This is a genomic window from Vibrio sp. 1F253, assembly GCF_041439295.1.
Taxonomy (GTDB): Bacteria; Pseudomonadota; Gammaproteobacteria; order Enterobacterales; family Vibrionaceae; genus Vibrio; species Vibrio tasmaniensis_A.
On the sequence record NZ_JBGONU010000017.1, the window covers coordinates 1 to 57,671 of the forward strand.

Sequence of the window (57,671 nt, forward strand, 5' to 3'; positions counted from 1 at the left end):
CAACTCTTTGATTTCAAGTTTGTCAGCTTTAGCCTGCTTCTTTGCTTCAGCTTCCTGCTCTTTACTCGACTTAAACCCTTGCATACATTCGCTGCGCCAACTTTGGATTTGTTCAGGGAAAAGACCTTTTTCACGACAATATTGGCTGAGTTCACTTTCGGTCATCGAGTAAGTCTCGGCAACAATGGCGAGTTTAGTTTGAGCAGACCACTGCTCTGATGAAGTGTTGCTATTTGGCACGGCGGCTCCTGAACGTCTGAGTTGCTGGCGCCAATGATACAGGGTCGCAGTGCTAATTCCTTCCTCTTCCGACACTTCTTTAACTGACATCGAATAGGGAGGCAACAGCTTCTTCAATATAGCTTCTTTTCTTTCTACTGAGATACGAGACACAATTACTCTTTATCGCCCAAACTGGTTAAATTTTAACAGTGACAACTATCCTGCCAGAGGGGGTATGTTTGGGTTGTAACTCCTACCATTTGAGCTACTTCGTTTTGCTTTAAGCCCAGCTCTGTTCTTGCTGTTCTGAGTACATCTTTCAACATTTTAAAATCCATATAAATACACCTTTATTTAATTATACCCCTTGTTTTATACAGGATAGTGTTGACATTTACGAACCTGTAGGTTTAAGGCATATGAAAATGTACTTGACAGGGTTTGCTATGGAAACGATTTATTACGACATTTTGCCTGATTCATCCGTCTCAGTTTATGTCTGTGGTGAGTGGGATATGTTCAAGTCTTTCCGTAATTTGCAGTCTTGGTGTGAATCTGAGTTCTTAGAGTTCGAGTTTATCGATATTACAGATACAACTTATCAGGAGCGTATTTCAATCATGGGGGTTCAGTTATGAGTCGCGCTTGTATTGATTGCGGTCATATCTACGAGGAATCTCTCAGGGTTTGTTGTCCTGTTTGTGGCTCTGCCTTTCTTAATCAGGTTTCAGTTGATGCCCCTGATGTTTTTAAGCGTAAGCATCCTTATAAGGTTTCCCCTAAACATGTTTATCGCCCTACAAAATCAGGTCTTCAACCTGAGTTCGTAAAGCATTCACCAGAAGAGTTCACTTTCATTGAGGACTACGAGCAATCACCTGTGATTGTCGATTACCTTAGCTTTACTGTGAAACTTTCAGATTTTCGTCACTGTAAAAAAGATGCGCCTTATTCCGGCATTCACTTTCCTGACGAACCCGTTTTTAACGCTCATACCGCTAAAACTTTTGAAGAAGTTGAAGCTTACAATCGTTATTTTCAGTCGGTTTACACTGAGTACCTTGAAGAGACTTTAAGACGCTTTATTCAATATGTTTTAGGGTTCAGCTATGGCTCTGTTCGTGGTAAAGGCTTCCAGTTTTATGAGGATTCTTTCGTTCTCACATCTGATTCTGGTGATGATTATTGTGGTCAAGTTGGGATAGGAGGGAATAGGGATACCGTTCACTTTCAGATACCTGCTCATGGTTGTAAGTGCCTGTTTTCTAGTCGTTCTTGTCACTTCTTGCACCATTGGCTTTCTACGGTTCTTTGCGTTAAAAACTTAGCTCGAATTGATTTGGCTTTTGATGATTATGATGGTGTCCATACTTGTGAGGCCGCGGAACGTGCTGCGCTTCTTGGTGGCTTTAAACGCTCTCGAGGCTTTAGTCCTAAAGTGAAAATTGGTGATGAGTTTCAATATGATTCCTCTGGTAACAAGGTTTTTACTCGTGAAGAACGTGATATCGGCTCTCGTCAATCGCTTGTTTACTGGCGTATCTATAACAAAAAATTAGAACGTAATATCAAGTCTGATAATTTTTCGTGGTATCGCTCTGAGGTTGAACTCAAGAAATATACCACTGACGTTCTTTTAAATCCTATCGGTCATTTCATTGGTTTGAATCAATATGCTGCTTCGATTGTTTCTACTGATGTTAAACCCGTTGTTAGTAAATCTAAGGGGCGTAAGCGTGTCGCTTGTGATGTGCTTTCGGCCTCGTACTGGGCTAAGCGTCAATATGGTCGCTTGGTAAATTCACTGCTTGAGCTTTATGAGGGAGATTTTGAAAGGGTGGTTACGTCTTTACTTCGTGATGATTCCGTTTTGTCTTATCCCTCTATGCATCAGAAATTAATAAATTCTTTGGAGTAATTATGGCTACACGTATTTTTGTATTGGGTATCGATTTTGTTTGGACTGCTTTTGGTGGTGAACAGGCTCAATTAAATATTTCTCGTCCTCTTCGTATTGTCGATACTGAGAACTATAAACGTCGTACTTTTGGTGAGTCAGGTGATGTGAATCAGAAGTATGACACACCACTTATGATTGACCGAGCTTATGCTGAAATGCTTGAGGAGACGGGCGCTCTTGTTCCTCGTCGTGAGTATGAAGTTGAACTTGGTTTGAACTTAAACGATCCATTAGCAGGGGCTATTGTGAATAAACTAATCCCTGTTGATGATGAAATCAAAAAGCATTTCGCTTCCTCTTTAAAGCAATAATTTGTCTCAAGAGCTAATTAATTTAATCGCTTTAGCCTCCCTGTTTTCGGCTTATTTATATTTGGGGGGCTAGGGTCTCTCATACTTAAAATAAAGGCTAGGGGGCTATAATGGACGGCTCATTTTTATCTCAAGACGTTAATCAAGATTGTTCTTTTGCGGATTTACTTGTGCGTTTACCTCAAGTTTCTGATAGTTCAGTTCAAATTGTTCAAAAATCTCGACCTAAGACTGTTAGTAAGAGTTGGACTGTTGAAGAGTCTCGTTATTTAGAAGAATTATTCTTTAAGGGGAAAAACCTTTCTACAATCGCTCAAAAGCTTGATCGTACTTTTCCGTCAGTAGAAAACCAGATTCGCAAGCTAAACCTTAAACGCTTCAAGGAGTTATCTAGAAAAGATACTGAGTATTTAAAACAAAACTATTGGATACTCGATGTTGAGACGTTGGCTAAAAAGCTAGGTCGTCAACCTGCCTCTATTCGTTATTTTGCGAATAAATTAGGGCTCAAGCGTGCCAAGTTAGATAGCGCTGAGCCTCCAATCCCTAGACGCCTAATGCCTTACGATATGGTTAAACGCCTATCTGTTCTAGAGCGTAACTCCCCAGATTCAAAAAGTCGTGTCGATGACTCCGTTGTGATCTTCTATGACAAAAAGGGTCCATCAACACCGATGATGGCCATGCACCTCGATGATTTATGTTTAGCACTTGATAGACACTTTAACCGTCGCGATGGTGTGACAGCTTCGGCTCTTACGCATGGTTATAAGGCGGTATAACATGAAGATTCAAAATAGAACTCATTCTTTTAAACGTCGCGATTGCTGTCCTCAGTGTGGTGATATTGACTTCATTTGTACTGAATACATTTCCGACAATCAAATCTACCTCTATGAAGAGCAATGTCCACGGTGTTATGATTTTTGGCAAATTGGTCTTGAAGATGACTGTCGCAAATATCCAAGTAAGGACATGATTTAAATGAAAGTTTATTATGAAGAGGTTTCCGCTGATATGGTTTCTACGTTTACGCCTGGTCAAGGTTGGTACTCGTTTAAGTCTATGTCAGATATGAATTCAACATTATCTTCTGAGTATGGTGATAGTCTTGAGCTTGTTGATTTGACGCCTGAGCTTTATCGTTCAATGCTTGCCTCTGGTGATTTTGACGGTTATGAGCCAGCTTAGTATTTCAGCCCGCAGGGATAAGCGAACGTGATCATGTTAAGGGGTCGATTCAGTTTGTTGAGCGATAAGCAGCGAAGCGTTTCAAAGCTCGAGAGAAAAACGAAACCCATCATATTGCTAAGCGCTTTTAAAGCTTGGTTAGGCTTTGTTGAGTGGTTCTAGGTGGCTATAGTTTTACTGGCTTTCTGAAAGCCCTCTCAGTGCGTATTATGTACGTTATGTTAAATTGATTTCTGTGTTTATAAGGCAGGTATCTTTATGTGATGCCCTGCCTTTATTTCATATCTGTACTCTCTGAATTCTACTGCGTATTTAACCATAGCGGTTATTTACCATAAAATACCTAATAACCAGTGATAATAATCTTCGATTTTACCCCCGGCATTAGTTAGAGCTTAACCGCCGGCAAATTTAACTTTGTAGCCTTTCTTTTCAAGATGCGCTTTGAGCTTGTCACGAGCGTCGCCTTGAATCTCGATGTTGCCATCTTTTACTGAGCCGCCACAGCCACATACTTTTTTGAGTTCCGCAGCCATGAGTTTTAATGGTGCGTCATCTAGGTCTAAGCCTGTTACGATAGAAACGCCTTTGCCTTTACGGCCTTTGGTTTCTTTTTGGATTCGAACAATACCATCACCTTTAGGGCGCTGGACTTTCTCTTCTTCAGGTTTAATACGACCTGTTTCAGTTGAATATACTAGGCTCATAATTTTACTTCTTTTGCTGTGCTGCTTTTTGTTTTGCGAGTAAGAAAGCCTCTATATGACGCTGGATTGCAATCTTGCCACCTTTAATTAGGCGCCCGTTAAACATGCAATACCAAGCGTTAGGCTCATCGCTATCATTTTTAATTTGGTAACCATGGAAGTTTTCAGCTAAGCCACCACCAGACGCTCTCGACTTGTTTAACGCTGTGAATTCTTTCGGGTCAATAAGGGTCGCAGTATCAATCCACCAATCAATACTCTTTTTCACAGCAGGTAAATTGCCTTGAATAATGTTGTTTTTTAGCTTGGCACGCCAAACGGTGTTGTTTGCATCCGCTGATTGTAGAGGAACGCCTCGGTAAACTGAATTTGCCATATCCATTGATCATCGTTTTGTTTTCATTACGTTAATCATAAGTATACTTCTAATGATATCAAGCATAATATGGCAAAAACACCTGTTGAGGTACGGTAATTTGAGAAAAAAAGTCCCTATTTTATCGGACTCTGTGATAATTAATTCATTTGTTGAAAAATTAAACAGCCACGCGACAATTGAAATTATAGATGAGTTAACAGGATATCAGTACTCTCGAAACTCCTTGTTGGGTATCTACAGTGATTGGAATCGCTACCATGTATTCTGTACTAAAAATCGTATCAACACACTTCCAGCATCCATCACTGCTGTTCGGCGTTTTCTTGAGACTGAATCCAGTGAAAGAAAATTTGCGTCTTTGAAACGTTACACTGCAACACTTAGCTTGTTGCATACTGTGTTGAGCTTTGCTAACCCAATCAAGCATAGGCAAGTTCGTTTTACCCTGCTCCACTTGCAATCTCGAATGGCTGGCGACGCTAAACAAACCAATGCCATGACGTCTGCACACCTCACGGAGTTAAACACGTTACTTTCTCATGAGAAATCGAGCTTAAAAGAGATCAGAGATATCGCGATTTATAATGTGATGTTCGAGTGTGCTTTAAAGCGATCTGAACTAAAGGCGTTGTCGATGGATAATGTGGAGAGCGTTGAGAATGAGTACCAGATTACAATAAAAAATTCAGTGTATAGGCTATCGCGAGTAGCAAGCGCCGCACTTGAGCGTTGGTTTTCGTTTACTGGAACACAAGACGAGTTGCCTGTATTTCGTGCGATAGATAAACATGAAAATATCAGTCTGCAACCTTTAGATGATTCGTCGATCTACAGAATATTGAGAAGAGCAAGTGACTTACTTCAATTGGCTGACAACCACCATTTCTCCGGGAACTCTATTCGTGTAGGTGCCGCACAAGAACTTTCGAAACAAGGCCTTAAGGTGAGAGAAATCCAAGATTTTGGTCGTTGGCTCAGCCCTGCAATGCCTGCACAATATGTGGGTTATTCGGGTACCTCTGAGAGTGAGAAGATGAAGTTTAAAGCACTAATCCCTTGGCAATGAGCTGATGGCTTTGTTAAGAGGCGGCTTGTTTATCTACGGTTTTTTTATAGGCAGATTGTTAATAAACGGCTTAGTCAATCAACTGACTTTAAAAACCAAAAGCTTCCGACTTGAAAACAAATAGCGCCTTGGCAGATAAGCTCAAGGCGCTATTTGTTATCTAATGAGTTATATAAAACGGCTAAGATATTTTGGGTGAACTAAGAAATGCTTGTTCTCACGCAGTTCTCTAAGAACTGGCTGAATTTGTGGCCGTCATGTTCAACCATTTTTGGGAACATGGAAATTGGCGTCATACCTGGGAAGGTATTCACTTCGTTCAGGTAGATCTCATTGTCTTGTGTTAAGAAGAAATCGATACGAGACAAGTGACGAAGCTTCATCTGCGTGAATACCTTGCGGGCGCTATCTGCAATCAATTCACGCTGTTCATCGGTTAAGTTAGTTGCTTCAACTTCAGTAATTGAGTGGCTGTCTGCACTGTACTTCTCTTCGTAAGAGTAAAATGCGCCATTAGGTGCAATCACCTCGCCTGGCTTGCTTATCTGTAGCTCGCCATCGATTTCATAAGCGGCAACTTCTAGTTCTCTTGGCACCACGGATTTCTCAATAAGCACTTGATCAGAGAAGGTAAATGCTTTGTTGATTGCTTCACTTAATTCTTCTACTTGATTGACTTGGTAACAGCCAACAGAAGATCCCTGACGAGCCGCTTTGACGAACACTTCCCCCCAACTTTCAAAGGCTTGTGTCGCCTGTGCATGAGCTTGTTCAGTGTTGTCGGATAAGAACAGATAAGGCGTATTTGGGATACCCAGAGCGTCGTACCAAAGTTTTGATGTGATTTTATTGAAGCTGTTGTTGCTTGCTTCAGAACCACAACCTAGGTACGGAATCTTAGCCATTTCAAACAGTGATTGAATGTCACCTGTTTCGCCCGGGAAACCATGAATACAAGGAACAATGAAATCGACTTTAGATTCTAAGTTGTCGCCACGTAAGGTTTGATCGTTAATATCAAGATAAACCAACTCACCCGAATCAAGACACCAGCCTTCGTTTTTAATTTCAACTCTCACAACGTTAAAATCTGCAACGCTATTAAGTTGTTCAAAAAGGTAATTGGCTGAAACGATTGACACTTCATGCTCTGAAGATCCACCGCCGCAAAGTAGAAGGATGTTTGTGGTGTTCATGGGTAAATTCGGTCCTTGAAACTAGGAATACTGACTTCAATGATAAACAAAAGTCGAAATAGGTACAGTGTTTTGAATGCTAAAATTGTCATCTAAGGAGTGAGCGATTAACTATTAAACAAAACTAACCGTCATAAAACAAAAGAAGGAGCATTTGCTCCTTCTTTATGATTTAAAACTTAGTTTAACTTGTTAAGCGTTGGGTATTCAGAATTCTTGATATCATCAATGCTCTTAACGAATGGCTTTAAGTTTTGAAAACTGCTCGGCAAAGAGGAAATCGCCTTTTTAGCGTCTAAGCGTGTCGCGTAGTCACCGTAAAGTACAGTGAACCACTTCGTGCCGTTAACCATTTTGTAGTTTTCCCAAATTGGCTGGGAAGTGGTTGGTAGCATTTTTACAAAAGAATCGACTTTGGCTTGGCTGCCAACAGCAACAACTTGAACTGTGTAACCAAAGCGTTGGTTCATGTCTTGTTGCTTCTTGGTTGGAGCTGTAATTGTTGCAACCGGCTTAGCTCTAGTCGTGTGAGTGATTTTTTGTTCTACAGGTGTGGTTCTGACAACGTTGGCCACGTTCTCTTCAACAACAGCAGTCTGCTCAGATTGAGATACAACTGGAGCTTCAACTTTAGCCGTTTTGAACTCTTCTTGATAGCTATCTGACGTTACATTGGTCACGTAGTTGTCAGATACACATGCAGCCAAGAGCAGTGGCAAAGTCACAATTGCAAGTTTTTTCATGGAAAGCTCTATATCCTTAATAATAATTACTATAAATCATGCCGATACGTCGGTTTAGAATCAAGTTAACTTTGAGATTATACACCATTAGTGGGTGACCTATTTCACAAACTTTATGCAGTGTCTGCTTATTCATCTTAATTCGGTGAATTTGCCATCAACCCGTGAATGAAAAGTAAGTTACGATGAACTTACGTGCATTGCTAGGATATGTCTATGAATCATCTTGATCCCCTACTTAAACCCCGTTCAATCGCTGTTGTTGGTGCATCTCAACAAGAAACGCGTGCAGGATATATCGTCATGAACAATTTGTTGCACGGGGATTTTAAAGGTGCGGTGATGCCGGTAACACCAAAATACGATTCTGTCGCGGGCGTCCTCTCTTACAAAAACATCTTATCGCTGCCTATCGTGCCTGACCTTGCTATTTTGTGCACTAATGCGACACGCAATGTGGCTATTTTTGAAGAGTTGGCCGAGAAAGGCATCGCTTCCGTTATTGTGCTCTCCTCCGACATGCAACAGCAAAGTAATAGCGGTGGAACATTTGATGAGAGATGTATTGCAATAGCCAAGGCAAACAATATTCGGGTACTTGGTTCCAATAGCTTGGGAGTTATTGTCCCGTGGTTAAATTTGAATGCCTCTTTTTCTCCGGTGACGGCGCTGCCAGGTAAAATCGCCTTTGTTTCTCAATCCGCTGCAGTGTGTACAACGATTCTAGATTGGGCTAACGATAAAGAGATCGGCTTCTCGGCGTTTATCTCGATAGGTAATGGCAGTGACATAGAATTCTCGGAGCTGTTGGATTATCTGAGTACCGACTCTCACACCGAAGCAATATTGCTTTATGTTGATAGTATTAAAGATGCGAGGCGCTTTATCTCTGCTGCCCGTGCTGCGTCACGTAATAGACGAATTCTAGTGTTAAAAGGCGGGCGAACCGCTAAAGGCCGGGCGGCGGCCATGCTACATACTGGCGGTGCCGATACGTTAGATATTATCTATGACTCAGCGATCCGACGCAGCGGAATGTTGCGAGTTAAGAACTTACATGAACTGTTTGCAGCGGTAGAGACTCTGACTCATTCAGTACCACTACGTGGAGAGCGCTTGGCTATTGTGACCAATGGGGGCAGCCCAGCGATCATGGCGGTGGATACCCTTTTTGACCGTGGTGGTAAACTTGCCGAGTTTTCTGAAGATACGCTAGAGAAACTCAATAAGGTTTTGCCATTGAGTTGGTCTCAGAGTAATCCAATCGATATTGTTGGTGACGCCGGTGAGCAACGTTATATCGATACGATAAACATCTTGTTAGATGGTGATGAAGCGGATGCGATTCTTATCATGCACAGCCCTTCTGCGATCGCACATTCAGCTAAAACAGCTGAACGAATTATTGAAGCCATTAAAAAGCATCCTCGCCACAAGCGATTTAACATTCTAACGAATTGGTCTGGTGAGCTAACAGCAAAGCCAGCACGAAAGTTGTTTACCGAAGCGGGTTTCCCAACCTATCGAACACCTGAAAGTTCAGTGGTCGCATTCATGCACTTGGTCGAGTACAGGCGTAACCAGCGTCAGTTAATGGAAACGCCAACCACGGCAGAAAAAGTCCATATTGAAGATCTAGCAGATGCAAAAAATTGGATAGAACGACAACTACTGGATAAAGATACAGTCAGCCTTGATACGCATCAAAATAGCCAATTTTTCAAGCACTTCAACCTAGATGTATTACCAACTTGGATAGCTTCTGACCCAAGTGAAGCGGTACATATTGCCGAAACGATTGGTTACCCAGTCGCAGTTAAACTACGTTCGCCAGACATTGCACATAAGTCGGACGTGCAAGGAGTCATGCTTAATTTAAGAAACAGCAATGAAGTCGCCAATGCGGCTCAGGCGATTCTCGATCGCTCTCAACTGTCGTTCCCTACTGCGCATATTCATGGCTTGTTAATTCAAGGAATGGCCAAACTCGCCGGCGGGCAGGAGCTACGTGTAAAAGTGACAACGGACGAAACCTTTGGTCCTATCATTTTGCTTGGCCAAGGGGGCTCTGAGTGGGACGAATCGATTGATGCCGCTGCAGCTTTCCCACCGCTGAATATGACGCTGGCTCGTTACTTGATCATTCGAGCGATAAAGAGCGGCAAGATTCGCCTACAGAAATTACCTAACCCGATCGACATTGAAGGCCTCTCTGAGTTGCTGGTTCGTATATCTCAAATGGTGGTCGATTGCCCTGAAATACATGATTTGGATATCCATCCAGTACTGGCCAATGGTGACAAGTTCACGATATTAGATGCCGATATCATCTTGAAAGCATATCAAGGCGATCCTCAAGAACGTCTTGCGATTCGCCCTTATCCAGTCGAATTGGAAGAGAATATCGTACTTAAGGACGGCACTGAGGTGTTGTTACGCCCGATCCTTCCTGAAGACGAGCCGCTTCATGCTGATTTTATTCATCGTGTATCCAAAGAAGACCTTTACAAGCGTTTCTTTAGTGATGTGGGTGAATTCAATCATGAGGCGTTGGCTAACTTTACTCAGATTGACTTTGATAGAGAAATTGCATTTGTGGTCGTTCGAAAGGAACAAGGCGTACCCGCGATTATTGGCGTATCGAGAGCGTTGATTAACCCAGAGAACACCGATGCAGAGTTCGCTATTCTGATACGTTCCGATCTGAAAGGCGTCGGATTAGGCCGCATTTTGATGACTAAGGTTATTGACTACTGTCGTACAAAGCAGACCAAGCAGATGTCGGGCATGACGATGCCGACCAACCGAGGGATGCTGACACTAGCCCAGAAGCTGGGCTTTGAGCTAGATATCAGTTTTGAAGACGGCACTGCAGATATGGTGTTGCCGTTACTTTAACGCCCATGTTTTTTTTAGGTGTTGAATACACCAAGACTTGGCGTCGCCCATTTTGTTACGTCGCCAAGCCATTACGATGTCGATAGGCTGTGGTTCGGTACCCGAAATTTGTTGTAGAACGCCAGATTCAATCAAAGGTTTAGCTACACTATTCGGTAAGGTGCCGATCCCTAACCCTGCAGTTAGAGCCTCTACCTTGGCTGGGAAGCTTGTTACGGTTAAACGTGGCTGCTTTTCTAGAATATTGATGCTTAATGCAGGTTGGTCACGCGCTGTATCTGCAATTGCGATAACCCTGTAACTTTGTCTCGCCTTTTGGTCGAAATCACCAGATCGCTTATGAACATAGTGATTCGATGCTGCAACCCATACCATTTCCATCTTACCGATAATGTCACTTTTCATATCGTTTGGTATGGTGTCAACCTTTGGGCACACCAATAAATCAGCTCGGCCGTCTGAAAGAGATTCCCAACATCCAGCTAGAATCTCTTCTTGTAATCGAACCCTAGTTTTACTTATTTTTCCGAGTTCATCGACTAATGGGAAGAAATTAGCAATCGGAATAATGCCATCAAAGGCAATCGTTAAATCCAACTCCCAGCCATTAGCAAGAATACTCGCGTCATTAACGAGCTGTTCAGTGGCACCAAGAATGATCCTTCCTTGCTCTAATATTAACTGCCCCGCTTCCGTGAAATTTGCACGGTGGCCTGAGCGATCAAAAATCATAATATCTAAGTCTTGTTCTAGCTTCTGGATTTGATAACTCAATGAAGAAGGTGCTCGGTCCATTTCATTAGCCGCTGCCGCAAAGCTTCCACGACGATCAATGGCATCTAATATGTGTAAGGCTTCAAGTGTTATTGGGCTATGCATAACTTTCCTACTTTGTAAGTGAGATCTAAATCACAAAAAGAGAAGCATTCACATGGTGAATGGAACTGAAAAACTCTTTTTAATACATGTGTTTAATAACGCTAACAATGAATTAGTTGATAATATTGAAAATTATTTAAATGCAAATAATAGTAATTATCATTTAGATCCAATATCATCTTTCGCAAATCAAGATGATATTATGGAACTAAGGTAACTATCAGATGTATAAGCAATCCCTACTCTCTGCTTCAATCGTTTTAGCGCTTTCATCAACATCAGCCTTTGCTGAAGATTATGCCCTATTTGACGAGGTTGTTGTATCAGCAACGCGTACCGAACAAAACAAAGAAGACGTTTCAAGCTCAATTGAGTCTGTCTCTGCAAAAGACATAGATAATCAAATGTCTAGCGACATAAAGCAAGCTCTTCAATACACGCCAGGAGTAGAAGCTCAAGGCGGTGGCCGTTTTGGTATTTCAGGCTTTAACATCCGCGGTGTTGAAGGTGATCGCGTTAAACTTATGGTAGATGGAGTTCAACAACCTACACCATATAACCCTGGCGCTTCTGAGCAACGTAAATATTCGAATGCGATCGAAGTCGATACATTAAGTGTCATAGAGGTGAATAAAGGCCCTGCTTCTACGCTTTACGGTTCAGATGCCATTGGTGGTGCAGTACTGCTAAGAACAAAAAATCCAGAGGATATGCTTAGAACTGACGGGGATGAAAACCGTTTTGGTATTAAATCTACCTATACATCTGCAGATGAACAGTTCAAGAACACAGTTTCTTGGGCGATGCGTAAAGATAAGTTAGAAACGATCGTTATGGCGACATACGCTCAAGGCCACGAGACAGAAACTCATTCATCAGGAAGCGAAGTTCAAGGTCCAGATCGTGGTGCAGAGAACCCAGCAGATACGGAATTAAGTAATATCCTAGCCAAAGCATTCTACAATGTATCAGATTCAAATAAGGTTGGAATTACGGTTGAGCATTACCAACGTCAATATGATGAAGATGAGCTAAACTACAATGGCTATCAGCTTATGCCGGGCTTTGTATATACTGATAATTACAACAAAGACACCAACAAACGTTTTCGTGCAACATTGGAACAACAGCTTAAACTAAGCTCTTCAATTGCTGACTCTTTAGACTGGTCTCTAAGTTACCAAGACTCAAGTTCTCTGAATAAAAACTACGATACAACTCGCTTCAACGGACGCCGACTTCGTGAGCGTGATGCATCAGATGTAAACATGCAGCTTGATACGCAGCTTTCTAAGTTAGTGAATATTGATGGTGCGGATCACGAATTCACATATGGTTTCACATACCTGCAGAATGACTTTGAACTAGAAAACTACGACCATAAGTTTGACCGAGGCACTGTTACACCGGGTAGCACTGGTATTCCTGATGCAGAAATAACGCAATGGGGTGTGTTTGTTCAAGACCAAGCATTTTTCATGGAAGACAAGTTGATTGTAACTGGCGGTCTTCGTTATGACTCATTTGTTGCTGACCCATCAACGGATGAAGGCTACAAGACTCAATATGAGAAGAATAAAGATGACGCCGTCACAGCTAAGCTAGGTTCAGTTTACCACATCAATGACAACCTATCGGTATTTGGTCAAGTTGGGCAAGGGTTTAAAGCACCTTCAGTTTACGACCTCTACTACTTCTACACTCGAGGTGCCATCATTGAAGCTAACCCTAACTTGAAAGCGGAAAGAAGTATCTCTTACGAGCTTGGCCTTCGTGGCAATAATGAACATGCTCGCTTTGAACTAAGCACTTTCTACACAGATTACTCTGATTTCATTAACCAGACGAAGTCAGGTAAACAAGGCGGTAAAGACGTATACACCAAAGAGAACTTAGATAAAGTGACTATCTATGGTGCAGAGCTTTCGTCAACGATTAATCTTGACACCCTGTTAGACGCACCATTTGGTACCTACACTCGTTTAGCTGTGGCTTATGCTGATGGTGAAGATAAATCTACAGGTAAATCCATTGATTCAGTAGCACCACTAACGGGTACGCTAGGTCTTGGAATCGAGCGCGAGACTTTTGGATCAGCTTTAAATGTTAAGATGGTTGCTGCGAAAGATGAGTGGAACTCCGATGACAACGTAAACGTGGCTGGATACACAGTTGTTGATTTGACTGCTTATTACCGCCCTGTCACGGATTTAACCTTGCGAGCGGGTCTATTCAACGCATTAGACAAAAAATATTGGCTGTACAATGACATGTCAGGCCGTGGGCACGATTCTAAGTTCAACACCGATATTAAGTCTCAACCGGGTCGTAACTGGGGTATATCTGCAAACTACGAGTTCTAACTGGTTAGAAATCTAGTTCGTTGTAGAGCTAAGTTTATTAAAGGCCTAGGTCATTAAAGATCTAGGTCGTTCCAGAATAAAGCCATACAAAAAAATACTGTAGAAACTAAAAAGCCAGCTTACGATAAGCTGGCTTTTGTGATTTCACTAAAAGTTGTATAAAAAAGGGGTAAAGTGAAATTATTTCTCTGCCATTTCTTTCTTTACCATTACTGCTGCAGCAATGATAAAAGTGATGATTAGGCCTAGTTCCATGATTAACTCCAAAGAAAATTAACATTAAACATATAATTCGCGAGCATGATAACAACAACCGATACAGAATGATACTTTTTAACCACCAAATCACTTTTTATTCGATTTAGATCAAAAAAGATGCCCTAGAGCATCTTTTTGTACGTTAACCATTCATGAAATCACTCAATCAACCAGGGAAACCATCAGGATTTGTTGATTGCCAGCGCCATGTGTCTTCAGTCATTTCAGCCAGTGTGCGTGTCGCATTCCACCCCAGTTCTTTCTGAGCTTTCGCTGGGTCGGCCCAACACTCCGCGATATCACCTGGACGACGCTCAACGAGTTTATAAGGTATCGCTTGACCGCTCGCTTTCTCGAAGGCTTTAACCATATCTAATACACTTGAACCGTTGCCAGTACCCAGGTTATAGATGTGAAGACCGTCTTTACGCCCTACTTTCTCAAGTGCCGCAATGTGTCCATCAGACAGATCCATGACGTGGATGTAATCACGAACACCAGTGCCATCCTTTGTTGGGTAGTCACTACCAAATACAGATAGGAATTCACGTCGGCCAACTGCAACTTGAGATACAAATGGCATTAGGTTGTTTGGAATACCACTTGGGTCTTCACCGAGTTCACCACTTGGGTGTGAACCTACGGGGTTAAAGTAACGTAATAACGTAATGCTCCAATCGGGGTTAGCCTTTTGGAAGTCAGTTAAGCACTCTTCAACCATGAGCTTGCTACGACCGTAAGGATTGGTTGCGCTTGTGGGAAAATCTTCTGTAATAGGAACACTAGCAGGATCGCCATAAACCGTTGCTGAAGAGCTGAATACTAAGGTTTTTACGCCAGCGTCACGCATTGCATCGACAAGGACTAACGTGCCATTTACATTGTTGTCGTAGTATTCGAGAGGTTTGGCAACAGATTCGCCAACCGCTTTCAGGCCCGCAAAATGAATAACAGCTTCAATATTGTGTTGCTTCATAGTTTCAGTTAAAAGTGCTTTATCACGAATATCACCTTCAATGAAATCAGGACGAACGCCAGATACTTTTTCGATACGTTCTAAAACGCTTGGTTTACTGTTGTATAAGTTATCGAAAAGCACAGGTGTCATACCTGCGTTAATCATCTGGATACTTGTGTGGCTACCAATGTAGCCCATGCCACCTGTAACTAAAACATTCATGTTTAGCGGACCTTTTAATTAAAAACACTCAACCTACCTCTTATGATACAACAGCTTAGGGTTGAGTCACAAACGCCTATGGCAGATACACCGCACGAGAGAACGAAAACTGACCTTTACCTTGAATTTCACTTAGACGTACACCTCAGCGCCAACCTTCAGAATTACATCAATGTCGCCATATGATTCATCACCTTACGTTTGCTCCCTAAACCGGAAACAAAATAGATGAAGCGCTGTTTGTCGAACACTTGTTTTTCAATTATCTTTAACCATAGTTTCTATACGTCATTGATGAAAGGAAGCATTTTTCACAATCCATTCTTTAGCGGGTTTGATACATGCCGTGACCTCATAGTAAATGCAGTTCTTGGTGTCGAAAATTTGAGTTAGGTCACTGTTTATTTATGGTATTTATAAGACCGTCATTACTCACCTCAACGTAAAGGGTTAGCACCACGTGACAACGAAGATTTCGCTTAATTGCGACATGGGAGAAAGTTTCGGCAATTGGAAGATGGGCGATGACGAGTCGGTCATGGAATGGGTCGATATGGCAAACATCGCTTGTGGCTTTCACGCGTCTGATCCGCACGTTATGTCTAAGACCATAAAACTGGCGCAGTACTATCACACCCAAATTGGTGCCCACCCTGGTTATCAAGATTTAGTTGGGTTTGGTCGCCGTTCTATTCCTCATACCATGGACGAGATCAGTGAGCTAGTTTGTTATCAAGTCGGTGCACTACAAGCGCTGTGCCGCTATCACCACACCTCTGTTGGCTATGTGAAACCTCATGGCGCCCTTTACAACGATATGATGGCGAACATTGATGTGTTTAATGCCGTTGCCCAAGCCGTCGCTGAATTTAACATCCCCTTGATGATTCTCTCTTCATCAGACAATCAACAGTATCTAGATATTGCTGACGATCATGACTTACCCCTCTTGTTTGAAGCGTTTGCCGACCGTGCATACTTGAATAATGGGCAGTTATCGCCGCGAACTCAAAAAGGCTCGGTTTACGTCAACCAAGACGACATCTACAACCAAGTCATGCAAATCATTAACTACGGTTCAGTCACGACCATTGAAGGTGAAAGACTGCCTATTGAAGCCGATACCATTTGTGTTCATGGTGATAACCCCCAATCCATCGCATTAATTAGAAAAATCAGACAAGACCTCAACGCTTTTAACTAATATGAAGCGTGTGATTGGTATGACGCATGGCCTTATCGCTCGCCTTACGAGCACCTAACCAATTGCTCGTAAGGTCTAATTGCTTTGTATTGGTTTGGACACGGAAGTTAGAAACGCCAAATAAGCAAATAAGCAAATAAGCAAATGAAAGACACTAAGTAAATCAAAGGCAAGTAAAAGTATGGAAACGAAATGACGACGAATCAAATTGAATTCAATATAGCGCCAGTCGCGGAATGCAGCGTTTTGGTGACCTTGACGCTATCGCCTTCAAATAATCAATCTAGCGCCGAATATGCGCAGTACATGGCTCATTTTTCCGATGCTATTCGTCAACACTTAGCATCTGTATTGATGAATGTGACACCGGCTTACCAAACAATATTGGTCGATTACTTACCTTATAGAATTTCAGAACATCAGCTCATGGAACAACTCAACTCTTTGTTGAGTCATGCTATTTCGTCCTTCTCTAGTGTTAGTAAAACGCGTAACACTATCGAGCTTCCCGCTTATTACTCACCAGAAACAGCACTCGACTTAGACCGATATCAAGCCAAAGGCATGTCGCTAGATGAGATCATTCAACATCACACCTCACAGACTTACAGCGTCAGTGCCATTGGGTTTACGCCTGGCTTTGCGTTTATGTCTGATGTAGTCAACGAGCTTGCTTTGCCTCGTCATTCAACCCCACGCTTAAGTGTGCCGAAAGGCAGTATCGCCATCGCGGATACGAAAACGGCGGTGTATCCTTCGGACTCACCGGGCGGTTGGAATATTATTGGCAATTGCCCACTCGCACTGTTTGATCACAGCCAATTAAAGAACGCTGATACCACGCAAACGCCGCTGTCTCTGCTTAATGTCGGTGATACGGTCCGTTTCATCGCGATTTCAAAACAAGAATTTGTTGAGCTTAGTTTTATGGATATTAGTGGAGGTGTCGCTAATGGTTAAGTCAAAAGCCAAACCAACGCTGACAGTCATTAAGCCCGGCCCGTTGAGTTTGATTCAAGACTTCGGACGATTTGGTGTCGCTCATCTCGGATTGACACAAGGCGGCCCTGTTGATGATTACTCGTATAGCTGGGCCAATCACCTGCTCGGAAACCCAGTAAACCAAGCTGCGTTGGAAATCACGCTTGGGCAATGTGCGTTACTAATCGATTTTGATTGTGAGATGGCATTATGTGGTGGCGATTTACAAGCGAAGCTCGATGGCAAACCACAGTCGAACTGGCGTACTTTTCAAGCTTTCGCAGGGCAAGTTCTCTCATTTGGTTTACCTAAAAATGGACTAAGGGCGTATTTAGCCGTTAAGGGTGGCTTCGATGTTCCATCAACTCTTCATAGCTGTTCTACGGTGACTCGTGAAAAGATTGGTGGATTAACGCAAGATGGAGAGCCATGCCAGCAAGGGCAACAAATTACTTTTACCCAACACCAACTCTCTCGCCCGTTTAAAGCGTTGAGTGTCACCTTCCGATACACGCCTAATTACAACCTACCAGTGAACCTGCGAGTGATTGAAGGCTATCAAAGCGAGCTGTTCTCAGAGTCAGCAAAAGCGACTTTGTATAACGCACAGTATCATGTTGACCAAAATTCTAATCGCATGGGTTATCGACTCAGTGGCGACCCCGTGGACTCGCCTGACATTTCGCTATTGTCAGAAGGCATTGCCTTAGGTGCGATTCAAATCCCCCAAGATGGGCAACCTATTGTGTTGCTTAATGACAGACAGACTATTGGTGGCTATCCGAAGATTGGATGTGTCGCCAGAGTCGATTTACCGCGCTTAGCACAAGCCAAACCTGGACATGAAGTCTCGTTTAGTAAGGGTGATCGCTTAGGATTACAAGATGTGTGGTGCCAGTGGGCTCAATTTTTCGGCTATTAGTTTTTGCTCTGTAGCTAAGTAACTCTATTGCAAAGAATCTTGAAATCTTTAGCCAGGAAGGTTTCGTTTGGAAGATGTAGTTCAGGCAATTGACAAGATACAAGCAGGCGTTTCAGTTAAAGGTTAGGCTTACCTGTCAAAGTAAGCCGAATTGAAGATGTTTAGCGTAGTAGATTATGACTGAGTATTAAGCGTGATCTTGGCCTGATACCTTTGCAAGGGCTTCTGGGTATCCGCGTTCTTGTGTCAAATCTATCGCTTTATTCTCAATATTCTTTAGATTAAGTGACATTGTCACTGAGTGTGTATTTTCAATCGATACTGACTCTGCGACATCAAACCAATGCTCAGCGACCTTTTGCGCTGCCTCTAAGGTTGAAGATGCTTTGACTACTTCAAGTCGAGCATAGCGATCACCACAGAATGACACGTCTGAAGCTCTTAAGCTCGGATCGGTTCCCGGAATCTGCTGTGCACCGAACAAAGGCTTACCACCTACCAGTGCAGAGCTAAAACTTGGGATGAACCGAGACATATGCGTTATCGCAGCGCGAGTTCTTAATTCGAGCTGCTCTTCACTCCAACCTGATACGATTTTCTTAAGAAGCTTAGAAGGCAACTGAGGCTGTGATGAATCTGTTGATGATGAAACAAGCCCACCCTCAAACAGAGTAATCCCTTCTGTCATACCGTGAAGTTGGAATACACCATCAGCGTACGGTGTTAACTGAGCCATGCCTTGCGGTGTGCCTCTCGGGCCATGGAAGATAACCTCTGGCCACTCTTCCTTACATTCTTGCGAATACGGCCACTGCGTAACGTATGCGGCTTTGAACTCAACAAGCCTTTGTTGCTTAGAACCGACAAAGTCATCCACGATGCCCGTTTCAAAGCCACTTGCATTAATCAAGTAGTCGGTCGTTAGGTGACAGCTTTGGTTCTCAGCGTCTGTATAAGTCAAAGACCAACCTTGCTCTAACGATTCAACAGATTGTAATCGGCTGTTGGTTAACACGGTACAATTAGATTGTTGCCCCAAAGAGAGTTGAGCGGTTGCAGAAAGTCGGAATACACTCCAACCATACTCTTGAACCATAGCAACAGGATACTTAAGGGTTTCTAGATCCGTATGTTTAGCGAAAGGAATACACCATTCATCAAGCGATGTTGGTTTCAGAGGCTGAGTTTGAGCAGCAAGTGCTAGTAACTCTTCTTTACTATACAGCTTGTAATACTCTTCCGGATTACCAAGCACTTGGTTGCTTTTATCTTGACTAACAAGATCAGCATAAGCGTTCTTGATTATCTTTAGGCGCGGAAGAAGATCCAACGGCTCTCCACCATCACTGTGTGGAACAGCGATAATTGTCGGACGAATATTGATCGTATGGGGAAACAAGCGGACGGTATCAATTGACTGAGTGAGCAACTGAAGACACTGCTCTACAGAAATATCTCGATACAAATTGCCACCAGCATGCAGATGGCAAATTGGTGGACCATTAACCAAACTCGGTCCTTTTTCCAAAATAGTGACCTTATAACCCAACTCACTAAAATGAATTGCGCTCGTCGTTCCGGCAATACCACCACCAACAATGGCAATAGAAGGCTGATTTGTATCCGTTTTGTTGTGGTTCATCGTGTTCTGTAGAATATGATTAACTGCCGCTATTCTACTTTTGTTCTGCTACGAATTAAAACACATTTTTATCAAGGTCTTAGATAGGCAGTATTTAATATCTATGTAAAAAACCTAAATAATCTCTTGACTCAATAACTCCAGATTGAGTTTTAAAGGTTATTATAACCGTCACATTTGTCCTAAGTGACGCCACATAAAGGCTGCCTCAGTACTCTTAAAACATAGATGTTAACTTATCCCTAAAGTTATCCACCGTTTTTGTGGATAACTGTTGATAACGTTCTTGCTAAGTTGCGCAAACCCTTTATTTACAGGGACTAACCGCTGTTCATTAAATCGGCATTATTGCGCAATTAGTTTTAAAAAATACTAAAAAAACGGGAAATTAAGGTGCGATGTTCGTAACTTGTGCTACGCATTGGTCAAATAAAAAGCGGTCTAAAGAGACGTCTTATAAATAGTGAACGACTAAGTATAAGTAATGTCACTTTTAGACCGTTTTAAGCATTTGTGAGATCTCGCTAGCGACTAGCCAAAATCCTTGTTTACTGGTGCCAACAAACGTTTGATTAAGCTATTCACTACCGCGGCCAATGTGATAAACGTCAGCACGGGTAGCGCTATCCACAGTATTGGGTGGAGTGAAGGTTCTAACTCAAAGCCAAAGTTCATTACCCCTGCAACACTGAGTTCAGAACCTAGCGCAGCAATTGAGCCAGCTACTAACGCCATCACCCCGTATTCACACCAAATAGTGTTGAGAATACGCTTCTTACTCGCGCCTAAGGTTCGGTACAAGCGTATCTCTTGTTGTCTTTGAGATAAGCTCAGTCGCAACAGAGTGAAGATAAGCAATAGCCCCGCCACTACACCTAACGCGGCAAGTACGGTTATCGACCAAACAATCTGTTTGAGCAACTCTTGGATCTTGCTACCCATTTTACGAATGTCCATCAAACTCACGGTCGGGTGATTTCGAGATAATTCGTTGAGCATTTGGTTGTGTTGCTCTTCTAATCTGAAGCTCACCAACCAAGTAGAAGGAATAGCGCTCAAAACATCGGGAGTAAAAATGAAATAGAAGTTTGGCTTCATTTCACGCCATTCTACTTTTCGGATGCTGTTCACCTTGGCAGAGACGTTCTGGCTGTTGATTGTGAATGAAAGATCATCGCCAATTTTCAAACCAAGTTGCTCTGCGACATCGGATTCCACAGATACGCCCTGCTCTTGTGTCCAGCTGCCTTCTAATACTTCATTGTACTCAGGCAGGCTATCTCCCCAAGTGAAGTTGATCTCGCGACTTAGTGCATCTGTTTCTTCTGAGGTCTCGCTGTATTTCGCCGCCTCAACGCCGTTAATGGTTGTGAGCCTTCCTCGTATAATTGGAAACGCTTGAGTACGCTCTACTTCGTTTGCATCAATCGTCTCGAGATAACTGTCTTTCTCATAGCTCGCAATATTCAGCGCAAACGCATTAGGTGCGTTCTCGGGCAAAGTTTGCTGCCAATCTGACAACAAGTCACTTCTCACTAGCCATATGATCGATAACAGCATCAAAGACAGCGCTAAAGAACCAAATTGAATCCCTGTTGCTAATGGTGTGCGATTAATTCGGCTCAATGCCAAGCGCATAGATGTCGACGTCGGCAGTTGACCCACCAAACGCAGAACAAACGTACTGACAATCGCGAGTACTAAGAACAGGCAAGCGATACCCGCTAGAACTATCCATACCAACAGATTGTCACCGTACATCAGCATCATTGGAATAATAGGTACTAGCAACAACAGGTATTTCTTGTAGCTTTCATTAGACTGGTGACTTGATTGAATCACGCTGATTGCCGAAGTGCTTACCAAGCCAATTAACGGAATACCAAGAGCAGGCACACCAATGAGAATGCTTGATAAAATCGCCAAAATGACAGGTTCAATACCATAGCTAGGAAGTGGTGTTGGTAATAAGTCGCCCAGAGGTATACGAAGCAAAAATTCTAAGCCGATACCGATGGTAATTCCCAGTACTGCACCAATAACCACCAACAGAGACACCTGTACGGACAACCATTTAACGATCCACTGCTTGCTCGCACCTAAACTCTTAAGCATCGCAATGGTTTTACGACGACTCGCAACATAATGTTGGCAAGTGAGTACCAAAGTGGTCGCAGCCATGATCACAACGATAGCAACGGTTAGCGAAAGATACTGAGTTGTGCTCTCGAACATGTCGTTGGTACGACTGGCTGAGTCTTGTGTACGCCAGCGATCACTTGGTGTCAGTTCGATACTGTCTTGTGCTGCTTTGAGTTTCGATTCATCACCATTTAAAAACAATCTAAAGCTAACACGGCTGCCAGGTTGAATAGCGCCAGTGGCATCGATGTCACTTGTATGAATCAGCACTGCGGGCATTTGTTGGAAAGGGTTAAAACTCAGGCCCGGTTCTTGAGCGATACGCCCTGTAATTCTTAAATCGGCATCGCCTATCGTGACATTGTCACCTATCTCAACTTCTAGCTGAGCAAATATGCGCTCATCTAGCCACAATTCCCCCGGTTCAACATGATTGCTTACCGCGCTATCTGCTCCTTGCAGTATCATTTCGCCGCGTAAAGGGTAATTGCTCTCTACCGCTTTAACAGTAACCAACTGCATCGAGTTATCACTGAATGCCATGGTTGAGAAGCGAGTCAACTGAGAGCTTTCTAACTGTTCAACCTGAGTCAGGTCTAATAAAGGTTGGGGGATTGGGTTTGCCGATACAAATACACTGTCGGCGGTTAACGCATCTTTGCCCTGCTTTACGATCACTTGTTCCATACGCTCAGCTAAAGCTGAAAGCGCGAACACACAAGCTATAATGAGCGTTAGAGCGATGGATACCGGCCATAGCTGACCATGTCGAATCTCTTCGATGCTCCATGAAAACAGTCGTTTATTCAGTCCGTGTGATGAATTCAATTTACACTTCCTCTATGTGACCGACATGCATTTTCAAGGTTCGTTGGCAACGCTGTGCGAGCTTAGGGTCATGCGTGACGAGAACAAGCGTTGTACCGTGCGATGAATTAAGTTCGAACAACAGCTCGACGATTTTCGCTGCCGTTTGTTGATCTAAGTTGCCTGTAGGTTCATCAGCAAAAAGGATTTTTGGCTTGATCATAAACGCGCGAGCTAAAGCGACTCTTTGTTGTTCACCGCCTGATAGCTGAGATGGCAGGTGATCAAGCCTGTCTTTCAAGCCCACTGATTCAAGCAAAGCCGTCGCGCGTTCGATGTCTTCGTCTTCACCTTTCAACAAACAAGGAAGCGTGACGTTTTGCAGGGCAGAAAGGCTTGGGATCAATAAGAAGCTTTGGAAAACAAACCCAACGGATTCACTGCGGATTTTGGCTCTCGCTTCGTCATCAAGCTGTGATAGAGGTTGGCCTAACAAACTGATTTCGCCAGAAGTTGGCACATCGAGCCCTGCAAGCAGTGTCATTAACGTGGATTTACCCGCACCTGAAGTACCGACGATCGCAACCGTTTCACCCTCACGAATATTGATATCAACATGCTCTAAGATTGTTAAATGTTCTTGATTAGTAGACACTGTCTTGGAAACAGCTTCTGCTTTTATGATGGATGTATGCATGACTCGACTAATTTCCTTTTTATTCTTAATTATATTTTCAACCGCTTCTTTGGCTCAAGATACCGAGTTAGATTCTAAGTTACTGGTGCTTGGTGATAGCCTGAGTGCTGGTTATAACATGGACATCAAACAGAGTTGGCCAAGCCTGTTACCAGACGCGTTAGCAAAGCATGACAAAACGGTAACCGTGGTCAACGGAAGTATTTCTGGTGACACAACTGGCAATGGCTTAGCTCGTTTACCACAATTGCTTGAAGAACACGCCCCAGACACTGTTCTTATCGAACTCGGTGCGAATGATGGTCTTCGTGGATTCCCACCTAAGCTGATGTCTGCGAATCTTGATCAAATCATTAAGCAGATAAAAGCTGCGGGCGCGAAGCCTATTATGATGAAGATTAAAATCCCACCGAATTACGGTAAGCGTTACAACCAGCAGTTTGAATACGTCTTTGCAGCGCTTGCTGATCAACAAAGCGTGCCACTTTTACCGTTTTTTCTAGAGCATATCATCCTCAAACCGGAGTGGATGATGAACGATGGACTGCATCCAAAACCAGAAGCTCAGCCTTGGATTGCTGAATTTGTCGCCAAAGAATTATATCAGTATCTTTAGGTTTTAATGGTCTAGCTCAATAAATTTTACACAGCTTTACGTTAGCCTGAGTGCATATCACCGTTAACTGTAAGGTTATTTATGCTGATCGAACCTATTATCAAGGGTGTGGTAGCCAAAAGCGCTCACCCTCTAGGCTGTCAAGAAGCCGTAAAGCAACAAATCAAGTTTGTTAAGAGTGCGCCGCAGATCAAAGATGGCCCTAAGCGAGTACTGATTATCGGTGCTTCCTCTGGCTTTGGACTTGCCGCTCGCATTGCCCTCACCTTTGGCGGTGCAAAAGCTGACACCATCGGCGTCTCATTCGAGCGCGGTCCTAACGAAAAATCCCTAGGCAGCGCTGGTTGGTACAACAACATTTATTTCAAGAAAGAAGCCGAACGAGAGCAACGCACTGCTATCAACATTGTTGGCGACGCATTTTCACAAGAAACACGTTCACAAGTTGTCGAAGCCATTGAAACCTACTTCGAAGGTGAAGTGGATCTAATTATCTATAGCTTAGCCGCTGGCGTAAGACCCAAACCAAATACCGAAGAATTCTGGCGCTCTGCCATTAAGCCAATCGGTGAAAGCGTGACTGGTGCGACTATCTCACTAGAGCACGACAACTGGGTGACCAACACACTTGATGCTGCAACGGAAGAAGAAGCCGAAAGCACACTCAAAGTCATGGGCGGCGAAGATTGGGAACAGTGGATAGATGAGCTGATCAATGCTGAATCTATTGCCCCAGGTTGCAAAACCATTGCTTTTTCTTACGTTGGTCCAGAAGTCACGCACCCTATCTACTTAGACGGTACTTTGGGCCGCGCTAAAATAGACCTTCATCAAACAAGTCACGCACTTAACCTTGAACTAGCTAACTTTGGCGGTAATGCTTACGCGACCGTGTGTAAGGCATTAGTCACCAAGGCGAGCGTATTCATTCCGGGGCTAAGCCCTTACCTACTCGCTTTATATAGAGTGATGAAAGAAAAAGAGACCCACGAAGGTTGTATCCAACAAATGCAACGCTTATTCAGCAGTAAGCTGTATGGACAAACCAAAGTACCACTTGATGGCGAGCGCCTAATTCGGATGGATGAATGGGAACTCGACCCAGAAACCCAAGCTCATGTGACTGAACTACTTGAAGCTATGGATGAAAACAACTTCCAATCAATCGGTGACTATCAAGGTTTTAAAGAAGAGTTTTTACAGTTGAACGGTTTTGCTCAACCATCGGTAGACTATAAAGAGAAACTTAACACTGATGATTTTATAAAGTTAAAGCCTTAATCGAAACTTATCTCATTACTGAGACCCAGATTCACATTTGAAAACCTCCGCAAAATTGCGGAGGTTTTTTTGTGCAACATTTCTTATACTTAGTTAATGTAATATTCACAGTTTATTTGGTTCATCTTAATTAACACAGGATGTGTTGATGCATTTAGCATAATTGACTCGGAGTCATATGAAGAAGATAAAAACGATAGACTTAGATATCCCTGACGATATGGCCTCCAGCTGGCAGAATATTGTCGACCTCTTAGCTCAAATCACTCAAGTGCCTGCTGCACTTATCATGCGTGTTCATACCAACTACATTGAAGTTTTCTCTACCAGCCACAGTCAGGATAACCCTTATAACAAAGGCGATTCTGAAACATTAGGAAATGGGCTTTACTGCGAAACAGTGATGGAGTCTCAGCAGCAGCTTTTAGTACCCAATGCGCTTGCCGATGTTGATTGGAAAAACAACCCCGACACAAAGCTTGGCTTAATCTCTTATTGTGGCATTCCGCTATTTTGGCCTAACGGCGAATTGTTCGGCACCATTTGTATCTTGGACTCGAAAGAAAATCACTACACGCCTACCTATATTAAGCTACTAGAAAGCTTTCGCACCTCGATAGAATCTCAATTAAAAACCTTGTTTCAACACGCTAAACTCACTCAAATGAATCGAGACTTAAAAAGCCGTGTTGCTACTCGCACAAAAGATCTCGCGAGTCTTAATTATTCATTAAACCAAGAGATTGATAAGCGCAGAGCGGCAGAACAAGAGATCAATTTCCAAAAAAATCACGACCTCGGCACGGGCTTTTTGAACCGAAGTGCTTTTGAGTCGCGCTTGGATCAGAAATTGATGTCACAACAAAGGTTTACAGGTGGCTCACTCGCGGTAATCCATATTGGATTTACTAATGGCAGGCGCATTCAAGCTCGATATGGCTACAACGCGTTAGACCAAGTGCTGGTTGAATACCGGCAACGCATCGACAGTATCTCTGATGTCGAGGTACTAACTGCGCGCCCTACTTCAGTTGACCTTGTGTTGGCGTTCAGCGTTAAAGATTTGCACCAGCGTATCGAAGAACTATGCCAGACATTAGTAAAAGTGGGTCATTCAGAATTTGACATCGGTAGTGACAAAGTTCATCTGCATGCCTTTATAGGGATTGCGATTACTGATCACGACGATGGTGCTGACAGTATTATCCAAAAATCTTCAGAAGCGATGCTGGCATGTAAAGATTCCGGACAGAAGTTCGCTTACTATTCTCAGTCTTATGCTGAAGAACAAAGCCATATTAATAAGATTGAAGGTTATTTACTCCAAGCTGTTCGCAATGATGACCTTATGCTCTATTTTCAGCCTAAAGTATGCCCGTTGACTCATCGCTGGGTTGGTGCAGAGGCTCTACTGCGTTGGCGACACCCCGTTTTGGGAGATATCTCTAACGAAACCTTAATACACATGGCCGAGCAAAACGGGTTAATTTTCGAAGTAGGAAATTTTGCTCTGCGCAACGCGATTGAGCAAGCGAAAGAGTGGTCCGAATACGTTGAAGATTTCAAAATAGCCGTAAACGTATCTGCTATTCAATTAAAGAATGTTGATTTCGCAGACCAAATTATTCACCTGTTGGAAACCTATCACCTAGAACCTCATTTCTTAGAACTTGAAGTCACGGAAAGTTGCCTCATTGCAGATGAAGTCGTCGCGAAAAATACATTGGAATCGTTACACAACATTGGCGTTACATTGTCACTGGACGACTTTGGGACGGGCTATGCCTCATTTAGTTACCTTAAGAAATTCCCATTCGATACGATTAAAATTGATAAGAGCTTCATCGACCAAATGCTCAACTCACAGGAAGACTCAGAGATCGTTCGGTCCATAGTCCAAATCGCGAAAAAGCTCGACTTAAAAGTCACGATTGAAGGCATTGAATCGGAGGTTCAGGAGCAATTTATCATCAATGAAGGCTGTGATGTGGGACAAGGTTACCTTTATGGCAAGCCAATGCCGAGCCAAGAATTCGAACACAGCTTAATCAATCAAAACTATTTGGGGACAACTCGTTACGCTTAACGCGAAAAAGAGCACTTTGTTTTGGATTTAGGCCTACTTTCTCTTTACTCTATAGGTGGTGATTTTTATAATCGCCGCCTTTCTGTTTTATCTTCCCTTTATATAGGCATTCCTCGTTATGGATCAGTTGACTGCAAAGCTTAAAAAGCTCGAAAAACAAAACTTCCGCGCATATCAACAAATTAAAGGTCAATACGACTTTGCTGATTTCGAATTACACATCGACCACGTTCAAGGTGATCCGTACGCATCTTCTTCGCGTTTTCGCGCAACACGCGCTTGGTCGTTAACAGGGTTAGGTTGGCTGAAAGAAAAGTCTTACGAATACCAAGTAGCAGCGCGTGATTTTATTGCACGTAGCTTCTCTGAATTTGCTAAGCAAGAAGCGACCGTGTCTATCGCACTAACCGGCCAAACTGTTTTGGATAACACATCTGTGGTTTTCACCGAGCACGGTATCGAAATTCGTTTTCGTATCAACCTACCCGCTGATGGTCGTAGTATTCTTGCAAAGAAAGCAATCAACATCATTACATTCTATTTGCCTAAGTTTATTCGTCGCGCAACGCTTGAACGCGAACTCAACATCGAAGCGATGATTAAGCATTGTGAAGCTGTTGAAGACCAAGACGCATTGCGTGCTCAATTGGAAGAAAACAACCTAGCGGCATTCGTAGCAAATGGCAGCGTATTACCTCGTATTGCAGGTAACTGCGACCTGCCAATGAAAGGCGCGGTTCCTTTCCTAGCACCAGAGTCTTTAAGTGTGACGCTAAACGCGCCAAACCAAGGTGATGTGACTGGCCTAGGTATTCCTAAAGGCATCACGCTGATCGTTGGTGGTGGTTTCCATGGTAAATCTACACTATTGAACGCCGTTGAACGTTCTATCTACAACCATATTCCTGGTGATGGTCGTGAAGGTATCGTGACGGCGACTGATACGATGAAGATCCGCGCTGAAGATGGCCGCTGTGTTCACAACTTGAACCTATCAAATTACATCAACCATTTGCCGATGCAAAAAGACACATCTGATTTCAGTACACAAGATGCGTCTGGCTCTACATCGCAAGCGGCTTGGTTACAAGAATCAATTGAAGCAGGCGTTCAAACGCTACTTATTGATGAAGATACGTCAGCGACTAACTTCATGATTCGTGACGAACGTATGCAAGCGCTAGTATCAAAAGGTGCTGAGCCAATCACTCCACTTGTTGACCGTATTGGCCAACTACGTGAAGAGATGGATATCTCTACCATTGTTGTAATGGGTGGTTCTGGCGATTACCTAGACGTGGCTGACACTGTGATTCAAATGCACGACTACCAAGCAGTAGACGTAACTGATAAAGCACAAGAAGTCATCGCTCAACACCCTACTCAGAGAACTAACGAATGTGAGACCGCATTAGAAACGTTTGTTCCTCGTTCGTTAAACCGTGCAGCATTGATGAATATTCTTACTGACGGCAAATTCCGAGTTAACGCGAAAGGCAAAGAGTCACTGCGTTTTGGCAAGGAATTCGCGGACCTTTCTGCATTAGAGCAGTTAGAATCAACGTCAGAAGTGAACGCGATTGGTTGGGCATGGTTCCAGTTTGCACAAACTCCAGGTTGGTCAAACAACCCTGCTAAAGAGTTTAGCGCTATCTTAAGCGATGAGTGGCACGTGAACATGCCAAACTACGGTGACTTAGCGAAACCAAGAGTATTGGATGTAATGGCCGCACTAAACCGTATGCGTAAATCTCAGTTCAAACCTTCGAACTCGAACTCCAACTCGAACTAATATGTCGCGTTAAGTTAACCTTATCTCGTATTACGGCTCTCATTTATGAGAGCCGTTTTTTTGCGTTCAATTCCTATATTTCTATCTGATTCGGCCACTCTTTACGTGACTACATTGTTGGTCAGCGCTTTAATCATAGAAATCCCAAAAATCATGACACAGCTTTGACAAAACTATGGCGATATTCAGATAAAGTTCCGACTCGATAGGTGTAACTAAATGTAACAGACTCTTGAGGCTTCAATGAATCATAAACGCGTTAAGATGCGTGACCATAAAATCGAAGTAAACCTATTCAAAAACCGTGTAATCGTGGCGTTTTGTGGGATCTTACTGCTCACTCTCGTCTTAGTCGCCAACCTGTACCGACTTCAAGTCGACAATTTTGAAAGCTATCAAACTCGTGCGGATGGCAACAGAATCAAAGTATTGCCTATCGCGCCTACTCGCGGGCTAATTTACGATCGTAATGGTGTGTTGCTTGCCGAGAACAAGCTTGTGTTTAATCTAACGATGATTCCCGAGCAAACAGATGATGTCGATACCATGCTCGCCAAGCTCGACAAATACATCCCGCGTGATGTTGAGCAGATCGCTCGATTCAAAAAACGTTATCACAACACGCGCCGTTTCAAATCTGTCACTATATTAGAGAACCTAAGTGAAGAAGAGATTGCTAAGTTCTCGGTGCACCAGTACCAATTTCCCGGCTTATCGATTGATACGAACTTAAAGCGCTTTTACCCAAATGGAGAGGTGCTGACGCATGTATTAGGGTATGTAGCACACATCAATGATAGTGACCTAAAGAAGCTAGAAGAAAAAGGCATCGAAGCGAATTATCAAGCGACTACTATTATTGGTAAGCTCGGTGTCGAACGCTATTACGAAGATATCCTACACGGAACCAAAGGCTATCAAGAAGTTGAAGTAAACAGCCGTGGCCGTGTTGTTCGGACTATTGAGTACGTGCCGCCAGTTGCAGGCAAAGACATAGTATTAAATATTGACCTTGAACTGCAAAAATATGTATTTGAGCAACTTGATCACCGAACCGGAAGTGCGGTTATCCTCGATCCAAAAGACAACAGTGTACTGGCGATGGCATCTAGCCCAAGTTATGACCCTAATCTATTTGTCGACGGCATTTCGAGTAAGAACTACCAACGTCTATTGAATGACCCTGCTCACCCGTTGGTGAATCGCACCACACTGGGCGTTTACCCTCCAGCATCCACCATAAAACCATTTATGGCCGTTGCTGGATTACAAGAGCATGTTATATCAGAAAACACCATTCGTGATGATCACGGTTCATGGCAAATTCCCGGTTCCAAACGCAACTCTAAATCATGGCGAGACTGGAAACGCTGGGGTCACGGTCCTGTTGACGTAACTCAAGCGATTGAAGAGTCGGTGGATTCATTCTTCTATCAAACCGCCTTTGATTTAGGTATTGACCGCATCTCAAGTTGGATGAATCGCTTTGGTTTTGGTGAACCTACGGGCATCGATATCTATGAAGAAAGCACCGCCAACATGCCAACTCGAGAATGGAAGATGATGCGTTATCGTACACCTTGGTATCAAGGTGACACCGTCCCTATTGGTATTGGCCAAGGGTATTGGACATCCACGCCAATGCAACTTGCCAAAGCAACCTCGGTACTGGTTAACCATGGGAAGGTAATGTCACCTCATATCTTGAGAGCTACCTTAGATCACGGTGAAGATTTTGATACGCAAAAACTTGTTGAACCTGAGCCGATGCTGTCGATCACTGAAGTACCAGACGAGATATGGGATGTACCTATTAATGCGATGCGACTCGTAAACCACGGCAGTCGAGGTAGCGGCAGACGTGCATTTAAAGGAACTGACTACACTAGTGGCGGTAAATCGGGAACAGCCCAAGTATTTGATCTTGCAAAAGATCAGGTCTATAACTCCAAGAAACTGGCTCGGCATTTACTAGACCATGCGCTTTACACGGCCTTCGCACCTTACGAACACCCTGAATATGTCGCGACTGTGGTCATCGAGCACGGTAATGGTGGTTCCAAGGTCGGTGCTCCTTATATCCGTAAAGTACTCGACTATGCATTCGAACATAAGAGTGGCGAAAGTAAAGATCACTCATAGCATAATAAATGAAGTTGTAACGACGCTTAACCTAGTAACAATACATAACCTAGTTACAACACATAGCCTAGTTACAATACAAGCGTAATGACGACAAAGCCCCACTTGTGTCACTCACAACATGGTGCTTTTCAATTTTATATATAGGGCTTAAATTTCACTCTAAAGAGTCAATAAACAGCGCAGTAAGAGTTACGTCGATCATGAACTTCGTAATACATGCCACGCTTCACAAAGCGTCTGGAATTTTGCCGTATTGCCCTCGTCTCTATCGGGATGCCACCGCAACGCCAGCTGTCGCCAACGCTTTCTTATTTCCTTATGCGTTGCGTCTACAGGGAGATCAAATAACTTCAATGCACGGTTTTTATCTAAATTGAGCGTATCAACGCCAACAAACTTTCTGTACCGAGTCCAAAACTCGTTCAGCAGCCTTTTGACTTCACCTTCATCCGCTTCATAGTTAGTCCAATTAGTGTAGTAGTCTCGAAGTGGCTCTTGGTGATCAATGCTGTGGCTATTTCCATGATAGCTTCCATTCATCAATTCAATATCCATTGCTTGAACTTGAAGCCAACCATCAGGGTGCAACGTTTCTTGAAGCTGATACAGCGCATTCATGATGAGAAAGTTCTTTTTAAATAACTCCTTCTCGGCTGCTGCATCTAATACAGGCATAAACCCAAGGTCGTTTAGATGAGCCGCCAGTGTGTGTACTTTCCATCCACTTGGTTTTCGCTTAAGCACTTCCATAATGGGCCAGAGCAAAGGGTTCTCCATATGGCTATGAAAGCTCGCTCTCACACCTTGATTATTCGACATAGTTGGCTCATTTGGGTTATTAAGTTGTTAGCTTGTTAGCTTGTTAGGCATGATGAATTGCCCTAGGTCAGTGGGCTGACTTCTCTTAATTGAAAGCGATTTTCTACGATTTGTCGAGCTTAATGGAACACCACATTCAATTGCTTGGCTCAAGAGCCCGTTATCCATCAAAATTACGCAGCTAAGGTGACCAGTAATTGGCTATGATTGGTTTAGCTCTTTGGAAAAACAAAAAAAGGCCAGCAATTTTGCTGACCTCTGATATCTATACCAATTTTAGCACAAGGAACTAGTTAATTAGATAACACCAAGCTCTCTTAGACGTTCCATTAGGTATTCATTTGCGGTGTACTTCTCAGACAGTACAACTTCCGGTTTTGGGTGAAGGAATAGTGGCAAAGAGATACGAGATTTCTCTTGGCGTTCACCTGATGGGTTAATTACACGGTGAGTTGTCGATGGGAAGTAACCACCTGATGCTTCTTGAAGCATGTCACCAATATTAATGATCATATTACCGAAGTCACATGGAACATCTAACCACTCGTCATTCTGAGCTTTAACTTGAAGGCCCGGCTCATTTGCTGCAGGAAGAACAGTCAGTAAGTTGATGTCTTCGTGAGCGGCTGCGCGGATAGCACCTGGCTCTTCATCGCCTTGCATTGGTGGGTAATGAAGAACGCGAAGCAGTGTTTGTTCGCTGCCATTAATCATTTCAGAAAGCGCGATTGAGAACTTCTCTTGTACTTCTTGAGGCGCATGTGCTTCAACCCAACCTAATAGTTCTTGAGCAAAAGCATTAGCACGTTGGTAGTAATCTAGAATCTGTTCTTTTAACTGTTCAGGAATCTGACCCCAAGGGTATACGTGAAAGTATTCTTTGATGTCTTTTACAGTGTGGCCCTTAGCAACTTCAGAAACTGAAGGTGGAAAATATCCATCTTGTGTTTCAACATTGAAGTGGAAGTTCTCTTTCTCTTCAGAAATGAAGAATTGGTACCAGTTCTCGTAAATTGACTCAACAAGCTCTTTTGGGATGGGGTGATTCTTAAGAACACCAAAACCCGTTTCACGTAGAGATCGAACAAATTGTTCTGCTGCGTCGTCAGCAAGGTAATCGACAGTTTCCAGTTTCATGACTTTTCTTTCTTGTTATGTAGTAATGCAATGATTTTAAGGATCGCTTTGTTGTAAATCAAACTTTTGTGAAACTCCGCCAACCGTTTGTCTAGATACTGGGCGATAACACTACTTTTCAACAAATCTAGTGATTAGAACGCAATTGAACACCGTTCATTATTGTGTAACTATACAAAAAACTTATAAAGGATCTGATGATGACAATTACGCCACTTGCTCAAAATAGACCTCTACTCTCACTAACTGCTGTCTATCTTGTTATCTTTCTCTTTTCAGCCTTTGCGCCATCTTCAAGAGCCGTTTGGATCGCTGAGATCGTCCCTGCTCTCGGTATTCTTATCGGGATATGGTGGCTATCCACCAAGATCACCTTTTCTAAGACAGCTTATGCTCTGATGTTTATCTGGCTTATTTTGCACACGATAGGCGCAAAATATACCTTCGCAGAAGTGCCATTTGAATGGTTCAATAACCTTATCGGCTCTGAGCGCAATAACTTTGACCGAGTAGCCCATTTCTCTATTGGTCTTTATGCCTATCCACTCGCAGAGTATTTGATTCGTAAGAAATTGGCTCAGCCGATACCAGCCTGTTTCTTTGCCCTATTTGCGATCATGAGTGTTGCAGCAGGTTATGAAATTATTGAGTGGTGGTATGCAGAGATTGCAGGTGGTGATGAAGGTATCGCGTTCCTTGGCTCACAAGGTGATATTTGGGATGCACAGAAAGACATGCTGTGTGATACAACGGGTGCCATTGTCTCGCTATTACTGTTGCAACTTCAAGGACGAGTTAGAGCTCATTAAGCGCTAACCTTTCTTCTGAATATAAAAAACAATGTGAAATGCCACACGCATGATGTGTTGCGGCATTTTTTTTCTGTACTACTTCATAGTTACCTTGCCCCCCACAAACTTGTAGGCAGGCGTACCTCGAACCAAGGTATCTCGCGCAAATTCAATTCCGCATTCAGGGCACACACAAGGGTCTTTTGTGAAATCTTCGACTATACGTTCCTTAAAACACTTTACGAGCGCCCCTTTGCCGCCTTTCCGATATTTAAAAAGTTGCGTTTTGCATTTCGCACAGAAAATCTGAACCGTTTTAGTCGGTTGTTTTTTGTTTGGTTTAGCCATAGAAGTTAATGATTGAACCCTTTATTTCTTAAGTTTAGGTGCGACAAGAACCAAGCTTATCCCAAGTAAGATAACAGTCGATGAGATAATAAATTGCATAGTAACAGGTTCAGATAACAACAAAACGCCACCAAGTGTCGCGATAACGGGAACAGAAAGCTGTGCAATGGATGCGACCACTGTATCCAGTTTTTTCACCACGTAATACCACAAACTATAACCCACACCAGAAGCCACTGAGCCCGACAATATTGCGTAAATCAAGCCTTGTTCTGTGATGGATATTTGCGATGCCACATTAGGGATGACAAGTAACAGGCTTACTAACACAAGGATCACTAACGAGCTAAATGCAAAGTTGCAAGTAGTGGATTGCAACGCGTTCGTGGATTTCTTACCCGCAAGTGTATAAATTCCCCAACCTACTCCAGCCAGAGCCATCAATATGATGGAGGTTATATCGGGCGAACTTGTCGAATCCGTCGGCATGAGTAAGTAAACGAGCCCAGAAACTGACAACAAACAACCACACCACTCTAACAATGACATTCTATTGCCAGCTAACAGGTGTGCGGCAATCATCGTAAATTGAACCGCGACAAACAGAACCAAAGCACCGAGACCTGCACCAAGCTCTAAGTAAGCAAACGAGAAACCAAACATATAAACGAGGAGTGACAATATTGATGTGAATTGAAACGGTAATTTGAGCTTTGTCTCTACCGACTTGTCGTTGTTTACTAACTCCTCTCTAGACTTAGAGTGGGAAGACAAAGTTAATAAAATCAGAAGTGTAAGGGCACCCGATATGATACGAACGATCGAGAAACTCAAAGGATCAATGGTTTGATCCATCAAAGCCCAACGACACAACACTGAATTGGCAGCAAACGCCACCAGCGTTATAAATGTGATCATCACCGTTTGCATCGTGTTGTCCTAATCAAGTTATCTCTGGTCTTAGTCAACGTCCGGTTTTACCCAAACTTGGCTAAAGTCGAACCAACCGAGTGCATTACACTTTGCGTTCTGCAGCGTACCGCATTGATCTTTGTTAACGCCTAACCAACAGTGGAACATTGGAATCAATTGATTGCTTTGCACCAATTGTTTACCTAACTGTCTTGCTGGGAATTGCTCGAATTCGCCCGAGCGCCAACGATCGATCATGTGACACCATTGATCGAAGTCTTCTGCCGGGCTAGATTCATCGAGAAAGCTGTAATCCATCAACCAGCCCGCTAACGCGTCATCTCTATTGTTAGCGATACCCATTGGATTAATCCAAATATCGACATTATCGGCGTGTGGAGGATCGGTTTCGTAACCATAAAGTTCAACGTCGACGTCATATTGCTTCAACACTGTAACAATAGCCTTCGCAAGTGTTGGAAACATTGGGTGTTGGCATTGGTAAGCCAATCTAATGGTTGGTTTCGCATTCGCTGGTGGACAAACCGGCGTGTTCAACTTGATGTCATACCAACCGGGCTTTATCCCATAAGCGTGTAACACTCCCAAATCGATAACAGTTTCTTTCGGAATGTGTACAAACAGATCGGCCGCATTCAAAGTATTAGATAAAAATTGCGCCCATGCAGGATCTTGTGCGATGCCCTTTTTCCGATTCAACAGTAGATAGGTACAGCCGGGATCAAGTTCGACTTCGTCGCTATCGCCGCGATCCGCCATTACAGGCTTAGAAAGACTTGGGTAAACCATTGAAGAGTAAGCCTCATCAACAACCCAAACCTCAACACGATCAATCAATGGCCTAAAACCAAAATATCCGTTAAAAGCCGTTAGCACGAGTTGCTTCTCATCGTTCTTTTCAATGCGATAAGGGCCAGTACCAATCGGTCGAATATCGTAGTCTTCACCACGTAAAATCATCGGTAAGGTGACTTTGGCAACAGATTCAGTCAGAGCGAGTGGGAAGTGTTTATCTGGTCGCGTTAAAAAGACATCAACCACACAGTTTGCCGGAGAAGAGACGTCTTTTATATGTGAGAACATATTGAGAGGTTCGAGTGCTAGCAGCGTATCCACAACATGATTAGTTAACAAAGGCTCTCCGTTATGAAAACGGACTCCGGGTCTCAAGAAGAATCGCCATTGATAATCGCTGATTTTTTGCCATGAATGAGCAAGATCGGGCTGTAATTGATCGTTCTCATCCAAACGTGTTAACCCACTGAATACCTGACAGGTAATATGCTGCTCAGATCGTCGCATCGACTTTGTCGGGTTAAGCATAGAAAGCGGTCGGTAATAAGGCAAACGAATAACCTGCTCACCTTCCTGGTATTGCACACCCAAGTAATTTTGAATAACTTGAGTCAGCTTGGCTGCATTGTGATCAAGCACTGACAGCGCTTGTCCAATTTTACCTTCTTGTAAGTAGCGTCTTGCTAAGTTTTCACTGACATCGCAACGATTCTGCTTAAAAATAAGTTGAGATAACTTGCCTCGCCCAGCCGCAGGTAACCACTCAACCCATCCTTCTTCTTCAAGCTTATTGAGTACCATCCGGGCATTACGACGGGTACAACAAAGTACATCCGTGATGTCGTCGAGCTGAACATCAGAATCTTTACCATCGAAGTATTCAAACAGGGTTTCAAATTGAACGCGAAGTCTTGGGCTGCTCATAAAGAGGAAAACTTATTCAAAGGATATTGAATTCAGTTTCCCTATTTTAAGACTTAAAATCAATCTTACTGATGTGATTTTCTTGCGATTTATTAGGTATGGTGTCCTAAGATTTGATTCAAATAGAAGGTCTAAGTACTTTTGCAATATACGATTACATCACATCGCAGCCGATTTCATTGGCAATATCTCGAAGCTGCTGTTCGTTGTCTAATTTAATCGACCACTTGCATTCAGAACCATTGGCTGAAATGACATTTGCCCCTTTTCCTATCAGTTGGATTGCATCAACTTGAGCTTGTAGCGTTACTCTGTGCTCACCATCCAAACGAACGACAATCTCATGTGCGGTTGCGATGATTTTCCCACTTTTAAACGTTATGACCATAGATTTCTCGGACTATTTTTAAATACAGATTACTTCTTATAAATACAAACACAGCTAACTAATGCTTAGCCTATTATCGCTTATGTTTCTTCACGGCAATAGTTAAACGACTTGTACAGACTAAGCGTTGACGCTCATCAGTGATGTTTATCTGCCATACTTGGGTAGACACACCCAAGTGTATAGGCTCAGCAGTACCGACAACATGGCCTTCGCGCATTGATCTAACGTGGTTTGCGTTGATATCTAGCCCAACGCAATAGTAGCCTTCTGGAACGCAAAAATTAGCAGCCAATGAGCCAAGCGTTTCTGCTAACACAACCGATGCGCCGCCATGGAGCATACCTAAAGGTTGGTGGGTAAAATGACAAACCGGCATGGTTGCCACCAAAGAGTTGTCGTTCACCTCGGTGTATACAATATTGAGGTGTTCAATTAAGGTATTTTTTGAGGTCGCGTTGAAGATCTCTAGGTCAACGGGCTTTTTCCAAATACTCATGTAGGTTCCTTAATTATTGGCTTTGTTATCGCGTGTGCAGTTTTATTATCGCTAATAGGTTGATAAAACCAATAACGTTAGCATTACTGCTGGGATTATTACCGAAATAGTTATCTTACTGCTACTAGCTATTACACAAGTTGATGTTAACATGCATAAAAACCGAATACACAGAGGATATTGTATGACGTCATGGATGAAGTTTGCCTCGCTTCTTACACTCGCTGGGCTAAGTGCATGCAGCGCTTCCCCAACAGGCAGAAACCAATTACTGCTTTTTTCAGATAAAGATATGTCTCAGCTTGGAGCACAGTCTTTTGAACAAATGAAGAAAGAACAACCCATCAGCAAAGATGCAAAAACGAACGCTTATGTACAGTGCGTTGCAAACAGCATCACGCAATACATTCCTAAACAAGGTTTTAGTGAATGGGAAGTTGTTGTCTTCGACAGTGACCAAGTAAACGCATTCGCCCTACCAGGCGGAAAAATTGGCGTATATACCGGGTTGCTTAAGGTAGCGGTTAATCAAGACCAACTCGCAACAGTTATCGGACACGAAGTGGCGCACGTTTTAGCTGACCACAGTAACGAACGCCTATCTCAGTCTCAAATCGCTAACACTGGTTTATCGGTTACTAGCATCGCATTAGGCGCATCAGAATACAGCCAATATCAAGGTATGACGATGGCTGCTTTAGGTTTAGGCGTTCAGTACGGCGTTATTCTACCGTATGGGCGAACTCAAGAGTCTGAAGCCGATGTTGTTGGCCTAGAGTATATGGCTAGAGCTGGATTCGATCCTAACCAAAGTGTCGACCTATGGCAAAACATGGCGAAGGCATCGGGTGGTAATCAGCCCCCAGAACTGCTTTCTACACACCCTTCGCACAGTACGCGTATCAAAGATCTGCAAGCGACGATCAAAACGCTTCCCCAATCGGGTTCTCCAAGACCAAATTGCAAAGCGTAATTTTACATTTGTCTAGACGCTAAACTTCGAATACAAAAATGCCCTATCCATATTGGCTAGGGCATTTTTTGTTTTGATTCTTGTTAAGTACCAAGAATTTGCAATGGTAGGCTTAATAGCTGATCACCAGTAGATGCAAAATACCAGATAACACCAATCAAACTACTCACTAAACCCACATACCAAACAAACGACACGACTTGACCGTATTTGTCTAATGGCAACAAGTGACTGTGGTGACGCCCTTTCCATTCGAACAGTATTTCCACACTACCCATAATCAATAAGAAACCAAACAAGGTCAGATTCAACTGATAACTCAGTACCACACCAGCAACAGCGGCTGCGATACACAATACAATACCAAGCACGCTGTTCATTGAGAAACTGATACTTTTCAGTACATGTCCGCCATCGAGAGGCAGAATTGGCAATAGATTAAACAAGTTCAATAGCGCGTTGAATACCGCAAGCCCAGCAAAGAACATCTCGCCAGTGATCCAGTACAACACCATAAACACCAAAGACAATATCAATCCGAACAATGGCCCCATGATTGAGATAACTACATCTTGCCAGCGCGTATTGATCTTCTCATCGGATAACGCTAAACCACCAAGGAATGGTATCAAATAGATGCCTTTGGTCTTCATACCAAAGTATTTCATCGCTCTAATATGGCCGTATTCATGGAACATAAGGCAAGCGATTAGAGCTAAAGCAAATTGAATTGAAAACAGCCATGAATACGCAGCCAAGCTCGCTGAGGCAAGTACGACTTTGATTAGCTTGGCACTTTTTAATGCTTTCATACCAAGCGACACTAATCCAATTAAGCTAAAACGCTTCTCAGGTTTAGGTGCTACAACGGGAGTTTGTTGCTCGATGTCTTTAGTGTCGCGGTTACCTTCGGCAATCGTTTGACCATTGACGGAGGCTTTGTAGTACATCTCAAATGGCTGCCATTGAACTGACGCTTTGACGTGACACTGCAACGTATCTTCGCCAGATTGCAACATGAATGAGTGAGTTCGAGCATTATCTTGCTCAGAGGTCGCATCCAGTTGAGACACAAGTGTATTATCCCAGAACAGCTGTTGCCAACCAGCCATTGAACCTTCTAAACGAAGCGGTTTTCCAAGAAACTCTATCGCGAGTAATTCCAAACTTAAATTCCAATTTAATGCCATCGTAAATGAAACCGTATTATGCCGATTTAGCGATTAACGGTAAACACAAACGAAGTTGTTACATATTTAAGCAATTGAACACTATTTATTCCGACAATGCGCATAAACATTCTGGTCACACCTCCAACCACGAATAAACCATTGATTGTATGCATATTATAAATGTTAAAGTCCCGCCCCTTAAAATTATAACTTCACAAAATGATAACTCATTCTTTGACTTTACATGAAACATGAATTTAACATGTCATTTACATTGGAGCATCACTAATAAGAATGCTCAGTGTGTTTTCAACAATAAGAATGAGATTTGATGCCCTAGGAGGGTCAAGGATGAAAACAATACAACGCTCTCTCGTTTCGCTTTCTGTACTATTTGCATGTAATTCACTTGCGGCTGGTTTCCAAGTTGCTGAGCACTCAGCCTCAGGCCTTGGACGCGCATTCTCAGGTGAAGGTGCAGTTGCCGATAACGCGAGTGTACTTGCGAGAAACCCCGCTGCAATGACCCTATTTGATACAGCCCAATTTTCAGGCGCGGTTTCTGTCGTTGATCCAGAAGTAGACATTACTCAAAACAATGTTCCAGGTTCTGGCGGGCAAAGTCAGACATCTAAAGACGTCGCTCCCCTTCAGATTGTACCTGGTGCTTACTACATTAGCCCAATCAATGAGCAATGGGCTTGGGGCATTGGTATGTTTTCCAACTACGGTGTTGCTACCGATTACCCAGATGATATCTACGCAGGTGATCTAGCTGGTGATACATCACTAATGTCTGTCAATTTAAACCCAAACGTAGCGTATAGAATCGACGACCAATTCAGCATCGGCGCTGGCGTAAACCTTGTTTACGCAGAAGCTGAACTCAACCGACACCAAGGTGCTATTTCAAATGTTACTGGAGATCCTTCGTCGACGAAGTTAATCAGTATGACTGGCGAAACATTCGCATTTGGTTGGAATGTGGGTGGCTTATATGAATTGAATGAAAACAATCGATTTTCTATCGCTTATCGTTCGGAAGTTGACCTTGATTTTGACGATGGTGATTTCAAAGATTACACCGGTGGAATCGTACAAGGTAGCGCAACTGCAACGACTGGCCGCTTAAAAATTACCTTACCTTCAATTATTGAAATATCGGCTTTCCACCAACTGACCGATCAGTGGGCTATCCACTACGGTTGGCAACAAACGGGTTGGAGCAGTTTTAAAGAACTTAAAGCGACCAGTCCAGATTGTAAAGATGGTGTGTGTTTTAAAAAGACAGAACACTACGAAGATAACAACCGCTACTCGTTGGGTGCAACTTATCAGTTGAATCAAGAGTGGACACTAAGGGCGGGTCTTGCCTATGACGAGCAAGCTGGTCAAGCAACGTTAAGTATCCCAGATAGCGATCGTTACTGGTACAGCACTGGCTTGACTTACCAGTACAGCCCAGATCTTTCTATTGATGCTGGCTTTGCACTTGTACAAAGTAAAGATGGTGATTTCACGGAAACTAACGAACTGGGTCAAAAGCTTGAATTTTCAGGCGATGCAGTCGCTTACCTGTCAGCAATTCAACTGAACTACACCTTTAACTAAACGGAATTAAAACATGAAAAAGTTATTTAGTGTTTCGCTGCTTGCTTCGGCGATGTTTCTTGCCGGTTGTGGTGATGACTCTTCGAGCTCAGGTGCCTCAACCGCCGTTAAATATGAGCAGTACATTCAAGATTCACTGGCTCGCACGACGAGTATTAAGTTTCATCTAAGTGGTGCTAACAAAGCGGTTCCACTGCCAAGCTTTGCTTTGATGGACACGACGGATGGCACTCTCGGGCTACCAACGGGTGGCAAAGATTCGTTAACGAATCCAATTGCGGCAATGAACACCATGGATGGCTGGTCTACTTCGATGCCAATCATTATGAATTTCGAAGGTACCGGTCTTGCCGACGGTGTCGCGACTGGCGGCGTTTACATTCTAAAACTTAGCAGGTCACTCACATCCACAACACCACCAACGGTTACAGGCGTGTTGACTCTAGGTACGCACTTTAATGTGTTATCTAGCGCAGCAACGGATGCCTTTACTATTGTATTTAAAGATTCACTCGATGCTTCAAGCGAATATGTGTTGGCACTGTCGAATGAACTGGCCGATGTTAATGGCGACCCGGTAGGTATGTCGTCAAGCTACGCGGCTCTGAAATCAAGTTCAGTAACGTATACTGACGGCAGCTTAGCTCAAGCTCAGAAAGTAACTCAGGGTGTAGAACAAATCTTTGCAGGGGCGAATGCCGCCGGCAAGGTTAGCCTTGATACCAAAGACATCATTTATTCGACGTGGTTTACCACCGAATCGGTTGGCGCCTCGCTTTTCGCAACAAAAGCAGCAACAGCGACTGGGTTGGCTTCTGCGAACCTAAATGGTGTATGGAAAGGCAGTGCAAACCCTAATTCGGTTGACCTAAAAGCCGCTTACACTATGTCGTTTCTTCCTGCAGTAACATTCAAAACAGCATTAGCAAATGACACTGATTTTGATAAATACATTGGTGGCGGCGACTCGACTAAGATTGCTAAAGCCAAATTTGCTATTGGGCGATGTACGATGCATCAAGTGCAGATGTCAATGTAAGTCAAGGGTCGGTTAAGTTACCTCACTACTTAGAAACAAGCAGCAGCAAATGGAATACTCAGCCGTTTGAATCCGCTATGCCTAGCCTAGCTAAGGTTTCAAATGCTCTAAGTAATAGTGCAGAAAAGGCGAACATGGCCGCTCAACTTATTGCTGCTGGTATTGATGCAAGTATATTAGCGACGAGTCAAACAGAGCAGCTTAAACTCATTGGTTTAAACCTGACTCTTAAAGATGGTTCAGCACTTGATAGCGAGCGAGTCATCACCAAATACTCACCTGTTCCTCAAGTTAAATCATTAGAAGACGTCGAACTCTTACTGTTTACGCCAAATGGTTCTGATCCTACTAATGTTGTGATCTACCAACACGGTATCACCTCAGCGAAAGAAAACGCTTATGCTTTCGCTTACAACCTTGCAAAAGCAGGTGTAGCAGTATTGGCGATTGACTTACCGCTCCACGGTACACGCAGTTTAGATGATACTCGTTCGGCAAACGCTGACGTGTTAGCTTATCTGAACTTGGCGAACTTACCCGTCGCTCGCGATAACGTGCGTCAAAGTGCGCTTGATGTTATGGGCTTACGAGCATCGTTAGCCGTTTCATTGAAGGCGGGTCTACTAGCAACTTCCCCATTAAAGGGGTTTAACTTAGCTACTGGCTCACAAGTTAAATTCTTAGGTCATTCGCTAGGCGGTATTGTTGGAACGACTGCAGTTGCAGCATCCAACCGCACTCTTGGTAGTGTCGCTGCTGATTCACTGTACTCATTTAGTGCAGCAGCAATTGAAAACTCAGGGGGACAAATATCTAACCTTCTGCTTGGTTCTACAGAGTTTGGCCCTCAAGTTAAGCACAGCGTTGCATTGAGCGCTTCAACTGAGTACGCAGGCTTCGCAACCGCTAACTGTGGAAGTCTTACTAGCAAACAGTGCTACACAACGTTTGAAGCAAACGCGACCGCTGCGCAAAAAGCTACCATGACGGCCGCTTTTCAGCAGTTCGCTTATGCTGCACAAACTGTGTTGGATACTGTGGATCCGTTTACCAATGCTTCTTACCTAGTTGCTTCTGGTTCACCTCTTTTGCCTATTTATATGGCTCAAGTGCAAGGTGACGATACAGTACCAAACTCTGTCGCAAACGCTCCGTTCGCGGGAACGACACCGTTAGCAACTAAGTTAGGCCTCAAGGTGGTTGATTCGAGTAACACAAGCCCTGATGGTGCGAAGGACTTTGTTAAGTTCAGTGATGTTGCTGCGCACAGTACGTTTGTAGTTCCGCAAGATAAGACGACACCGACACCTTTGGATGCAGGTCATCATGTCAGTATGCAGGCACAAGCTGTAGATTTCCTAATTGACAACGCGCTAACTTCAGCATCAATAACAGGTTCCTTCTTAGAATAAAAAACGTTGCTACTAAACAAATGCCAGCCTAACCGCTGGCATTTTTGTTTCTGCGGCCAATCAACCTTCTCTAGCTAACCGTTTGCATACAACGTTAAAACACAAATGGTTGATCTCGGCTAAAATTAATCAAGACAGAATACCGTACGACCTCTTTCTTTATTGTAAATAAAGTGGATAATAGCCCCGTAATTAATACCTAATAAATGTGAGTCCATTATGTCTTCTGAAGCTACTATGCTAGAACGCTGCCAATCTAAATGTGAACTATGTGGTTCTGATTCTTCTCTTACTGCGTACGCAGTACCGCCACACAGCCACGTAACAGTGGATCACGGCATCATGGTATGTGACAAATGCCTTGGTGAGATTGACGAGCCTAAAGATATCAACCACTGGCGCTGCCTAAGCGACAGCATGTGGAGTCAAGAGGCACCAGTTCAAGTAACGGCATGGCGTCAACTTACTCGTCTGAACACTGAAAGCTGGGCTCAAGACGCACTAGACATGATGTACCTTGAAGAAGAAACATCAGTTTGGGCACAAATCGGCATGTCTGCTGATGATAAGCCTCTTGATGTGAACGGCGTTGAGCTTAAAAAAGGTGACGACGTAACAGTAATCAAAGACCTGCCAATCAAAGGCACTAACCAAGTGATTAAGCAAGGTACTGTTATCCGTGGCATCAGCGTTGGTGACGATCCTAAGCTTGTTTCTGGTAAAACAAATGGCGGTCAATCAATGTACGTAATCGCTGAGTTCTGCCGTAAGAAGTAATGACTTTTTACTCGTAGAATTAAGAAAGGCGCTCAATTGAGCGCCTTTCTTGTATCTATAATCTAACCATTCTTAATTTAGTTATTTCTCAACCAAACGTCTTGGTTTTTAGGTGCTTTCTTCTTTTTCTTCTTGCCTGTACCAGTCGGTGGAGCAACGGGTTTTAACGCAGCAACAAGTGCAGCGGTTGCTTCTTCATCCACTTCAAAGCCTTCGATTTGCTCACGCTCAAGACGAATTTTGTTCTTCTTCTCGATGATTGTGAAGTGATGGTAGTCTTCGTGGTCGATCAAAGATAATGCTAAACCAACCTCACCTGCACGACCGCTTCGGCCAATACGGTGCATGTAGTCTGATGGACTACGTGGTAAATCAAAGTTGATAACTACAGGAAGCTTTTCAATATCCAGACCACGAGCTGCGATGTCTGTCGCGATCAGAACGTCAATCTCGCCAGATTTAAAATCTTCTAGGATACGAGTACGTGAACCCTGACCTTTATCACCGTGGAATACTTCCGCAATGATACCGCGCTTGTATAGCTTATCAGCCAAATGCTCACAGCTGTTTTTCGCATTCACAAAGATCAGAGCTTGTCGCCATTCGTGTTGTTGAATCAGGTGCGCTAACAAAGCTGTCTTACGGCCTTTTTCGACTTCAAATACACGTTGAACCAGTGTGCTTGCATTAGCACTTTGAAGTTGGACTTCAATTGGGTCGTTCAGTAATTCGTGAGTCAGCGTTTTAACTTGCTCAGGGAAAGTCGCAGAGAACAACAAGGTTTGCTTCTTGCTCGGCAATAGCTTCAAGATCGCGTCGAGCTCTTCGGTAAAGCCAAGGCTCAACATACGGTCTGCTTCATCAAGCACTAACGTTTTTACTTTATCGAGTTTGATAGCGTTGCTGGAGATTAGATCAAGCAAACGACCCGGCGTTGCCACCAAGATGTCTGTGCCGCCACGTAACGCTTGCATCTGAGTGTTCACCGATACACCACCGAATACACAAACAGTTTTGATTGCACCGTTGAAATGTACTGCGTAAGACTTAACGCTATCGGCAACTTGCTTAGCAAGCTCACGTGTAGGAACCAAGATAAGGCCAGAAACATAGTTACCTTTGCCTGAACGACGGTCCAGAGGTGCATCTTCATGGATTTGTTGTAACAGTGGAAGTGCAAAGGCTGCGGTTTTACCTGAACCTGTATTTGCGCCTGCAATTAGGTCGCGTCCTGCTAACACACTTGGAATAACTTGCGCTTGGATAGGCGTTGGCTGTTGGTATTCAAGCTCGGTAAGACGAGCCATCAAAGGAGAGATTAAGCCAAGATCAGAGAAGTTGGTTGGTGTTGTGGTGTTAGTCATTAATTGCAGGAACTCAAAGCTAAAATAATAGCGCGCTATATTAACGTATTTCAGCAGTATTACGTAACTAAATCGCCCCTTTCTCTCGTGTTTTAGCAATGAGCCCCCACTACAACACATCTAGTATCAAGTTATCGCAAGTTTAATTCAGCCATCCTGCTACCGTTTGTTCCGGTGTATACGAGTTAGGTTCGGTTAACCACACGGCTACTGCGTCTGGTGTGGCGACTAAAGGAGAGAAATCGATGTTGAATTGCCATTCAGACTCACCACGTCGATAGCCGTCGTAAACCACGACAAAATCGTGCTCAAGTTTCTTACCTCTGTTCTCGCCCGCTTTAACGCTGGTGACTTCGTTCATCGCCAACAAGGCAATATGAGCGACATAATCACCTTTGCCTTCGTATTGCACGCTGAACGTATCGCCTTTATGGTTCACTGTTAATTTAGGATTAATTTGTTGTTGGGGCGATGGCAAGGTTCTGTCTAGCCAATTAAAGTAACCACGCCACTCTTTTCCATCGACGATAAAGCCCGGGGTATAAACACCACTTGTTACCCCATAAGCTTTGTACAAGTGTTGCTTCTGACTGAATGCCTTGCTCGCGAACTTATCTCCCCACCCTAGGTAGTCCCAGTAATCGACGTGATAAGCGAGCGGAATGACTTGTGTCCAAAGATTAGGGTGGTCTTCAAAAGTACTAAGGTAGGCATCAGCAGGCGGACAACTTGAACAACCTTCAGAGGTGAACAGTTCGATAACCTGCGCAGGTTGACCTTCATTACTCCAGGTTTGTGCATTCGACACAGAAGAGTAAAAGCCGATCGGTAAGGCAAGTAAACATAGTTTAATCAATGGTGAGTTGTGGCTGGCGTGTGACATACCGTGATCCTTGTACGAAGCGAATTTACTGGCGCTCAAATACAGACCGTTATGCCTAAATATTTCTTTCAGGTGATGAGTTTCTTTCAGGTGCTTATTTTGCGAAGAGATAGAGTTTATTGCAGATACAAAAACGCCAGCTTCAGAAGCTGGCGTTTTCTTAAAATTCTATATTTTTACATGTTAACGCAGAGATTAACGGTTAATACCGATATCGCGTTGCATGTGACCTGATAGGTCGCTTGAGTAGTAACTACGTGGAGAGTTGTCTACAAAAAGAATATCGAAAATGTGTGCAATCAATCCTTTGAAGTTAACCGAGTAGGTCTTCTTATCCATAGAGTTAGGAACAGCGATAGTATTCATTTGCATTGCTTGAGCCATGATTGCCTCTCTATAAATTTGTTTAAGTGGTTCGTTCTGATGACAAGAATAATAGGTGATTTTTTACACGTTAAAAAATGACTAAATTTGGACTTTCAGATTAGTTTTCCTAATAAAACAAACCATTAACAACGCATGGAAATACATATTCATAAATGGTGACTATAAATTCACAATAGCGTTAAAATCATGCATTTAGTACAAATACCCTTCAAATCATAGTGGCCAATGTCACAGGAAATTTACATAAATAAATTTACAACTTCATCGGCCACGTACCGATTACAAACTTTTCGATAAGTTATATTTGTTTCTAATTCACTTGTTCAATGTCTGGCTTCTTCGCATAAATCGACGCTATAACCGCAATCGTCATAGTAGAAATCAGCACCGCTAACGACCAATACGTTGGGATAGCCCATTCGCTGTCGACCAGTAGCATTTTCACACCAATGAAGACCATGATGAACGCCAATGCTGGCTTCAAGTAGATGAACTTATCCATCATGCCTTGCAGAACAAAGTACAAAGAACGAAGGCCAAGCAATGCAAATACGTTTGCAGCCAGTACTAAGAATGGCTCTTGTGTCACCGCAAAGATCGCAGGAATAGAATCCAGTGCAAACATCACATCCATAACTGCAATCGCACCGATCACCAACATCATTGGAGTGAATGCCCATTTAGCACCCTGTTTAACCATTAATGCAGGGCCATGGAAATCTTCGGTTACCGGCATCACTTTACGAAGCAGCTTTTCAGGCAGTGTATTCACACTCTCCTCTTCGCCCTTGTCTAATGCCAGCTTAATACCTGTACCAATCAAGAACGCAGCGAACACGTAAAGTACCCAGTGGTATTCCGCCAATAGCTGTGCGCCTAGTGCGATCATAATTGCACGAAGTACCAATGCACCAATTACGCCCCAAAGAAGCGCACGTGGTCTTAGATGCTCAGGAACTTGGTATTGAGCAAAGATCATCGCGAAAACAAATAGGTTGTCTACACTGAGTGATTTTTCTAGCAAGTAACCCGTAATGAATGACACGGTTGCTTTTTGCGCTGTGTAGTCACTATTTGGTGCATAAATGTCCCAGAATAAGTAAATAGAACCAGCAAACAAAAATGCAAGTACAAACCAAAAAACGCTCCAGATTGCCGCTTTTTTAATTGTGACGTTCCCACCACGAGTCTGATAGATATCAATAGAGACGAGAATCACTGTTAGCAGGAAAAAACCCGCATAAGTCGTCATGATTGGCGATGAAAAAAAGGATTCACTATTTGTAGATAATAGAGATTGAGTTGAGTTCATTATTCCTCCGGGCGGAAGAACTTTACAAAGACCTTCCGCAAACAAAACATATCAAGTTCCACGACGGATCTTGATTGTGATTGCGTTGGTCTCGTTGAAGTGAAATATGGGATTTCACCTTTACATACCGGATAGGCTCTTAGCCTAACGAGATGACGACATGTAAACTTGCGCTAACTACTCCCCAAACGCGTGGATAATATTCCCCTATTTGTGTTTCGTCTATTAAAATTTGCACTAGAAATACAAAAAAGGAGCAAATACTCCTTTCTTATTGATGCCACCCTGTCAAATAGACACTCGAATTGATTCTAAGAATAAATCCGCTAACCAAATTCACGATGGCACTGCGTAATGACGCTGCAAAACGATCAGGTAATAATTCTGCGCAAATTACAATCTTGCGTAAATTACAATCCTGCCGTCGGTATCAAATACACTAACGCAGACCAAACCGATACCCAACCAACCACCGCTACTGCATCTAACCAATCTTTCTTATCCATGCTTATCTCCACAAGAAGGCGACCTGCAGGAATAAAGCATAAACAATGCCAAATTTATAAATAGACGAAACTAATAACACCAATCAAAAGCATTACTTGTACCTATCTAAAACACTCCAAACAATTCAACGGCTCGTTGTGTTGCAGTGACTCTGGGTGGTCTTGTAGAAACTCGATGAAACAGTCTGCCATTGAGTCGGTCGTGACCATGCCATCACCTATCATATCCAAGACGGCGTTATAGCCCTCTTTTCCTTTCATGGTATAGGCTGACGACGCGCCACGGTAAAGACGGTTGCGAGAAACAGTATGCCACCCCAATTCATCAGAGTGGATTTCTAGATGATGAATCCTGTGTCCCAAAGGCGCTTCTTTGTGGTAACAAAACCTCAGGTTATGCGTATAAGGAAAGCTGCCTGAACCTGTCCCTACAACGCCATTATCCAATGCATTGTTGATTGCACCTTCAAGCATGCCTGCAATCGTTTCACCTTTTACTTCATACACACCAATGGGTACGGCAAACGGTAGTAGTTTTCCGGCAATATCGGCAACAGAGACATCGCCGCTATTCAGTGAATTTCTAACACCACCTGCGTTGTGAATGGCAAATTCAACCTGATGCCCTTTTTTGTTCATTAGGTAGTGAAATGATTGAGCAACCAAGGGCGCGAGTTGGCTCGGGCCTTTCTCGTCCGGGATGCGTATGTGGCGCAGTTTTGTATCGGCATGAGCAATAACTTGTTGCTGAAGCTTTCGTACTCGCGGCTGGTATTTATCCGTCAGAATGCTCTGCAGCTCAGGATCTTTCTTACACACTGCAATATTGGGGTGGTTGTTCAAAAACTCACACGCCATATTATGAGCGTCGTCTTGCCCGACTTCACTTAGCTTTGCATCTATAAACAATCGACGGCCTAACAGCAGTTCGTTCTTACCGTTGAAGTGAGTCACTTTGCCTTCAGCATCGAACTCGATTTCGCAGTGTCCTAGGCTCATGGCGTGGAAACCCGCTTGCACAACATAGGTGTCACCGACTTTCACACCGTAGTCATCGTCTTTGACTAAGCCGATATCAGAGAAGTCGCCCTGCAAGCGGTGGCTGTGCCCTCCCACAATGACACCAATACCTGTTACGTTGGCTGCTAACTCTAAATCCGCTTCGTAACCAAGATGACTAAGTAACACAATCTTGTTGATGCCAGCTTTATGAATCTGCTCAATGGTCGCTTTTGCGGTTTCTAAAGCATTTTCAAATGGTGTATCGATATCTGGATTAGCAATGCCTGCCATCTTATCGATGCTTAAGCCGAATATTGCAACCTTCTCGCAATCAAACTCTTTCGTTATAAAAGAAGCACTTCGCGTTTCAGTCAGATAAGGCTTAACAATTTCGTTGTCCGCTAAGGTATGAGTTTTATTGATATCCTCATTCGATAGGTTCCAGTTACCGGCCAACAGTGGGAATTTGATTCTTTTAGCGAAAATCGCAACGGGCTCATTACCCATGTCTAGCTCGTGATTGCCGAGCGTCATGGCATCTATATTAAGGGCGTTCAACAAATCGGCGTTTGCTTTTCCCTTGAATAAAGAAAAGTACAAAGTGCCCTGGAAGCAGTCACCAGCATGCAGGAACAGGGTTCCAACCTTCTGACGCTGGGCATCTTGTTCTATTTGTTTGAAGCGTGTTGAAATTCGAGCAAAACCACCAGCACTCACATAAGGTTCAATGATGTGGTTGTTCATTTTAAGTGATAGCTGTAACGAGGTTGGTTCAAAGTATGAGTGGGTGTCGTTGATGTGTGCCAACACTATTTTTGTCGGCTTATTCTTTTTAGTCATATTTTCTTCTCTCTTTGTCCCTTCATACTAGGTCGAGAATCATGACAGAATCGTGAATTTTATGAAACTGCACTGCAAAAAAATACTCGAGATAGATCGAAAATCTCATTTTGCACCGTATAAATAAACAACGGGTTTTGTGACAGGTGAGCATACCAGATTTGTGTTTTTCGATTATGATTAAAGATATCTGTTAGCTTTCAAACAATTAGCAGAGCCTTCCGTTAGGAGTAAGCCTATGCAACTAGAAAGAATCGAGATTTCTGGCTTTCGAGGTATTAAGCGCATGTCTCTTGCGTTTGATGAGCTAACCACGCTTATTGGTGAAAATACTTGGGGTAAGTCTTCATTATTGGATGCCCTTTCCGTCGTTCTCCCTTCAGACGGAGTTCCATATCACTTCGAAATGACCGATTTCCATGTCGATTACTCAGTTTCACATCCACAGTCTCAACACCTTCAAATTGTTCTCGCGTTAAAAGCCAACGATAAAAGTGAGCTAAATGCAGGACGTTATCGCAAACTCAAGCCGGTGTGGGTTCAAGACGAGTTTGGTGTTTTTCGTATCTATTATCGAATCAGTGCCACGTTAGAACAGTATGAAACGACAACACACTATGCATTTTTGGGGTTGGACGGAAACCCTCTCAAGCTTCATCACTCAGAAAAGCTCGCTCAAGAATTAATGACGTTACACCCTGTAATTCGTTTAAGAGATGCAAGACACTTCGATCGCCCTTTCAACGGCAACTCACTTAACCACAATGCTCATCTACCGGGTAATGTTCACACTAACACCGTTCATGCTAGTAACGGGCACGCTAATAATGTGAGTGGAAATGGTAACGGCCAGAGTCAAACAACCAATGGTAATGGCAGCAATGGAAACGGAAATGGGCGTCAGGCAAGGATAGAAAAACGCATCGACAACACCTGCCGTCGCCTTATGGCGATACCCGGACATGTTAATAAAGGTGAAATGCGCAGTAGTCTTGAGTCGATGCAAAGCTTAATAGAACACTACTTCTCATTTAAGAGTGTCTCACGTAAAAATCCGAGAAAACCGCGTGATGGGTTACTTTACTCAGCTGGTGCGAACGACAAGAGCATTCATCAATTGGTCGAAGAGACCAAAAACAAACAAACTCGCTTATTATTCATGGGGTTACTTAATGCCTATTTGCAAGCAAAAGGGCCAAATGACTTAAGAAGATGTGCTCGCCCTCTTTTGATCCTTGAAGATCCAGAAGGTCGATTGCACCCAACGCACTTGGCAAGGGCTTGGAGCTTGATGCAAAAGCTGCCCATGCAAAAAATCCTGACCACCAACAGTGGCGATCTACTTGCTGCTGTGCCGCTTCAATCGATTCGTCGTTTGGTACGTCAGTCAGATAAAACCATAGCCAACCAGCTCAATGTGAACCACTTCAGCAAAGATGAACTTCGTCGAATTGGTTTTCATATTCGTTTTCACCGGTCCGGCGCTCTGTACGCTCGCTGCTGGTTGTTGGTAGAAGGTGAAACCGAAGTCTGGTTGTTTAACGAGTTAGCCAACCAATGTGGGTATAACCTTGCTGCGGAAGGCGTTCAAATTATTGAGTTCGCGCAGTCTGGTCTTAAAGCGCTCATTAAAGTAGCGCAAGAGTTTGGCATCGATTGGCACGTGGTGACTGACGGAGACGCTGCTGGTAAGAAGTATGCGGCGACTGTGCTATCTAAACTCGGTAATGATCAAGAACGACATCGCCTCACAGAACTGCCTGATAGAGACATAGAGCACTACTTGTACATGAATGGGTTTGAGAACTTTTTCAGAGACATGGTTAAGATTCCTTATGATCACCCTATTCCAGCGAAAAAAGTTGTGGCGAAAGTTCTAAAGAAACACGCAAAACCAGACCTGGCTTTAGCGATCGTGTCTCATTGTGAGAATCAAGGACAAGACTGTATTCCATTGTTGTTGAGATGGACTTTGAAACGCGTGATCACCATGGCAAACGGAAATACCTAGCTTCTTGCTTATCTGATAAGTGCTATTAGTTCTTCTGTTGATAATTTCTTGAATTGATTAAGAAACCAAAAAAGGCACACCAAGTGGTGTGCCTGTATAAATCGATATACAAATTAATTGGGGGTTATCTTGCAAGAGTTCACAGTGACTAAACTAAGGTTAGGTTAACGAATTAAGGTTAGGTTAACGAATTAAGCCTTCGCTTGCTTAGCGTGTGGTTCAACCGCTTCCGAAGATTGAGTCGATTTTTCGTGAAGCCAAAGCCCCGTTGCTTTCATCAAGTATCCAAAGACACCACCAAGCAGTAAAGATGGCACGACAAGTTGCCAATCGCCGCCTGCTGCAAACGTCGCGCAGCAACCAATAAAGGTCCCTGGGATATAACCTAGCCACGCTTGTTTGGCTTGAATACACATAAAGAAAGCGACAATAGCGGTAATCATATAGCCTAAAATCTCTAACCCTGCGAAGGTCGAGCTTTCGATGATCACCATTGCCCAGAATACGCCAGTCATGTTGGTCAATAAGCTACCTGCTAATCCTTTAACGCCGCCTGTTGGCGAAGCAAAATAACTGGTGCAACCTAAGAAACCGGCCCATGACAGCAAGCCGAAAGAGATAGCTATCCATCCCCATAGACCTGACAAAATACCTGTTGTTAATGAAATCGCGACTAATGTACTCATACTATTTCTAAAGCCTAATTACGAAATTCATCGTACCGGATTTAGCCTCACTTAAAATCAAGTAAGCATATTATGGGAAGAACGCCTTCTTTTAGCCGATCATGATCACATTAATAATGTACGTTAATGTGCATTTATCACCAGATAGAGACCGAAATCGCTTATTCAACATATTAGGTTATAAGGGGCTGTTAACCTTTCGAGCTTTATTTTGCAGCTCTTGTGGGAAATTTATACAAGGCAGAGGCTTTGATGTGTAGTTAGCCTACATGAAAAGGCGATAACGCAGTAGAAATGAACCACAAGGACTGCCCGAAGGGTTCGGTTAAAATCGCTTTATGCTTTGTTGAAGAATATTTGCTTAAAATGACTAGGCTACATACTCTTCGCCGCGCCTAAAACGATTTTACCTCGAACAAAACTTAACCACGAAAGGTCAACAGCCCCTAGCCTTTATCAAATTACCGTTATAGAACCGACGGCTTACCTTTCATCATGCGCTTGCCTTCTCGCTTAATACATTCAGCAAGTGGGTTTTCTGCCATATCCGCACGCCAAATAAACGAAAGCGTACGTTCCATTTCAAGCTCAGGAACATTCAAAGTAACGAGCTGGCCAGATTCAACAAACTGCTCGACATCGAGATAAGGTAAACACGTTAAATATGGGCCGTTTGCTACCAAACTTCTTAAAACAGGAACGTGTTCATATTCTCGCCAAACATCAAGATCACCAATTAAATGATGAATAGAGCTATCAAAAACTTTGCGAGTACCTGAACCATGTTCACGCAATACCCACTTCGCTTGTTCTAGTTGCGCCAAACTGACACGTTCACGCTTTGCAAATGGGTGATGAGCCGATGCAACCACCGTTAAATGGTCGGTACACCACACTTCTTGATGAGCTCGGTTATCGTCACAGCGACCTTCGATAACGCCAAGGTCATATTGGTAATCTAATACGCCATCTATAACCGCATCGGTACTTTGTACACCAAGCGAGATTCGCATCTCAGGAAAGTCGTTATCAATAATACTGATGAGGTCTGGAACCAGGTGTTCTGCCGGGGTTTGGCTCGCACCGAGTTTGAGCTCTCCACTCAATAAATGCTGCTCGTAAAAACCCATTTCAATTTGCTGTGCATCTTGCAGTAAACGCTTCGCTTTTGGCCTAAGCCACATGCCCCAATGAGTGAGCGCCATTTGCTTGCCCTGCCTTTCAAACAAAGGCCTGCCGAGCATTTTTTCCAACTGTGCAAGAGACATACTTGTCGCCGACTGAGTCAATGCAAGCCTATCAGCTGCCTGACTTACGCTTCCCGAATCTGCTACCGCGTCAAAGACGGCGAGTTGCTTTAATGAATAACGCAAAATCTATCCTTAATTCTTTTAATAACTTATGTCCTGCTGCTCGTTTTTTGTTAAGCCGATGAGCAATCAATTTCATTCTACGCCTAATTAAATCTATATCAATATTTTTGATGTGGTTTCTAAAAATTATCAATTTTACCTCTACCCCCCAACACCCTAATCTGGAATGGCAGGACACAACGAGCCCTGCAAAACATTACTGATTAACCATTACGGATTAACCAAGTCATTAACACTAGGAATTACACATGACGGATTGTTCAAGGGGGGGATATGGCAACCAGCACTTCTGAAAATCAGCAACTTTTCTCGCCAACAGAAATGATGGCGGAAGCCGAGAAATTTGCATTAAGCAAAGCAAATAAAACCAGCAGCATGACATTGAGTTTGGCAATCATGGCTGGCGCATTCATCGGGCTTGCTTTTTTATTCTACATCACGGTGACCACAGGTAGCTCTGATGCAGGATGGGGATTAAGTCGCTTAGCCGGTGGGCTTGCATTCAGCATGGGGTTAATCCTGATTGTTATTTGTGGTGGCGAGCTGTTTACCAGTTCGGTGTTATCAAGCATTTCATGGGCTAATAAGCAGATAACCTTCACCAAGATGCTGTCTATCTGGGGCAAGGTATATGTAGGCAACTTTATCGGTGCCATGTTCCTACTGGCTTTGGTAAGCGCAGCAGGCTTATATCAACTGGATGGCGGGCAATGGGGCTTAAACGCTCTAAACATTGCTCAACACAAGCTACACCACAGCCCTGTTCAAGCTTTCGCTTTGGGTGTGCTTTGTAACTTACTAGTGTGTTTAGCAATTTGGTTAACGTTCAGCTCAGCTAACGCCATGACTAAAGCAATGATGACCGTATTACCCGTTGCAATGTTCGTTAGCTCAGGCTTTGAACACTGTGTGGCGAATATGTTCATGGTTCCATTAGGCATCACAATTCAAGCATTCGCACCAGAGAGTTTTTGGATGCAAATTGGCGCAACATCAGCCCAGTATGCAGACCTGAACATCATAAAATTTGTCACTGCAAACTTAATACCAGTGACATTCGGCAACATTGTAGGTGGTGCGGTATTGGTCGGCTTAGCCAATTGGAGTATCTACCGTCGCCCGCAGCTTAAAGCGGCAAAAATTACAGCAATAACTCAAACAACAGAAATTACGTCAGTTAAGGAAACCACTATGAACACTACAACTACTATCAAGCAAATCATGAACACTCAACCAATTACACTGAGCGTAGAAATGCCTACTTCAGTGGCGATTGATTCACTTTTAGATGCTCAACTTGTTAGCGCTCCTGTTTGCGATGTTGAAGGCCGCCTAGTAGGTATCCTCTCTGTTCACGACGTAATGGTTGACCTTTGGTGCCAAGACTACATTCCGACTAAAGGTCAGAAAGTGGTAGACCTAATGAGCCGTGACGTAGTGGCTATTGATGCAAACGACAAACTGGTCGATGTTGCTGAGTTCCTATGTATCGATAAAGAACAACTGTACCCGACAACAAGCATGGGCTATGCCACTCGCCTGACCTCTCTTTCTTTAGAAGAGCGTGCAAAAGCGATGAAAGTAAGCCAACCACATATGCTTCCAGTGCTAGAAAATGGCGTAATGGTCGGTGTGATGACTCGTACTGAAGTTATGCAAGCACTACGTCCAATCTATGGCGACCGCCTAAACGTGGTTCCAAAGGCTGAACTAGAAACGGCTTAACTAGCGACTGTTTACAAAGCAAGCGTTTCATTAGAAACAAAGTAACGAATCGTAGGCTGAACTATTAGGGATTAGTCGTTCAGCTAGATAACTCAGTCATTGCAACGTTGACTGGCAGAGGTAAATGGTGGCTTAAGACGCAGTAAAAGGTTTGACACAAAACAGACCTAAACGCGTGGCCATTTACCTCAATAAAAAAGGCGCAAAGTGAAAACTTTGCGCCTTTCTCTATATTCTAGCTGCTTTGCTACTTTCCATATGACTAAATAACCGGCTAACAGCCGACCTATCTCGTA

Annotated in this window: 48 protein-coding genes and 1 pseudogene; 23 read left to right on the top strand and 26 right to left on the bottom strand. The window is 43.3% G+C overall.

The window, feature by feature from the left end:
• Both ACED28_RS10540 and ACED28_RS10545 read right to left on the bottom strand, forming a co-directional pair.
• The coding region (locus ACED28_RS10540; RefSeq protein ID WP_371709808.1) for a transposase at positions 1–393 on the bottom strand (393 nt) is incomplete at its 3' end.
• 32 nt (positions 394–425) lie between these two features.
• Entirely contained in the window at positions 426–560 is a 135-nt protein-coding gene (locus ACED28_RS10545) for a helix-turn-helix transcriptional regulator (RefSeq protein ID WP_371709809.1), read from the bottom strand.
• 81 nt (positions 561–641) lie between these two features.
• On the opposite strand from ACED28_RS10545, the gene ACED28_RS10550 reads away from it, so the two are divergent.
• The 5 genes from ACED28_RS10550 to ACED28_RS10570 all read left to right on the top strand — a co-directional run bounded on the left by ACED28_RS10550 (position 642) and on the right by ACED28_RS10570 (position 3,684).
• The gene (locus tag ACED28_RS10550) at positions 642–860 is read left to right on the top strand and encodes a hypothetical protein (RefSeq protein WP_258957340.1); all 219 of its coding nucleotides are present in this window, start codon (positions 642–644) and stop codon (positions 858–860) included.
• 242 nt (positions 861–1,102) lie between these two features.
• Positions 1,103–2,140 carry a replication initiation factor domain-containing protein gene (locus tag ACED28_RS10555; RefSeq protein ID WP_371709810.1) on the top strand — a complete coding sequence of 346 codons (1,038 nt, stop codon included), beginning with the start codon at positions 1,103–1,105 and terminating at the stop codon, positions 2,138–2,140.
• A gap of 2 nt (positions 2,141–2,142) precedes the next feature.
• Entirely contained in the window at positions 2,143–2,493 is a 351-nt protein-coding gene (locus tag ACED28_RS10560) for a DUF1293 family protein (RefSeq protein ID WP_371709811.1), read from the top strand.
• 110 nt (positions 2,494–2,603) lie between these two features.
• Entirely contained in the window at positions 2,604–3,275 is a 672-nt protein-coding gene (locus ACED28_RS10565; protein ID WP_371709812.1) for a gcrA cell cycle regulator family protein, read from the top strand.
• A 202-nt stretch (positions 3,276–3,477) separates the two neighbouring features.
• Positions 3,478–3,684 carry a hypothetical protein gene (locus ACED28_RS10570; RefSeq protein ID WP_122047589.1) on the top strand — a complete coding sequence of 69 codons (207 nt, stop codon included), beginning with the start codon at positions 3,478–3,480 and terminating at the stop codon, positions 3,682–3,684.
• 395 nt (positions 3,685–4,079) lie between these two features.
• On the opposite strand, the gene yciH is transcribed toward ACED28_RS10570, so the two are convergent.
• Both yciH and ACED28_RS10580 read right to left on the bottom strand, forming a co-directional pair.
• Positions 4,080–4,391, bottom strand: coding sequence for a stress response translation initiation inhibitor YciH (yciH, locus tag ACED28_RS10575; RefSeq protein ID WP_009845368.1), 312 nt, complete (start codon positions 4,389–4,391; stop codon positions 4,080–4,082).
• 4 nt (positions 4,392–4,395) lie between these two features.
• Positions 4,396–4,767 carry a DUF3319 domain-containing protein gene (locus tag ACED28_RS10580; RefSeq protein ID WP_371709813.1) on the bottom strand — a complete coding sequence of 124 codons (372 nt, stop codon included), beginning with the start codon at positions 4,765–4,767 and terminating at the stop codon, positions 4,396–4,398.
• Between the two features lie 100 nt (positions 4,768–4,867).
• Here ACED28_RS10580 and ACED28_RS10585 point away from each other — a divergent pair, with 100 nt between their 5' ends.
• Positions 4,868–5,836: a tyrosine-type recombinase/integrase gene (locus ACED28_RS10585; RefSeq protein ID WP_065679023.1), complete on the top strand. Its 969-nt coding sequence runs from the start codon at positions 4,868–4,870 to the stop codon at positions 5,834–5,836.
• Positions 5,837–6,036: 200 nt separating this feature from the next.
• Here ACED28_RS10585 and ACED28_RS10590 read toward each other — a convergent pair whose 3' ends face one another.
• Both ACED28_RS10590 and ACED28_RS10595 read right to left on the bottom strand, forming a co-directional pair.
• Entirely contained in the window at positions 6,037–7,032 is a 996-nt protein-coding gene (locus ACED28_RS10590; protein WP_102250453.1) for a D-alanine--D-alanine ligase, read from the bottom strand.
• A gap of 179 nt (positions 7,033–7,211) precedes the next feature.
• Positions 7,212–7,775, bottom strand: a complete 564-nt coding sequence (locus tag ACED28_RS10595; protein WP_102250454.1) for an SPOR domain-containing protein — start codon at positions 7,773–7,775, stop codon at positions 7,212–7,214.
• 216 nt (positions 7,776–7,991) lie between these two features.
• On the opposite strand from ACED28_RS10595, the gene ACED28_RS10600 reads away from it, so the two are divergent.
• A complete protein-coding gene (locus ACED28_RS10600) occupies positions 7,992–10,673 on the top strand; it encodes a GNAT family N-acetyltransferase (RefSeq protein WP_371709814.1) in 2,682 nt (893 codons plus the stop codon).
• Here ACED28_RS10600 and ACED28_RS10605 read toward each other — a convergent pair.
• Positions 10,665–11,552, bottom strand: coding sequence for a LysR family transcriptional regulator (locus ACED28_RS10605; RefSeq protein WP_371709815.1), 888 nt, complete (start codon positions 11,550–11,552; stop codon positions 10,665–10,667). The genes ACED28_RS10600 and ACED28_RS10605 overlap by 9 nt on opposite strands.
• A gap of 224 nt (positions 11,553–11,776) precedes the next feature.
• Here ACED28_RS10605 and ACED28_RS10610 point away from each other — a divergent pair, with 224 nt between their 5' ends.
• A complete protein-coding gene (locus ACED28_RS10610; protein WP_102250456.1) occupies positions 11,777–13,915 on the top strand; it encodes a TonB-dependent hemoglobin/transferrin/lactoferrin family receptor in 2,139 nt (712 codons plus the stop codon).
• 424 nt (positions 13,916–14,339) lie between these two features.
• Here the strand turns inward: ACED28_RS10610 and galE are convergent, their stop codons facing one another.
• Positions 14,340–15,353 carry a UDP-glucose 4-epimerase GalE gene (gene galE / locus ACED28_RS10615; protein ID WP_371709816.1) on the bottom strand — a complete coding sequence of 338 codons (1,014 nt, stop codon included), beginning with the start codon at positions 15,351–15,353 and terminating at the stop codon, positions 14,340–14,342.
• Between the two features lie 460 nt (positions 15,354–15,813).
• Between galE and ACED28_RS10620 the strand changes: the two genes are divergently transcribed.
• The 3 genes from ACED28_RS10620 to ACED28_RS10630 all read left to right on the top strand — a co-directional run bounded on the left by ACED28_RS10620 (position 15,814) and on the right by ACED28_RS10630 (position 18,460).
• The gene (locus ACED28_RS10620) at positions 15,814–16,557 is read left to right on the top strand and encodes a 5-oxoprolinase subunit PxpA (protein WP_371709817.1); all 744 of its coding nucleotides are present in this window, start codon (positions 15,814–15,816) and stop codon (positions 16,555–16,557) included.
• A gap of 192 nt (positions 16,558–16,749) precedes the next feature.
• Positions 16,750–17,517, top strand: coding sequence for an allophanate hydrolase subunit 1 (locus ACED28_RS10625; protein ID WP_371709818.1), 768 nt, complete (start codon positions 16,750–16,752; stop codon positions 17,515–17,517).
• Positions 17,510–18,460, top strand: coding sequence for a biotin-dependent carboxyltransferase family protein (locus ACED28_RS10630; protein ID WP_371709819.1), 951 nt, complete (start codon positions 17,510–17,512; stop codon positions 18,458–18,460). Before ACED28_RS10625 ends, ACED28_RS10630 begins: the two co-directional genes overlap by 8 nt.
• Before the next feature lie 187 nt (positions 18,461–18,647).
• On the opposite strand, the gene ACED28_RS10635 is transcribed toward ACED28_RS10630, so the two are convergent.
• The 3 genes from ACED28_RS10635 to ACED28_RS10645 form a co-directional block, all read right to left on the bottom strand.
• Complete coding sequence (locus ACED28_RS10635) at positions 18,648–20,102, bottom strand: FAD-dependent oxidoreductase (RefSeq protein WP_371709820.1); 1,455 nt, start codon at positions 20,100–20,102, stop codon at positions 18,648–18,650.
• Between the two features lie 531 nt (positions 20,103–20,633).
• Positions 20,634–23,072: an ABC transporter permease gene (locus ACED28_RS10640; RefSeq protein WP_371709821.1), complete on the bottom strand. Its 2,439-nt coding sequence runs from the start codon at positions 23,070–23,072 to the stop codon at positions 20,634–20,636.
• Position 23,073: 1 nt separating this feature from the next.
• Positions 23,074–23,748 (bottom strand): ABC transporter ATP-binding protein, encoded by a 675-nt coding sequence (locus ACED28_RS10645; protein WP_135381406.1) that lies wholly within the window; start codon positions 23,746–23,748, stop codon positions 23,074–23,076.
• Between ACED28_RS10645 and ACED28_RS10650 the strand changes: the two genes are divergently transcribed.
• From ACED28_RS10650 to mrdA, 5 genes are all read left to right on the top strand, one after another.
• Complete coding sequence (locus ACED28_RS10650; protein ID WP_012600647.1) at positions 23,747–24,364, top strand: arylesterase; 618 nt, start codon at positions 23,747–23,749, stop codon at positions 24,362–24,364. The two genes, ACED28_RS10645 and ACED28_RS10650, sit on opposite strands and share 2 nt — an antisense overlap.
• 81 nt (positions 24,365–24,445) lie before the next feature.
• Positions 24,446–25,645, top strand: coding sequence for an enoyl-ACP reductase FabV (gene fabV / locus ACED28_RS10655; protein WP_017097928.1), 1,200 nt, complete (start codon positions 24,446–24,448; stop codon positions 25,643–25,645).
• 178 nt (positions 25,646–25,823) lie between these two features.
• Positions 25,824–27,731: an EAL domain-containing protein gene (locus ACED28_RS10660; RefSeq protein ID WP_371709822.1), complete on the top strand. Its 1,908-nt coding sequence runs from the start codon at positions 25,824–25,826 to the stop codon at positions 27,729–27,731.
• Between the two features lie 118 nt (positions 27,732–27,849).
• Entirely contained in the window at positions 27,850–29,523 is a 1,674-nt protein-coding gene (locus ACED28_RS10665; protein ID WP_371709823.1) for a P-loop domain-containing protein, read from the top strand.
• Positions 29,524–29,766: 243 nt separating this feature from the next.
• The gene (mrdA, locus tag ACED28_RS10670) at positions 29,767–31,665 is read left to right on the top strand and encodes a penicillin-binding protein 2 (protein ID WP_371701810.1); all 1,899 of its coding nucleotides are present in this window, start codon (positions 29,767–29,769) and stop codon (positions 31,663–31,665) included.
• Between the two features lie 201 nt (positions 31,666–31,866).
• Here the strand turns inward: mrdA and ACED28_RS10675 are convergent, their stop codons facing one another.
• A complete protein-coding gene (locus ACED28_RS10675) occupies positions 31,867–32,487 on the bottom strand; it encodes a DNA-J related domain-containing protein (protein ID WP_017102142.1) in 621 nt (206 codons plus the stop codon).
• A 297-nt stretch (positions 32,488–32,784) separates the two neighbouring features.
• The gene (locus tag ACED28_RS10680; RefSeq protein ID WP_009845327.1) at positions 32,785–33,624 is read right to left on the bottom strand and encodes an isopenicillin N synthase family oxygenase; all 840 of its coding nucleotides are present in this window, start codon (positions 33,622–33,624) and stop codon (positions 32,785–32,787) included.
• A gap of 200 nt (positions 33,625–33,824) precedes the next feature.
• Between ACED28_RS10680 and ACED28_RS10685 the strand changes: the two genes are divergently transcribed.
• Entirely contained in the window at positions 33,825–34,433 is a 609-nt protein-coding gene (locus ACED28_RS10685; protein WP_371709843.1) for a DUF2238 domain-containing protein, read from the top strand.
• 78 nt (positions 34,434–34,511) lie between these two features.
• Here the strand turns inward: ACED28_RS10685 and ACED28_RS10690 are convergent, their stop codons facing one another.
• From ACED28_RS10690 to ACED28_RS10710, 5 genes are all read right to left on the bottom strand, one after another.
• Positions 34,512–34,763, bottom strand: a complete 252-nt coding sequence (locus tag ACED28_RS10690) for a hypothetical protein (protein ID WP_009845325.1) — start codon at positions 34,761–34,763, stop codon at positions 34,512–34,514.
• Between the two features lie 21 nt (positions 34,764–34,784).
• Complete coding sequence (locus ACED28_RS10695; protein WP_017100541.1) at positions 34,785–35,693, bottom strand: DMT family transporter; 909 nt, start codon at positions 35,691–35,693, stop codon at positions 34,785–34,787.
• Positions 35,694–35,723: 30 nt separating this feature from the next.
• Positions 35,724–37,415 carry an SgrR family transcriptional regulator gene (locus ACED28_RS10700; RefSeq protein WP_012600656.1) on the bottom strand — a complete coding sequence of 564 codons (1,692 nt, stop codon included), beginning with the start codon at positions 37,413–37,415 and terminating at the stop codon, positions 35,724–35,726.
• Positions 37,416–37,569: 154 nt separating this feature from the next.
• Positions 37,570–37,803 (bottom strand): DUF3389 domain-containing protein, encoded by a 234-nt coding sequence (locus tag ACED28_RS10705; RefSeq protein WP_371709824.1) that lies wholly within the window; start codon positions 37,801–37,803, stop codon positions 37,570–37,572.
• 73 nt (positions 37,804–37,876) lie between these two features.
• The gene (locus tag ACED28_RS10710; RefSeq protein WP_017097935.1) at positions 37,877–38,302 is read right to left on the bottom strand and encodes a hotdog fold thioesterase; all 426 of its coding nucleotides are present in this window, start codon (positions 38,300–38,302) and stop codon (positions 37,877–37,879) included.
• A 184-nt stretch (positions 38,303–38,486) separates the two neighbouring features.
• On the opposite strand from ACED28_RS10710, the gene ACED28_RS10715 reads away from it, so the two are divergent.
• On the top strand, positions 38,487–39,275 hold the full coding sequence (locus tag ACED28_RS10715; RefSeq protein WP_012600658.1) for a M48 family metallopeptidase: 789 nt from the start codon (positions 38,487–38,489) through the stop codon (positions 39,273–39,275).
• A gap of 83 nt (positions 39,276–39,358) precedes the next feature.
• Here ACED28_RS10715 and ACED28_RS10720 read toward each other — a convergent pair whose 3' ends face one another.
• Positions 39,359–40,441 carry a site-2 protease family protein gene (locus tag ACED28_RS10720; protein ID WP_029222770.1) on the bottom strand — a complete coding sequence of 361 codons (1,083 nt, stop codon included), beginning with the start codon at positions 40,439–40,441 and terminating at the stop codon, positions 39,359–39,361.
• 357 nt (positions 40,442–40,798) lie between these two features.
• Here ACED28_RS10720 and ACED28_RS10725 point away from each other — a divergent pair, with 357 nt between their 5' ends.
• The 3 genes and pseudogenes from ACED28_RS10725 to ACED28_RS10735 all read left to right on the top strand — a co-directional run bounded on the left by ACED28_RS10725 (position 40,799) and on the right by ACED28_RS10735 (position 45,286).
• Entirely contained in the window at positions 40,799–42,058 is a 1,260-nt protein-coding gene (locus ACED28_RS10725) for an outer membrane protein transport protein (protein WP_012600660.1), read from the top strand.
• Positions 42,059–42,071: 13 nt separating this feature from the next.
• Positions 42,072–44,509: pseudogene (locus tag ACED28_RS10730) on the top strand (VolA/Pla-1 family phospholipase).
• Positions 44,510–44,728: 219 nt separating this feature from the next.
• The gene (locus ACED28_RS10735) at positions 44,729–45,286 is read left to right on the top strand and encodes a PhnA domain-containing protein (RefSeq protein ID WP_009845316.1); all 558 of its coding nucleotides are present in this window, start codon (positions 44,729–44,731) and stop codon (positions 45,284–45,286) included.
• Between the two features lie 77 nt (positions 45,287–45,363).
• On the opposite strand, the gene ACED28_RS10740 is transcribed toward ACED28_RS10735, so the two are convergent.
• The 5 genes from ACED28_RS10740 to ACED28_RS10760 form a co-directional block, all read right to left on the bottom strand.
• A complete protein-coding gene (locus ACED28_RS10740) occupies positions 45,364–46,650 on the bottom strand; it encodes a DEAD/DEAH box helicase (protein WP_371709825.1) in 1,287 nt (428 codons plus the stop codon).
• Positions 46,651–46,792: 142 nt separating this feature from the next.
• Positions 46,793–47,533: a DUF1223 domain-containing protein gene (locus ACED28_RS10745; protein ID WP_371709826.1), complete on the bottom strand. Its 741-nt coding sequence runs from the start codon at positions 47,531–47,533 to the stop codon at positions 46,793–46,795.
• A 195-nt stretch (positions 47,534–47,728) separates the two neighbouring features.
• Complete coding sequence (locus ACED28_RS10750) at positions 47,729–47,917, bottom strand: hypothetical protein (protein ID WP_009845310.1); 189 nt, start codon at positions 47,915–47,917, stop codon at positions 47,729–47,731.
• A 313-nt stretch (positions 47,918–48,230) separates the two neighbouring features.
• A complete protein-coding gene (locus tag ACED28_RS10755) occupies positions 48,231–49,232 on the bottom strand; it encodes a TerC/Alx family metal homeostasis membrane protein (protein WP_086713932.1) in 1,002 nt (333 codons plus the stop codon).
• Positions 49,233–49,840: 608 nt separating this feature from the next.
• Complete coding sequence (locus ACED28_RS10760) at positions 49,841–51,580, bottom strand: bifunctional UDP-sugar hydrolase/5'-nucleotidase (protein ID WP_371709827.1); 1,740 nt, start codon at positions 51,578–51,580, stop codon at positions 49,841–49,843.
• 238 nt (positions 51,581–51,818) lie between these two features.
• On the opposite strand from ACED28_RS10760, the gene ACED28_RS10765 reads away from it, so the two are divergent.
• On the top strand, positions 51,819–53,591 hold the full coding sequence (locus ACED28_RS10765) for an ATP-dependent endonuclease (protein ID WP_009845306.1): 1,773 nt from the start codon (positions 51,819–51,821) through the stop codon (positions 53,589–53,591).
• A 191-nt stretch (positions 53,592–53,782) separates the two neighbouring features.
• On the opposite strand, the gene ACED28_RS10770 is transcribed toward ACED28_RS10765, so the two are convergent.
• Positions 53,783–54,277, bottom strand: coding sequence for a DUF1097 domain-containing protein (locus tag ACED28_RS10770; RefSeq protein WP_009845305.1), 495 nt, complete (start codon positions 54,275–54,277; stop codon positions 53,783–53,785).
• A 467-nt stretch (positions 54,278–54,744) separates the two neighbouring features.
• Positions 54,745–55,650, bottom strand: coding sequence for a LysR substrate-binding domain-containing protein (locus ACED28_RS10775; protein WP_371709828.1), 906 nt, complete (start codon positions 55,648–55,650; stop codon positions 54,745–54,747).
• A 273-nt stretch (positions 55,651–55,923) separates the two neighbouring features.
• Here ACED28_RS10775 and focA point away from each other — a divergent pair, with 273 nt between their 5' ends.
• Positions 55,924–57,375, top strand: coding sequence for a formate transporter FocA (gene focA / locus ACED28_RS10780; RefSeq protein WP_371709829.1), 1,452 nt, complete (start codon positions 55,924–55,926; stop codon positions 57,373–57,375).
• Positions 57,376–57,671: the final 296 nt, after the last annotated feature.

Bases quoted from the DNA above. Each gene is read 5' to 3' on its own strand.
- ACED28_RS10545 (WP_371709809.1), bottom strand. From the start codon at position 560: ATGGATTTTAAAATGTTGAAAGATGTACTCAGAACAGCAAGAACAGAG.
- ACED28_RS10550 (WP_258957340.1), top strand. From the start codon at position 642: ATGAAAATGTACTTGACAGGGTTTGCTATGGAAACGATTTATTACGAC.
- ACED28_RS10560 (WP_371709811.1), top strand. From the start codon at position 2,143: ATGGCTACACGTATTTTTGTATTGGGTATCGATTTTGTTTGGACTGCT.
- ACED28_RS10565 (WP_371709812.1), top strand. From the start codon at position 2,604: ATGGACGGCTCATTTTTATCTCAAGACGTTAATCAAGATTGTTCTTTT.
- ACED28_RS10570 (WP_122047589.1), top strand. From the start codon at position 3,478: ATGAAAGTTTATTATGAAGAGGTTTCCGCTGATATGGTTTCTACGTTT.
- yciH (WP_009845368.1), bottom strand. From the start codon at position 4,391: ATGAGCCTAGTATATTCAACTGAAACAGGTCGTATTAAACCTGAAGAA.
- ACED28_RS10580 (WP_371709813.1), bottom strand. From the start codon at position 4,767: ATGGCAAATTCAGTTTACCGAGGCGTTCCTCTACAATCAGCGGATGCA.
- ACED28_RS10590 (WP_102250453.1), bottom strand. From the start codon at position 7,032: ATGAACACCACAAACATCCTTCTACTTTGCGGCGGTGGATCTTCAGAG.
- ACED28_RS10595 (WP_102250454.1), bottom strand. From the start codon at position 7,775: ATGAAAAAACTTGCAATTGTGACTTTGCCACTGCTCTTGGCTGCATGT.
- ACED28_RS10600 (WP_371709814.1), top strand. From the start codon at position 7,992: ATGAATCATCTTGATCCCCTACTTAAACCCCGTTCAATCGCTGTTGTT.
- ACED28_RS10605 (WP_371709815.1), bottom strand. From the start codon at position 11,552: ATGCATAGCCCAATAACACTTGAAGCCTTACACATATTAGATGCCATT.
- ACED28_RS10610 (WP_102250456.1), top strand. From the start codon at position 11,777: ATGTATAAGCAATCCCTACTCTCTGCTTCAATCGTTTTAGCGCTTTCA.
- galE (WP_371709816.1), bottom strand. From the start codon at position 15,353: ATGAATGTTTTAGTTACAGGTGGCATGGGCTACATTGGTAGCCACACA.
- ACED28_RS10625 (WP_371709818.1), top strand. From the start codon at position 16,750: ATGACGACGAATCAAATTGAATTCAATATAGCGCCAGTCGCGGAATGC.
- ACED28_RS10630 (WP_371709819.1), top strand. From the start codon at position 17,510: ATGGTTAAGTCAAAAGCCAAACCAACGCTGACAGTCATTAAGCCCGGC.
- ACED28_RS10635 (WP_371709820.1), bottom strand. From the start codon at position 20,102: ATGAACCACAACAAAACGGATACAAATCAGCCTTCTATTGCCATTGTT.
- ACED28_RS10650 (WP_012600647.1), top strand. From the start codon at position 23,747: ATGACTCGACTAATTTCCTTTTTATTCTTAATTATATTTTCAACCGCT.
- ACED28_RS10645 (WP_135381406.1), bottom strand. From the start codon at position 23,748: ATGCATACATCCATCATAAAAGCAGAAGCTGTTTCCAAGACAGTGTCT.
- fabV (WP_017097928.1), top strand. From the start codon at position 24,446: ATGCTGATCGAACCTATTATCAAGGGTGTGGTAGCCAAAAGCGCTCAC.
- ACED28_RS10660 (WP_371709822.1), top strand. From the start codon at position 25,824: ATGAAGAAGATAAAAACGATAGACTTAGATATCCCTGACGATATGGCC.
- ACED28_RS10665 (WP_371709823.1), top strand. From the start codon at position 27,850: ATGGATCAGTTGACTGCAAAGCTTAAAAAGCTCGAAAAACAAAACTTC.
- mrdA (WP_371701810.1), top strand. From the start codon at position 29,767: ATGAATCATAAACGCGTTAAGATGCGTGACCATAAAATCGAAGTAAAC.
- ACED28_RS10675 (WP_017102142.1), bottom strand. From the start codon at position 32,487: ATGTCGAATAATCAAGGTGTGAGAGCGAGCTTTCATAGCCATATGGAG.
- ACED28_RS10680 (WP_009845327.1), bottom strand. From the start codon at position 33,624: ATGAAACTGGAAACTGTCGATTACCTTGCTGACGACGCAGCAGAACAA.
- ACED28_RS10685 (WP_371709843.1), top strand. From the start codon at position 33,825: ATGACAATTACGCCACTTGCTCAAAATAGACCTCTACTCTCACTAACT.
- ACED28_RS10690 (WP_009845325.1), bottom strand. From the start codon at position 34,763: ATGGCTAAACCAAACAAAAAACAACCGACTAAAACGGTTCAGATTTTC.
- ACED28_RS10695 (WP_017100541.1), bottom strand. From the start codon at position 35,693: ATGCAAACGGTGATGATCACATTTATAACGCTGGTGGCGTTTGCTGCC.
- ACED28_RS10700 (WP_012600656.1), bottom strand. From the start codon at position 37,415: ATGAGCAGCCCAAGACTTCGCGTTCAATTTGAAACCCTGTTTGAATAC.
- ACED28_RS10705 (WP_371709824.1), bottom strand. From the start codon at position 37,803: ATGGTCATAACGTTTAAAAGTGGGAAAATCATCGCAACCGCACATGAG.
- ACED28_RS10710 (WP_017097935.1), bottom strand. From the start codon at position 38,302: ATGAGTATTTGGAAAAAGCCCGTTGACCTAGAGATCTTCAACGCGACC.
- ACED28_RS10715 (WP_012600658.1), top strand. From the start codon at position 38,487: ATGACGTCATGGATGAAGTTTGCCTCGCTTCTTACACTCGCTGGGCTA.
- ACED28_RS10725 (WP_012600660.1), top strand. From the start codon at position 40,799: ATGAAAACAATACAACGCTCTCTCGTTTCGCTTTCTGTACTATTTGCA.
- ACED28_RS10735 (WP_009845316.1), top strand. From the start codon at position 44,729: ATGTCTTCTGAAGCTACTATGCTAGAACGCTGCCAATCTAAATGTGAA.
- ACED28_RS10740 (WP_371709825.1), bottom strand. From the start codon at position 46,650: ATGACTAACACCACAACACCAACCAACTTCTCTGATCTTGGCTTAATC.
- ACED28_RS10745 (WP_371709826.1), bottom strand. From the start codon at position 47,533: ATGTCACACGCCAGCCACAACTCACCATTGATTAAACTATGTTTACTT.
- ACED28_RS10750 (WP_009845310.1), bottom strand. From the start codon at position 47,917: ATGGCTCAAGCAATGCAAATGAATACTATCGCTGTTCCTAACTCTATG.
- ACED28_RS10755 (WP_086713932.1), bottom strand. From the start codon at position 49,232: ATGAACTCAACTCAATCTCTATTATCTACAAATAGTGAATCCTTTTTT.
- ACED28_RS10760 (WP_371709827.1), bottom strand. From the start codon at position 51,580: ATGACTAAAAAGAATAAGCCGACAAAAATAGTGTTGGCACACATCAAC.
- ACED28_RS10765 (WP_009845306.1), top strand. From the start codon at position 51,819: ATGCAACTAGAAAGAATCGAGATTTCTGGCTTTCGAGGTATTAAGCGC.
- ACED28_RS10770 (WP_009845305.1), bottom strand. From the start codon at position 54,277: ATGAGTACATTAGTCGCGATTTCATTAACAACAGGTATTTTGTCAGGT.
- focA (WP_371709829.1), top strand. From the start codon at position 55,924: ATGGCAACCAGCACTTCTGAAAATCAGCAACTTTTCTCGCCAACAGAA.